This window comes from Micromonospora sp. WMMA1363 (assembly GCF_030345795.1).
Lineage (GTDB): Bacteria > Actinomycetota > Actinomycetes > Mycobacteriales > Micromonosporaceae > Micromonospora.
The window spans coordinates 1757755-1815425 of record NZ_JAUALB010000001.1; the positions used below are offsets into that span (position 1 = coordinate 1757755).

The 57671-nt window shown below is 69.3% G+C and carries 37 protein-coding genes, 4 pseudogenes and 1 riboswitch (2 of these 42 only partly in view); of the genes and pseudogenes, 28 read left to right on the forward strand and 13 right to left on the reverse strand.

Annotation, left to right across the window (positions count from 1 at the left end):
• From QTQ03_RS08055 to QTQ03_RS08095, 9 genes and pseudogenes are all read left to right on the forward strand, one after another.
• A protein-coding gene (locus QTQ03_RS08055; RefSeq protein WP_289277440.1) for a pyridoxal phosphate-dependent decarboxylase family protein crosses the window boundary here: on the forward strand, window positions 1-1202 show its 3' portion. 355 nt of this gene lie to the left of the window's left edge; 1202 of the gene's 1557 nt are visible here — the last part of the coding sequence; the start codon falls outside the window, past its left edge; its stop codon occupies window positions 1200-1202.
• A 22-nt stretch (window positions 1203-1224) separates the two neighbouring features.
• On the forward strand, window positions 1225-2517 hold the full coding sequence (locus QTQ03_RS08060) for a lysine N(6)-hydroxylase/L-ornithine N(5)-oxygenase family protein (protein WP_289277441.1): 1293 nt from the start codon (window positions 1225-1227) through the stop codon (window positions 2515-2517).
• Complete coding sequence (locus tag QTQ03_RS08065; protein ID WP_289277442.1) at window positions 2514-3083, forward strand: GNAT family N-acetyltransferase; 570 nt, start codon at window positions 2514-2516, stop codon at window positions 3081-3083. The genes QTQ03_RS08060 and QTQ03_RS08065 overlap by 4 nt, the downstream gene beginning before the upstream one ends.
• Window positions 3080-4863, forward strand: a pseudogene (locus QTQ03_RS08070) (IucA/IucC family protein). Before QTQ03_RS08065 ends, QTQ03_RS08070 begins: the two are co-directional and overlap by 4 nt.
• A gap of 38 nt (window positions 4864-4901) precedes the next feature.
• The gene (locus QTQ03_RS08075) at window positions 4902-6449 is read left to right on the forward strand and encodes an MFS transporter (RefSeq protein ID WP_502889848.1); all 1548 of its coding nucleotides are present in this window, start codon (window positions 4902-4904) and stop codon (window positions 6447-6449) included.
• Window positions 6450-6626: 177 nt separating this feature from the next.
• Complete coding sequence (locus QTQ03_RS08080) at window positions 6627-7802, forward strand: ATP-grasp domain-containing protein (RefSeq protein WP_289277444.1); 1176 nt, start codon at window positions 6627-6629, stop codon at window positions 7800-7802.
• On the forward strand, window positions 7799-9418 hold the full coding sequence (locus tag QTQ03_RS08085) for an IucA/IucC family protein (RefSeq protein WP_289277445.1): 1620 nt from the start codon (window positions 7799-7801) through the stop codon (window positions 9416-9418). The genes QTQ03_RS08080 and QTQ03_RS08085 overlap by 4 nt, the downstream gene beginning before the upstream one ends.
• A complete protein-coding gene (locus QTQ03_RS08090; RefSeq protein WP_289277446.1) occupies window positions 9415-11013 on the forward strand; it encodes an IucA/IucC family protein in 1599 nt (532 codons plus the stop codon). The genes QTQ03_RS08085 and QTQ03_RS08090 overlap by 4 nt, the downstream gene beginning before the upstream one ends.
• Window positions 11010-12155, forward strand: coding sequence for an alanine racemase (locus QTQ03_RS08095; protein ID WP_289277447.1), 1146 nt, complete (start codon window positions 11010-11012; stop codon window positions 12153-12155). The genes QTQ03_RS08090 and QTQ03_RS08095 overlap by 4 nt, the downstream gene beginning before the upstream one ends.
• A 169-nt stretch (window positions 12156-12324) precedes the next feature.
• On the opposite strand, the gene meaB is transcribed toward QTQ03_RS08095, so the two are convergent.
• From meaB to QTQ03_RS08115, 4 genes are read right to left on the reverse strand one after another with little or no spacing between them, the layout of a single operon-like run.
• Complete coding sequence (meaB, locus tag QTQ03_RS08100; RefSeq protein ID WP_289277448.1) at window positions 12325-13326, reverse strand: methylmalonyl Co-A mutase-associated GTPase MeaB; 1002 nt, start codon at window positions 13324-13326, stop codon at window positions 12325-12327.
• Complete coding sequence (locus tag QTQ03_RS08105; RefSeq protein WP_289277449.1) at window positions 13323-13706, reverse strand: cobalamin-dependent protein; 384 nt, start codon at window positions 13704-13706, stop codon at window positions 13323-13325. Before QTQ03_RS08105 ends, meaB begins: the two co-directional genes overlap by 4 nt.
• On the reverse strand, window positions 13670-15541 hold the full coding sequence (gene scpA, locus QTQ03_RS08110) for a methylmalonyl-CoA mutase (RefSeq protein WP_289277450.1): 1872 nt from the start codon (window positions 15539-15541) through the stop codon (window positions 13670-13672). Before scpA ends, QTQ03_RS08105 begins: the two co-directional genes overlap by 37 nt.
• Window positions 15541-17397, reverse strand: a complete 1857-nt coding sequence (locus QTQ03_RS08115) for a methylmalonyl-CoA mutase family protein (protein WP_289277451.1) — start codon at window positions 17395-17397, stop codon at window positions 15541-15543. Before QTQ03_RS08115 ends, scpA begins: the two co-directional genes overlap by 1 nt.
• Window positions 17398-17671: 274 nt before the next feature.
• Window positions 17672-17888, forward strand: a riboswitch (cobalamin riboswitch).
• A gap of 117 nt (window positions 17889-18005) precedes the next feature.
• On the opposite strand from QTQ03_RS08115, the gene QTQ03_RS08120 reads away from it, so the two are divergent.
• From QTQ03_RS08120 to QTQ03_RS08135, 4 genes are all read left to right on the forward strand, one after another.
• Entirely contained in the window at window positions 18006-18506 is a 501-nt protein-coding gene (locus QTQ03_RS08120; protein ID WP_289277452.1) for an acyl-CoA thioesterase, read from the forward strand.
• A gap of 59 nt (window positions 18507-18565) precedes the next feature.
• Complete coding sequence (locus QTQ03_RS08125; protein ID WP_289277453.1) at window positions 18566-19141, forward strand: LysE family translocator; 576 nt, start codon at window positions 18566-18568, stop codon at window positions 19139-19141.
• Window positions 19142-19602: 461 nt separating this feature from the next.
• Entirely contained in the window at window positions 19603-19899 is a 297-nt protein-coding gene (locus QTQ03_RS08130) for a DUF1540 domain-containing protein (protein WP_289277454.1), read from the forward strand.
• A gap of 178 nt (window positions 19900-20077) precedes the next feature.
• Window positions 20078-20950, forward strand: a complete 873-nt coding sequence (locus QTQ03_RS08135; protein WP_289277455.1) for a DUF2470 domain-containing protein — start codon at window positions 20078-20080, stop codon at window positions 20948-20950.
• Window positions 20951-21208: 258 nt separating this feature from the next.
• Here QTQ03_RS08135 and QTQ03_RS08140 read toward each other — a convergent pair whose 3' ends face one another.
• Window positions 21209-22051: an NAD(P)H-binding protein gene (locus QTQ03_RS08140; protein WP_289277456.1), complete on the reverse strand. Its 843-nt coding sequence runs from the start codon at window positions 22049-22051 to the stop codon at window positions 21209-21211.
• A gap of 228 nt (window positions 22052-22279) precedes the next feature.
• Between QTQ03_RS08140 and QTQ03_RS08145 the strand changes: the two genes are divergently transcribed.
• Complete coding sequence (locus tag QTQ03_RS08145) at window positions 22280-22897, forward strand: TetR/AcrR family transcriptional regulator (protein ID WP_289277457.1); 618 nt, start codon at window positions 22280-22282, stop codon at window positions 22895-22897.
• Between the two features lie 205 nt (window positions 22898-23102).
• On the forward strand, window positions 23103-24629 hold the full coding sequence (locus QTQ03_RS08150) for an MFS transporter (RefSeq protein WP_289277458.1): 1527 nt from the start codon (window positions 23103-23105) through the stop codon (window positions 24627-24629).
• 234 nt (window positions 24630-24863) lie between these two features.
• Here the strand turns inward: QTQ03_RS08150 and gad are convergent.
• A pseudogene (gene gad / locus QTQ03_RS08155) lies at window positions 24864-26263 on the reverse strand (glutamate decarboxylase).
• Window positions 26264-26396: 133 nt separating this feature from the next.
• Window positions 26397-26681 (reverse strand): glycoside hydrolase family 78 protein, encoded by a 285-nt coding sequence (locus QTQ03_RS30595; protein WP_502889715.1) that lies wholly within the window; start codon window positions 26679-26681, stop codon window positions 26397-26399.
• Window positions 26682-26913: 232 nt separating this feature from the next.
• On the opposite strand from QTQ03_RS30595, the gene QTQ03_RS08160 reads away from it, so the two are divergent.
• From QTQ03_RS08160 to QTQ03_RS08180, 5 genes and pseudogenes are all read left to right on the forward strand, one after another.
• A complete protein-coding gene (locus QTQ03_RS08160) occupies window positions 26914-27783 on the forward strand; it encodes a CPBP family intramembrane glutamic endopeptidase (RefSeq protein WP_289277459.1) in 870 nt (289 codons plus the stop codon).
• A 333-nt stretch (window positions 27784-28116) separates the two neighbouring features.
• On the forward strand, window positions 28117-29652 hold the full coding sequence (locus QTQ03_RS08165) for an ISL3 family transposase (RefSeq protein ID WP_502889716.1): 1536 nt from the start codon (window positions 28117-28119) through the stop codon (window positions 29650-29652).
• A gap of 152 nt (window positions 29653-29804) precedes the next feature.
• Window positions 29805-30932: pseudogene (locus QTQ03_RS08170) on the forward strand (IS256 family transposase); the annotation flags it as partial.
• A 145-nt stretch (window positions 30933-31077) separates the two neighbouring features.
• Window positions 31078-32364 (forward strand): ISAs1 family transposase, encoded by a 1287-nt coding sequence (locus QTQ03_RS08175; protein ID WP_289276634.1) that lies wholly within the window; start codon window positions 31078-31080, stop codon window positions 32362-32364.
• Window positions 32365-32575: 211 nt separating this feature from the next.
• Entirely contained in the window at window positions 32576-32797 is a 222-nt protein-coding gene (locus QTQ03_RS08180; protein ID WP_502889849.1) for a transposase family protein, read from the forward strand.
• Between the two features lie 9 nt (window positions 32798-32806).
• Here the strand turns inward: QTQ03_RS08180 and QTQ03_RS08185 are convergent, their stop codons facing one another.
• Window positions 32807-34240, reverse strand: coding sequence for an ISKra4 family transposase (locus QTQ03_RS08185; protein ID WP_289280660.1), 1434 nt, complete (start codon window positions 34238-34240; stop codon window positions 32807-32809).
• A gap of 835 nt (window positions 34241-35075) precedes the next feature.
• On the opposite strand from QTQ03_RS08185, the gene ltrA reads away from it, so the two are divergent.
• On the forward strand, window positions 35076-36320 hold the full coding sequence (ltrA, locus tag QTQ03_RS08190) for a group II intron reverse transcriptase/maturase (protein ID WP_289277460.1): 1245 nt from the start codon (window positions 35076-35078) through the stop codon (window positions 36318-36320).
• A 1560-nt stretch (window positions 36321-37880) separates the two neighbouring features.
• Here ltrA and QTQ03_RS08195 read toward each other — a convergent pair.
• Both QTQ03_RS08195 and QTQ03_RS08200 read right to left on the reverse strand, forming a co-directional pair.
• Window positions 37881-38198, reverse strand: a complete 318-nt coding sequence (locus QTQ03_RS08195) for a hypothetical protein (protein ID WP_289277461.1) — start codon at window positions 38196-38198, stop codon at window positions 37881-37883.
• A gap of 67 nt (window positions 38199-38265) precedes the next feature.
• A complete protein-coding gene (locus QTQ03_RS08200) occupies window positions 38266-46968 on the reverse strand; it encodes a SpvB/TcaC N-terminal domain-containing protein (RefSeq protein WP_289277462.1) in 8703 nt (2900 codons plus the stop codon).
• Between the two features lie 722 nt (window positions 46969-47690).
• On the opposite strand from QTQ03_RS08200, the gene QTQ03_RS08205 reads away from it, so the two are divergent.
• The 5 genes from QTQ03_RS08205 (at window position 47691) to QTQ03_RS08225 (ending at window position 53583) form a co-directional block, all read left to right on the forward strand.
• The gene (locus tag QTQ03_RS08205; RefSeq protein WP_289277463.1) at window positions 47691-48665 is read left to right on the forward strand and encodes an NAD-dependent epimerase/dehydratase family protein; all 975 of its coding nucleotides are present in this window, start codon (window positions 47691-47693) and stop codon (window positions 48663-48665) included.
• A gap of 628 nt (window positions 48666-49293) precedes the next feature.
• Window positions 49294-50754, forward strand: a complete 1461-nt coding sequence (locus QTQ03_RS08210; RefSeq protein ID WP_289277464.1) for an MFS transporter — start codon at window positions 49294-49296, stop codon at window positions 50752-50754.
• Between the two features lie 135 nt (window positions 50755-50889).
• Window positions 50890-51351: a hypothetical protein gene (locus QTQ03_RS08215; RefSeq protein WP_289277465.1), complete on the forward strand. Its 462-nt coding sequence runs from the start codon at window positions 50890-50892 to the stop codon at window positions 51349-51351.
• Window positions 51341-51925: a gluconate 2-dehydrogenase subunit 3 family protein gene (locus QTQ03_RS08220; RefSeq protein WP_289277466.1), complete on the forward strand. Its 585-nt coding sequence runs from the start codon at window positions 51341-51343 to the stop codon at window positions 51923-51925. The genes QTQ03_RS08215 and QTQ03_RS08220 overlap by 11 nt, the downstream gene beginning before the upstream one ends.
• Window positions 51922-53583, forward strand: coding sequence for a GMC family oxidoreductase (locus QTQ03_RS08225; RefSeq protein ID WP_289277467.1), 1662 nt, complete (start codon window positions 51922-51924; stop codon window positions 53581-53583). Before QTQ03_RS08220 ends, QTQ03_RS08225 begins: the two co-directional genes overlap by 4 nt.
• Before the next feature lie 132 nt (window positions 53584-53715).
• Here the strand turns inward: QTQ03_RS08225 and QTQ03_RS08230 are convergent, their stop codons facing one another.
• Together QTQ03_RS08230 and QTQ03_RS08235 are read right to left on the reverse strand one after the other, a co-directional pair.
• Complete coding sequence (locus QTQ03_RS08230; protein WP_289277468.1) at window positions 53716-54531, reverse strand: amidohydrolase family protein; 816 nt, start codon at window positions 54529-54531, stop codon at window positions 53716-53718.
• A gap of 248 nt (window positions 54532-54779) precedes the next feature.
• Window positions 54780-55154 carry a VOC family protein gene (locus QTQ03_RS08235; RefSeq protein WP_289277469.1) on the reverse strand — a complete coding sequence of 125 codons (375 nt, stop codon included), beginning with the start codon at window positions 55152-55154 and terminating at the stop codon, window positions 54780-54782.
• A 613-nt stretch (window positions 55155-55767) separates the two neighbouring features.
• On the opposite strand from QTQ03_RS08235, the pseudogene QTQ03_RS08240 reads away from it, so the two are divergent.
• Window positions 55768-55899, forward strand: a pseudogene (locus QTQ03_RS08240) (hypothetical protein); the annotation flags it as partial.
• Complete coding sequence (locus QTQ03_RS08245; RefSeq protein ID WP_289277470.1) at window positions 55854-56318, forward strand: amidohydrolase family protein; 465 nt, start codon at window positions 55854-55856, stop codon at window positions 56316-56318. The pseudogene QTQ03_RS08240 and the gene QTQ03_RS08245, both read left to right, overlap by 46 nt.
• Before the next feature lie 198 nt (window positions 56319-56516).
• Here QTQ03_RS08245 and QTQ03_RS08250 read toward each other — a convergent pair whose 3' ends face one another.
• On the reverse strand, window positions 56517-57671 hold the 3' portion of the coding sequence (locus tag QTQ03_RS08250) for an IS4 family transposase (RefSeq protein WP_289277303.1). 177 nt of this gene lie beyond the right edge of the window; the window shows 1155 of its 1332 coding nt (coding positions 178-1332); its start codon lies beyond the right edge, outside the window; it ends in the stop codon at window positions 56517-56519.

Consider the following 57671-nt stretch of genomic DNA (forward strand, 5'->3'; position numbering starts at 1 on the left):
GTGAGGCGGTGCTCAGCGCGGTCAACTCCTCCGTGGACACCTGGGACCAGAGCGTCGGCGCCACCCTGATGGAGCGGCACCTGATCGAGTGGACGGCCGGGCGGATCGGCCTCGGCACCACCGCCGACGGCGTGTTCACCAGCGGTGGAACCCAGTCGAACCTGCAGGCGATGTTGTTGGCGCGGGAGGAGGCGTGCCGCCGGGTGGTCGGCGGTGCCGCCACCCGACCGGCCCGGCCGCAGGTGCTGGCCCGGCTGCGGATCATCACGTCGGTCGCCGGGCACTTCAGCGTGCAGAAGGCCGCCAAGCTGCTCGGCCTGGGCGCGGACGCGGTCCTCACCGTACCGACCGACGCGGGACGTCGGATGCGCACCGACGACCTGGCCACCACCATCGACCGCTGCCGGCGCGACGGCCTGGTGGTGATGGCCGTCGTGGCCACCGCCGGCACCACCGACTTCGGCACCATCGACCCGCTGCCGGAGATCGCCGACATCTGCACGGCGGCCGGGGTGTGGCTGCACGTCGACGCCGCGTACGGCTGCGGACTGCTGGTCTCCCCCACCCGCCGGCACCTGCTCGACGGCATCGAACGGGCCGACTCGGTGACCGTCGACTACCACAAGTCCTTCTTCCAGCCGGTCAGCTCGAGCGCCCTGCTGGTACGCGACGGCCGGGTGCTGCGCCACGCGACCTGGCACGCCGACTACCTCAACCCGGTCCGCGCGGTCGAACAGGGCATCCCCAACCAGGTCGACAAGAGCATCCAGACCACCCGCCGGTTCGACGCGGGCAAACTCTGGCTCACCCTGCGGATCATGGGGCCGGACGCGATCGGCGCTCTCTTCGACCGGGTCGTCGATCTCGCGGCCGAGGCGTGGCGACTGTTGGACACGGATCCCCGTTTCGAGGTGGCGGCCCGGCCGCAGCTGAGCACCGTGGTCTTCCGCCATGTGCCACCCGACGCCGGCCCGAGCCTGGTCGACGACGCCAACCTGCACGCCCGCGACGCCCTGGCCACCTCCGGCGCCGCCCTGGTCGCCGGCACCAAGGTGGACGGCGCCCACTACCTGAAGCTCACCCTGCTCAACCCCGAGACCACCATCGACGACATCGCCGCAGTCCTCAACCTCATCGCCGACCACGCCGCCTGGTACGCGCAGACCACGGCCACCGCCGAGCTGACCTGCCCGGTCGGCTGACCACCGTCGCCTGGAGAAACACATGTCGACCCACGACTTCATCGCCGTCGGGCTGGGCCCGTACAACCTCGGCCTGGCCTGTCTCACCGCACCGATCGACGACCTCGACGGGCTGTTCCTGGAGGCCGAGGACAGCTTCGACTGGCACCCCGGCATGCTGCTCGAATCGACCCGGTTGCAGACGCCGTTCATCGCCGACCTGGTCACCTTCGCCGACCCGACCTCGCCGTACTCCTTCCTCAACTATCTGAAGGAGAACGGCCGGCTCTATCCCTTCTACATCCGGGAGAGCTACTTCCCGCTGCGCGCCGAGTACAACGACTACTGCCGTTGGGCCGCCGGCAGGCTGCCCAACCTGCGCTTCCGGCACACCGTCACCGCCGTCGAGTACGACGAGGCCGACGGCCGCTACGTCGTGCACGCCGACACGCCCGACGGCCCGGTCAGCCATCGGGCGCGGCACCTGGTGCTCGGCACCGGCACCCCGCCCTACCTCCCGGACGCCTGCGCGGGCCTCGGTGGCGACCTGATCCACAACTCCCGCTACCTGGAACAGCGCGACACGCTGCGGGCCAAGCGCAGCATCACGGTCGTCGGCAGCGGGCAGAGCGCCGCCGAGATCTACCACGACCTGCTCGCCGACACCGACACGTACGGCTACCAGCTGAACTGGGTGACCCGCTCGCCCCGCTTCTTCCCCCTCGAGTACACCAAGCTCACCCTGGAGATGACCTCTCCGGACTACGTGGACTACTTCCACGCCCTGCCCGAAGCAACCCGCTACCGGTTGGAATCGGAACAGAAGGGGCTGTTCAAGGGCATCAACACCGACCTGATCAACGACATCTACGACCTGCTCTACGCCAAGAGCCTCGGCGGCCCGGCGCCGACCCGGCTACTGACCAACACCGAACTGGTCGACGCCGCGTACGACGCGGGTGCCGGTCGCTACCACCTGGGCCTGCGCCAGGTCGAACAGGGCCGCGACTTCACCCTGGACACCGAGGGACTCGTGCTGGCCACCGGCTACCACTATCGGGTTCCGGAGTTCCTGACTCCGGTGCGCGACCGGATCCGCTGGGACGGTCACGGCCGGTTCGACGTGGCCCGCAACTACAGCATCGACCACACCGGCCGCGGGATCTTCCTCCAGAACGCCGGCACCCACACCCACAGCATCACCTCACCCGACCTGGGCATGGGCCCGTACCGCAACTCGTGGATCATCCGGGAGCTGACCGGCCGGGAGCACTACCCGATCGAGAAGAACATCGCGTTCCAGGAGTTCGGCACGCCGGCGGGGGCGGTCTCATGACGGTCTTCACCCGGGTCGACGACCGGCTCGGCGAGTTCGCGCTGCGCACCCTCGACCCCGACGCCGACGCGGCGCTGCTGCACGGTTGGATCACCCACCCCAAGGCGTCGTTCTGGCTGATGCAGGACGCGGACGTCACGCGCGTCGCCGAGGAGTACCGGCGGATCGCCGCCCACCCGCACCACGACGCGTACCTGGGGCTGTGGCGCGGGGAGCCGGCCTTCCTCGCCGAGCGGTACGACCCCGCCCGGGTCGAACTCGTCGGGTTGCACGACACCCACCCCGGCGACGTCGGCATGCACTTCCTCTGCGCGCCCACCGAAACCCCGGTGCACGGCTTCACCCGGGCGGTGATCACCACCGTGCTGGCCTGGCTCTTCGCGGACCCGGCGACCCGGCGGGTCGTCGTGGAACCGGACGTGCGCAACACCGCCGTGCACGCGCTCAACGCCGCGGTCGGCTTCACCGTCGTCGGCCCGATCCGGAAGCCCGAGAAGGACGCCCTGCTCAGCGTCTGCACCCGAGACCAGTTCCTGGCCGCGACCCGAGGAGAGGTGCCCGCGTGAAGGCCACCGATTCCGTGGACCATCTGACCCCCGAGGCCTGGGCCGCGGCCAACCGGCTGCTGGTCCGCAAGGCCCTCGCCGAGTTCGCCCACGAGCGCCTCATCGTCCCCGAGCCGGCCGACGCCGGGCGGTGGATCGTGCACAGCGACGACGGCAGCATCGCGTACCGATTCGCCGCCCGGCGGCTCGCCCTCGACCACTGGCAGATCGACGCCGACAGCATCACCCGGCACCGTGACGACGACGAACTGCCGCTGGACGCCGTCGACCTCTGCCTGGAGCTACGCGCAACGCTCGGCCTCACCGACACGGTCCTGCCGGTGTACCTGGAGGAGATCACCTCCACTCTCGCCGGTAGCGCGTACAAGCTGGGCAAACCCCGGTGGGTGCCGCCGAGCTCGCCCGGGCGGACTTCCAGAGCATCGAGACGGGCATGACCGAAGGCCACCCCTGCTTCGTGGCCAACAACGGCCGGATCGGCTTCGGGGTGCACGAGTACCACCGCTACGCCCCGGAGGCCGCGGCGCCGGTCCGGCTGCTCTGGCTGGCCGCGCACCGCGACCACACCACCTTCACCTGCGCCGCCGACCTGGACTACGACACCCTGGTGCGGGCCGAGCTGGGCGCCGACGTGATCGCCCGCTTCACCACCACCCTCACCGGTTTGGGCCTGGACCCGGCCGACTACCTGCTCATTCCGGTGCACCCCTGGCAGTGGTGGAACAAGCTCGCGGTCACCTTCGCCGGCGAGGTCGCCCGGCACCGGCTGGTCTGCCTCGGCGAAGGACCGGACGACCACCTCGCCCAGCAGTCGATCCGCACGTTCTTCAACGTCACCGAGCCGACGAAGCACTACGTCAAGACGGCGCTGTCGGTGCTGAACATGGGCTTCATGCGTGGCCTGTCCGCCGCGTACATGGCGGCCACGCCAGCCATCAACGACTGGCTCGCCGAACTGATCGACAACGATCCGGTCCTCAAGCGCACCCGACTGTCGATCATTCGGGAGCGGGCGGCGATCGGCTACCGGCACCGCCAGTTCGAGGCGGCCACCGACCGACACTCCCCGTACCGGAAGATGCTCGCCGCCCTCTGGCGGGAGAGCCCGGTCGCCGGCTTGGAACCCGGCCGCCGGCTCGCCACCATGGCGTCGCTGCTGCACGTCGACCGCGACGGCCACTCGGTCGTCGGCGCGCTGATCGCCGAGTCGGGGCTGGCACCGGCGCGGTGGCTGCGCCGCTACCTGGACGCCTACCTGGTGCCGCTGCTGCACAGCCTCTACGCGCACGATTTGGCGTTCATGCCACACGGGGAGAACGTCATCCTCGTCCTGCGCGACGGCGTGGTCGAGCGGGTGGTCTTCAAGGACATCGCTGAGGAGATCGTGGTGATGAACCCGGAGGCGGACCTGCCGGAGCAGGTACGCCGGATCCGGGCGGCCGTCCCGGAGAACGAGAAGATCCTGTCCATCTTCACCGACGTCTTCGACTGCTTCCTGCGCCACCTCGCCGCCATCCTGCACACCGAGGGCGTCCTCGCCGAGGACGACTTCTGGCGGACGGTCGCCGAGTGCGCCGCCGACTACGCCGAGAGCGTGCCGCACCTGGCCGACCGGTTTCGCCGCCACGACCTGTTCGCCGAGGCGTTCCCGCTGTCCTGCCTCAACCGGTTGCAGCTACGCAACAACCAGCAGATGGTCGACCTCGCCGACCCGTCCGCCGCGCTTCAGTTCGCCGGCACCCTGGCCAACCCACTCGCCCGTTTCGCGCCACAGCGATGAGCTCGGACCGGGTGCCGACCGGCACGGCCGCACCGGCCGTGGCGGCACCGGCCGTGGCCGCACCGGCGGGCACGGCCGGCCACGACGGGCCGGCTGCCCGTCGGGCGGACCGCGTGCCGCACCGGTGGCTGATCCTGGCGGTGCTCTGTCTCACCCAGCTCGTCGTGGTGCTGGACAACACCGTCCTCACCGTGGCGGTGCCGGTACTCACCGTCGAACTGGACGCCAGCACGGCCGACGCGCAGTGGATGATCAACGCGTACGCGCTGGTGCTGTCCGGGCTGCTGCTGACCGCCGGCAGCGCCGCCGACCGGTACGGGCGCCGGCGGATGCTGTTCCTCGGGCTCGTGCTCTTCGGCCTCGGCTCGCTGGCCGCAGGGCTCGCCCGCACCTCCGAACAGCTGATCGCCGCCCGGGCCGGCATGGGCATCGGCGGCGCCCTGCTGGTCACCACCACCCTCGCGGTCGCCATGCAGGTCTTCGACTCGGCCGAGCGGTCCCGCGCGATCGGCATCTGGGCGGCGACCAGCGCCCTGGGCTTCGCCGCCGGACCACCGATCGGCGGAATCGTGCTCGCGTACCTGCCCTGGGGCGCCATCTTCCTGATGAACCTCCCGATCGTCCTGCTCTGCCTACTCGCCGGCCGGGCGCTGGTCCCCGAGTCCCGCGATCCAGCCGGCGGACGCCTCGACCTGGGCGGGGTGGTGCTCTCCACCGCCGGCCTCACCGCGGTCGTCTGGTCGATCATCGCCGGGCCGGACCGCGGGTGGACATCGACCGAGGTCATCGGTGCCGGGATCGGCGGCGGGCTCCTGCTGGCCCTGTTCGTGCGGTGGGAACGACGGACACCCCACCCCATGCTGGACCTGCACTTCTTTCGGGATCGACGCTTCGCCGGCGCGGTCTGCGGGGTCGTCCTGATCACCTTCGGCGCCACCGGCGCGCTGTTCCTGCTCACCCAACACCTGCAGTTCGTCCGCGGCTACCCGGCCTGGGAGGCCGGCCTGCGGATGACCCCGTTCGCCCTGTCCATCGTGGTGCTCAACGTCAGCGGCGCCGCCGCGGCGGCGATCCGCCGGCTCGGGCTACCGGCCGCCGTCGCGGCCGGCATGGTTCTGTTGGCCGGTGGTCTGGCGCTCGTCACCCACGGCCCGTCCGAGGGCTACGGCCGGTTCCTGGCCGGGCTTCTCGTCATGGGTACGGGCTGCGCGTTGGCCAACCCGGCCATCGTCGAGGCGGTGATGAGCGCCATCCCCACGAACAAGGCCGGCGCCGGAGCCGGTATCGACGGCACCATGACCGAGGTCGGCAGCAGCCTCGGCATCGCCGTACTGGGCGCCGTGTTGAACGCCCGGTTCACCGCCCTGCTGCCCGCCGCGCTGGCCGGCGCCGGCTCTTTTCCGGCGGCCCTCGCCGCGGCCGGGCCGGACCGGGAGACGGTCACCAGCGCCTTCGCCACCGCGCTGAAGACCGGCCAGACGGTCGGTGCCGTCGCCGTGCTCGTCGGTGGCCTGCTCGCCGCCGCCCTGCTGCACAGGGCCGAGCGGCTGTCGCCGCCGACACCGGGCCACGAGCGGGCCGACTGACAGGACGCTCAGCGCGCGAGGACGGTCCCGCCTGACGGCCACACCGAGCAGGCCGCCGGCCGTGGCGCCCCCGGACCGCCACGGCCGGCAACTCCGGCTGACAGATCCCGCCAAAACGCCCATTTTAGGGTAGCCTAGCCTAAACACCTGGTGGTCATCCCGGTCGACGGAGGCGTGATGCGGCTGTACCTCACCGCGCTGAACCCCACCGACGCCGTCCTGGAGGGCTTCCTGCCGGCAGCGACCTCCCTCGGCCTGCCGGCCACCGTCCTGACCGACCGACCCGGACAGTGGCCCGCCGGCGTGCCGGTGGTCCGGTGCGCGGTCCGCGACGCGGCAGCGGTCGTCGCGGCGACGGCGGCGGAGGCGCCCGCGGCGCTGCTGTCCAACAGCGACCATCTCCAGGAGGTGACCGCCGTCGCCGCCCGCAAACTCGGCCTGCCCGGCAAGGACCCCGACGCGGCCCGGCTCTGCAAGGACAAGGCCGCCGCCCGTCGGGCGATCGCCGCCGCCGGTCTCGATCCGGTCCGCGCGCTCGCCGTCGAGCCGGGCGCGCCGCCCGCCGTGCCGGACGACATCTTCCCCGCCGTGGTCAAACCACGCGACGGGGTGGCCAGCGAGGATGCCTACCTGGTGACCGACCACCACGAGCTGAACTCGCGAGTCATCCGGATCCGCCGTCGGCGGCCGGAGGTCGCCCTGCTGGTCGAGGAGTACCTCGCCGGCGAGCTGTACACATACGACACCGTCGGCGACGGCACCGCGGTGGCCGTCCTCGGCGGGTGGCAGACCGGACTCGGCCCACCACCGACCTTCACCGAGACGAGCCTCGACTGGTCGCCTCCGGCGGCACGCCACGAAACCCAGCTCCGCGCGCCGCTGGACGCGCTCGGCGTCGGCTTCGGCGCCTGCCACACGGAGTACGTCGTGCAGGACGACCGGATCCGGCTGATCGAGGTGAACTATCGCCTGATCGGCGACCGGATGGACCTGATCCTCGCCGACCTGCTCGACGTGGCGCTGTTCGAGCACGTCATCCGGCTGCACCTCGGTGAGCCGTTGACCGCGCTGCGCCTGCCCGACCCGGCCGCCGTCTCCCGGCATGCCCGGGTGGAGTACGTCTGCGCCGACCGGTCAGGCCGGCTCACGGCCGCCCCCGGCCGGCTGGACATGGTCCAGGGTGGCGTCCGGCTGGGTTGCCGGCCGCTGCGCGAGGTCGGGCGGGTCGCCGACCGGACCGGAACCAACCGCGACTACCTCGCCGCGCTGCACGGTATCGGCCCCGACCCGGACAGTGTGCTGGCCGCGCTGGCCGCCTTCCGGAACGCGCTGCGGTGGACGATAGTCGGATGACCGACGGTTGCGAGCGGGAGGTCTTCGTCCGGGTGCTCGACGCGCTGCTACGCGAAGATCACCTCGGCCTGCTCAGCCACGGCCGGCTCGGCGCTCCCGGCTGGTGGGAGGTGCCGCACGGGGCGGGACTGCTGCGGATCCCGGTCCGCCACGACGGTTTCCAGCAGACGCTGCGCTGCGCGACACCCGCGCTGCAGGTGCTCCCCCCGACCGGAGACACCCGGCCGGTGGACACCCTGGACGGCCTGCTCACCCTGCTCGCGCCGAACGACGACGCCGAGGCCGAGGCCGGCTGGCAGGCGTTCGGCGCCGAGTGCCACGCCGACGTGCGCGCCCGCCGGCTCGCTGCCAGGACCCGGCCGACGGTGTTCGCCTCGATGGCCGCCGAACGGGCCGCCGCCCCCACCGGCATGCCGGCGGCGCTACTCGACGACGTGCTCGCCGCACACGCCGGCCACCCGGTCTACCCCACGGACCGCTGCCGGCACGGGCTCGGCGACGACGACCTGCTCCGGTACGCCCCGGAGCACGCGCCACGCTTCTCGCTGCGCTGGCACGCCGTTCCCGGGGCCGCGGTGCGGCTGGCCGGCGTCCTGCCCGCCTGGTGGCCGAGGGCGAAACAGCCGGACGAGCTGCTGATGCCGGTACACCCACTCACCGCGGCACGGCACCGGCTACCGGTGACCGACCTACCCATGATCACCGTACGCCCCACCCTCTCGATGCGGACGCTGGCGCTCACCCACGACCCGTACACCCATCTGAAGCTGCCGCTGCCGACCGCCACCCTGGGCGCCCGCAACCGGCGGACCCTGCGACCGGACACGCTGTCCGACGGCGCGGCGGTCGCCGGGCTGCTCGACCGGATCGCCGCCACCGAACCGGCCTTCACCGGTCGGATCCGGCACACCGACGAGACCACCTACGGCCACGCCGACGGCGATCCGCTCGCCTTCCTGCTCCGCCGATTTCCGCGCGACCTGGGCGGGGCCCGGGTGGTGCCGGTGGCAGCCCTCGCCGCACCCGACCCGGTGGCCGGCACGGTGCTCGAACGGATCAGCCACGGGCGGCCCGAGACGCTGCTCGGGTCCTATCTCGACCTTCTACTCGACTGGCACGTCTGCCTGTGGCTGCGCTACGGTGTCGCGCTCGAGGCCCATCCGCAGAATGTCCACCTGCTGCTGCCCCCGGAGGGCACGGTCGGCCTGCTCTACAAGGACAACGACGGCGCCCGGCTCGATCCCCGGCACCGCGGTGAGCTGGCGCTGCGGGACGAGCGGATGTGGGTGCGCGACCCGCGGGAGCTGGCCGACGTGTTCATCACCATCACGCTGCACCTGGCCGCGGCGGCGCCCCTGCTCGCCCTCGCCGCGCACGGGGTGCGCGTGCCGTCGCCGGCCGTCGCGCTGGCCCCCCGGCTCGTGGCGGCGCGGGATCGCTGGGGTGACGGGCCCGCGGCGCGATCGTTCACCGAGCAGGTGTTACGGGCCACCCGACTGCCGGTCAAGGCGATGGTCACCGCCGGCACCCTGCTGCCGAAGCAGCGGCTCGGCTGCGCCGACGTCAACAAGTACTACCGGCGCACCGGCCCGAACTACCTGCGGGAGACACCATGACGGGCACCGGGTTGCGCTCCCGGGCGGACGTCCACGCCCACTCGCGGGCAGACCTGGCCGCAGCGCACGCGGTGTTCGGCTGCCTGCTGCGCGAACTCTCCCTGCCGGCCAATGAGGCCACCGTGAACGCGGGCGAGGCACGCCTGCGACTGCCGGCCACCGGTGCGACACTGGGCTGCGCGGTGGCCCGGGTCTCCGCCGTCGGCGCGCACCGCTACGCCGGCCCGGTGCGGTGCCTGGTCGACGGCGACCGGTGGGAGGACCTCGACGCGGTACGGTTGGCCGGCTTGGTCGCCGCGGAACTCACCGCCCGCACCGGCCGCGCCAACGAGGAGTTCCGCGGACAGGTCCGGGCCAGCCGGGAGGTCGTGGCCCGGCTGCTGGCCGACCGGCCGGCGGCCGACCCGACGCCGACCGGGGACCCAGCCATCGACGCGTACCTGGAATCCGAGCAGGCGCTGGTGCTCGGCCACCCGCACCATCCCACCCCGAAGTGGCGCAGCGGAGACCCGGACGGCTGGCGGGCGTACGCGCCGGAGCTGCGCGCCGCGTTCCCGCTGCACTGGCTCGCCGTCCCGGACGACCTCGTCGCGGAGGCAGGGCCGGTCGACCCGTTGTTGGCGGCCCTCGACCCGCCGCGCCCGCCGGCCGGGCACCGGGCGCTGCCGGTGCACCCCTGGCAGCTGACGCTGGTGCCGCCGGCGCATCCCCGGCTGCGCCGGCTCGGCCCGGCGGGCGTGCCGGTGCGCCCGACCGCGAGCGTACGCACCCTCTACTCCCCCGACGCCGACGTGTTCGTCAAGACCAGCCTGCACGTACGGATCACCAACTGCCTACGCAAGAACGCCCGGTACGAACTCACCGGCGCGGTCGCCCTGACCAGCCTGCTCGCCCGGGTGCCGCTGCCGGACGGCGTCGCGCTGCTCACCGAACCCGCCTACCGGACCGTGGACGCGCCCGGCGCGGACGAGGCGTACGGGACGATCCTGCGCACCGGGCTGCGTCCCCACCTGCGGCCCGGGCAGACGCCGGTGCTGGCGGCGGCGCTGGCCGCCGCGCCGCTGGCGGTGGCCGACCCGGTCGCCTGGTGGCGACGCTACGTCGAGCTGCTCGTGCCGGCGGTGCTGCGCGGCTGGCTCCGGCACGGGATCGTCTACGAGCCGCACCTGCAGAACGTGGTCGTCGTGCTCGACGCCGACCGCCGCCCGGCGCGGCTGCTGCTGCGCGACCTGGAGGGAGTCAAGCTGGACACCACCCGCTGGGCGGACTGGCCGGGCGGGATGCCACCGCAGGTCGGGTACGGAGCGCGGGACGCACACCGCCGCGTCGTCTACTGCCTGTTCGTCAACCACCTTGCGGGGATGTGTGGCGCCCTCGCCGATGCCCGGCCAGGAATCGAACCGGCCCTGTGGCGGGAGGTGCGCTCGGTGGTCGCGGCGGTGGCCGCCGAGTGCGACGACCCGCCGGAACTGCGCGCGCTGCTGGCCGGCCAGCCGCTGGTCGCGAAGGCGAATCTGCTGGTGCGGTGGCGGCGCGACGCCGATCGGGCCGCACCGTTCGTCCCGGTCCCGAACCCGTTCGGCGGTTCGCGGTGACCCGGCCGGTCTACGTCCACGACCTCGATGGGCTGGACCGGCACGTCCGGGCGATCCGCGCCGCGCTGCCACCGCGGACAGAGCTGCTGTACGCGGTCAAGGCCAACCCGGAGCCGGACGTGCTGCGGACCCTCGCACCGGTCGTGGACGGCTTCGAGACCGCCAGCCGGGGCGAGCTGCGACGCCTCGCCAAGGTGCTGCCCGGCCGGGCGCCGGCCGCGTACGCCGGGCCGGGCAAGACCGACGGGGACCTGGCCGCCGCCCTCGCCGCCGGAGTGGCGCGGATCCACGTGGAGTCCCCCGCCGAGCTGCGCCGCCTCGGCGCGCTGGCCGCCGCCGCCGGGGTGCCGGCGCGGGTGCTGCTACGGGTCAACCTGCCCTTGGAGGTGGCGGGGGCGAGCCTGGTGATGGGCGGCCGGCCGAGCCCGTTCGGGATGGACCCGGCCGACGCGGTGGAGTGCGCCCGCCGCCCGCCGCCCGGAATCGAGGTACACGGGGTGCACGCCCACCTGGCCAGCGGGCTGGACGCCCCGCTCGCCGGTGCGGTCGCGGCCGCCGTGGTCCGCTGGTCGGTCGCCGAGATCGGCGCCCACGAGGTCGACGTGGGCGGCGGCATGGCCGTCGACTACGCCCAGCCGGCGGCGCGGTTCGACTGGGCGGGTTACGGCCGGGCGCTCGGTGACATCCTCGACGGGCACCCGGGGCTGCGGCTACGCGTCGAGCCGGGCCGGTCGGTCACCGTCTACTGCGGGGCGTACCTGACGGAGGTGGTCGACGTGAAGCGCTCGTACGGCGAGTGGTTCGCGGTCGTGGCGGGCGGCACGCACCATCTGCGTACCCCGGCGGCGAAGGGGCACGCGCACCCGTTCACCGTGCACCCGCGGCCCGACGCCGCCGGCCCGCGCACCGACGGCGGGCCGGTGACCGTGGTCGGGCAGCTGTGCACCCCGAAGGACGTGCTGTCCCGGTCGGCGGACGTCGGGCCGATCGGGGTGGGTGACGTGCTGGTGTTCGCCATGTCCGGCGCGTACGCCTGGAACATCAGCCACCGCGATTTCCTGCTGCACGAGCCGCCGGAGTTCCGCACCGGCGACCCGCACCGCCTCGCGGCCGAGTGGGCGGCCCGGCCGGTCGGTAGCTGACCGGCTATCCGCAGGACCCGGCGCGGCCGGACCGCCGATAGCCCGTCGGCGTCAGCGGACGCAAGCCACCGACATCCTGAACCGTCGACACCTGCGGGCGCCTTCGCTGGATTGTGCCCCCGTGTGGGCGCAATTTACCGGTACCGTTCAGTGCGCCGGTGGCTGCCCATCAGGTGGGTGGATCGGCGAAGCCGGCCAGCAGCCGCTCGGCGGCGAGCGCCGGGGTGAGCGTGCCGGCGACGACCTGCCGCTCCACCTCCGGGGCGAGTGCCCGCACCGTGGGATGAGTCCGGAGTCGGTCGAGCAGCTCGGCCCGGACCATCGCCCAGACCCAGCCGACCTGCTGCCGACGGCGGCGCTCCGCGAGGTCACCGGAGGCGGCCAGGGTGTCCTGGTGGTGGCGGATCTGCCGCCACACCTCGTCGAGGCCCGTCTCCTCCAGGGCGCTGCAGGTGACCACCGGCGGCTGCCACCCGCCATCGGGCGGGTGCAGCAGGCGCAGTGCACCGGCGAGTTCGCGGGCCGCGCGGCGGGCGTCGCTCGCGTGCGGCCCGTCGGCCTTGTTGACGGCGATGACGTCGGCGAGTTCCAGCACGCCCTTCTTGATGCCCTGGAGCTGGTCGCCGGTGCGGGCGAGGGTGAGCAGCAGGAACGAGTCGACCATCTCCGCCACGGCGGTCTCCGACTGGCCGACACCGACGGTCTCCACCAGGACCACGTCGTAGCCGGCGGCCTCGACCACCACGATGGCCTCTCGGGTGGCCTGGGCGACTCCACCGAGGCTGCCGGCGGTCGGCGAGGGCCGGATGAACGCGGCCGGGTCGGTGGCGAGCCGGGCCATCCGGGTCTTGTCGCCGAGGATGCTGCCGCCGGTGCGGGTGGACGACGGGTCGACCGCGAGCACCGCCACCCGGTGCCCGTCGGCGGTGAGCCGGCTGCCGAGAGCGTCGATGAAGGTGGACTTGCCGACCCCGGGCACCCCGGTGATGCCGACCCGGCGGGCGCCTCCCGCATGCGGGGTGAGCGCGACCAGCAGCCGTTGTGCCGCCGCCCGGTGGTCGGGACGGGTGGACTCGACCAGGGTGATGGCTCGGGCGATCCAGGCCCGCGATCCGGCCCGCACCCCCTCGAGGTACGCCTCCGTCGCCGGGGCGCGCATGCCGCCGCTCACGCGTCCGGGTGACCGAGCCGCCGGGACAACTCGGCGAGCAGGTCCAGCGCGGCCTCGGCGATGACGGTGCCCGGCGGGAAGATCGCCGCCGCGCCCGCCGCACGCAGCGCGGGGAAGTCCTGCGGCGGGATCACCCCACCCACGATGATCATGACGTCGTCACGGTCCAGGGCAGCCAGTTCGTCCCGCAGCGCCGGCACCAGGGTGAGATGCCCGGCGGCCAGGCTGGAAACGCCGACGATGTGCACGTCGGCCTCGACCGCCTGCCGGGCCACCTCGGTCGGGGTCTGGAACAGCGGGCCCACGTCCACGTCGAAACCGAGATCGGCGAAGGCGGTGGCGATCACCTTCTGGCCGCGGTCGTGGCCGTCCTGCCCCATCTTGGCCACCAGGATGCGCGGCTGGCGCCCCTCCGCGGTGGCGAACGCCGCGGTGGCGGCACGCACCCGCTCGATCGCGGACACCGCACCCGCCTCGTCCCGGTACACCCGGAGATGGTACGGATCTGTGCGGCGTGCCGGCCGTACACCTTCTCCAGCGCGTCGGAGATCTCCCCGACGGTGGCCTTGGCCCGCGCCGCGTCGACCGCCAGGGCGAGCAGGTTGCCGTCGAGCCCCGACCCCCGGGTGCCGTCCAGCGCGGCACCGGCCGCCCGGGTCAGCGCGTCCAGCGCCGCCGCGCACGTCGCCTCGTCCCGGTCGGCGCGCAGCCGGTGCAGTTTAGCCACCTGCTGCGCGCGGACCGCCCGGTTGTCGACCTTGAGTACGTCGATCGGCTCGTCGGCGTCCGGACGGTACTTGTTGACCCCGATCACCGGCTGCCGGCCGGAGTCGATCCGCGCCTGGGTGCGCGCGGCGGCCTCCTCGACCCGCAGCTTGGGGATGCCCTCGTCGATGGCACGGGCCATCCCGCCGGCCGCCTCGACCTCGGTGATGTGCTGCCAGGCGCGGGCGGCCAGGTCGTGGGTCAGCCGTTCGACGTACGCGCTGCCACCCCACGGGTCGATCATCCGGGTGGTGCCGGACTCCTGCTGGAGCACCAGCTGGGTGTTGCGGGCGATCCGGGCGGAGAAGTCGGTCGGCAACGCCAGGGCCTCGTCGAGGGCGTTGGTGTGCAGGGACTGGGTGTGTCCCTGGGTGGCGGCCATCGCCTCCACGCACGTGCGGACCACGTTGTTGAAGACGTCCTGCGCGGTGAGCGACCAGCCGGAGGTCTGGCAGTGCGCGCGCAGGCTGAGCGACTTCGGGTTCTTCGGTTCGAAGTCGCGGACCAGTCGCGCCCACAGCAGCCGCGCCGCCCGCAGCTTGGCCACCTCCATGAAGAAGTTCATGCCGATGGCCCAGAAGAACGACAGCCGGGGTGCGAACGCGTCGACGTCCAGCCCGGCATCGCGGCCCGCGCGCAGGTACTCCACCCCGTCGGCCAGGGTGTAGGCCAGCTCCAGGTCGGCGGTCGCCCCGGCCTCCTGGATGTGGTAGCCGGAGATGGAGATGGAGTTGAACCGCGGCATCCGCGCCGAGGTGTAGGCGAAGATGTCGGAGATGATCCGCATCGACGGCTGCGGCGGGTAGATGTACGTGTTGCGGACCATGAACTCCTTGAGGATGTCGTTCTGGATGGTGCCGGAGAGCTGTGCCGGCGCCACCCCCTGCTCCTCGGCCGCGACGATGTAGAGCGCCAGCACCGGCAGCACCGCACCGTTCATCGTCATCGACACGCTCATCCGGTCCAGTGGGATGCCGTCGAAGAGTTGCCGCATGTCGTAGATCGAGTCGATCGCCACCCCGGCCATGCCCACGTCCCCGGCGACCCGGGGGTGGTCGGAGTCGTAACCCCGGTGGGTCGGCAGATCGAAGGCGACCGAGAGTCCCTTCTGGCCGGCGGCCAGGTTACGCCGGTAGAAGGCGTTGGACTCCTCGGCGGTGGAGAAGCCCGCGTACTGGCGGATCGTCCACGGCTGGGTGGTGTACATGGTCGGGTAGGGGCCACGCAGGTACGGGGCGATGCCCGGGTACGTGCCGAGGAAGTCCAGCCCAGCCCGGTCGGCGGCGGTGTACAGCGGCGGAACGGCGATGCCCTCCGGGGTCTGCCAGCTCAGCGTGTCCGGCTCGCCGCCGGACTCGGCGCGCACCGCGTCGCGCCACGGGCCGAGGTCGGCGCCGGCGGGCGGGTCACCGAGTTCCACTCCGGAGAAGTCGGGAATCCGAGCGTCCATCACGCCACCCCCAGGTCACGCAGCGTCGTCTCCAGCACCGCCACGGCGTCGCAGCCCGCGTACAGGTAGTCCGTCACGCCGGTATGGCCGGCTGGCCCACCGGCCAGCCACAGCCGGACCGCGCCGGCGTCGGCCAGGGCCCGCGCCACCGACTCCGCCGACTCGGCGTAGCCACGGTCGGACGAGCACAGGCAGGCGACCCGGGCACCGCTGGCGGCGAATTCCGCGGCGAGCCGGGCCGGGTCGTCGTCCCCGACCGGCGGTCGGACGGTGGCGATCCCACCGGCTGCGAAGAGGTTCGCGGCGAACCCGGCGCGCGCGTTGTGCGCCGCCGCCGGGCCGAGGGTGGCGAGGAACACCGTGGGCCGGGCACCGGTAGCCACCGTGTGCGCGTCCGAGCGGTCACGCAACGCCTCGTACGGCTCCGCGTACCGGTGCCGGGGCAGCCCGCCGCCGGGTGCGGCCGGCGCGGGCGGGCGGATCGGCAGCCGCTCCTCCAGGTCGGGGAACTCGCTGACGCCGGTGAGCGGGTCCCGGCGGTGCGCCAGGTTCCGCATCCGTCGCTGCCACGTCGCCGCGAGCCGGTCGGCGACCAGGCCGCTGTCCAGCGCGGCGCCCATCCCGCCGGCCCGCTCGATCTCCGTGAACCACGCCCAGGCCACCCGGGCCAGTTCCTCGGTGTACCGCTCGACGTACCACGAGCCGCCGGCCGGGTCGACCACCCGGCCCACGTTCGCCTCCTCCAGCAGCAGCGACTGGGTGTTACGCGCGATCCGCCGGGCGAAGCCGTCCGGCAGGCCCAGGCAGTGGTCGAACGGCTGCACGGTCACCGCGTCCGCCCCACCGACGCCGGCGGCGAAACAGGCCAGCGTCGTCCGGAGCATGTTCACCCAGGGATCACGCGCGGTCATCATCGCCGTAGCGGTCACCGCGTGCTGGCGCTGCGCGCCCGCCTCCGGCACCCCGCACACCTGCGCCACCCGCGCCCAGAGCCGGCGGGCGGCGCGCAGCTTCGCGATCGTGGCGAACTGGTCGGCGGTGGCGGCGTACCGGAACTCCAGCTGTCCGAACGCGGCCGGCACGGCCAACCCGGCAGCAGTCAACTCGCGCAGGTACGCCACACCGGTGGCCAGCGCGCAGCCGATCTCCTGCGCGTCGGAACCGCCCGCGTCGTGGTAGCCGGTCGCGTCGACCATCATCGCCCGCAGGCCCGGGAAACCGGCCGCGCACCGGCGGGCCCACTCGCCGGCCGGGCCGTCCCACCGCTGCCCGGTCCGCGCCCGGAAACCGAGTGGGTCCACGCCCAGGCAGCCGCGCACCTCGGCGGCCGGCACACCCCGGTCCGCCACCAGCGCGAACCACCCCGGCACCACCTCGACCGCGGCAGCGCCGGCGTCCAGCACGACACCGGCCAGGTCCAGGTAGACGCCCTCCAGGACCGCCGGCAGCCCGGCCGGCGACACACCGCCCTCACCGAGCACCAGCCACAGCGAGGTGGCACCGTTCTCCAGGTCGGCGCGGACCGCCGCACCGGTGGCCGTCAGGTCCGGGTCGGCGTGCCGCTGCCGGACGTCCCACCCCGCCACCACCGCCCCGGTCGCCCGGCCACCCCGGGTGTACGGAAACAGCCCCGGCGGGCCTGGGAACGGGGTCGGGTCGTCGGCGGTGTACAGCGGCGCGAGCTCCACGTCGTCGTACCCGCGATGGGTCAGCAGCTCCTCGACCGTCTCGGTCGGGGTGTCCTCGTCGGCGAGGCCGGCCTTGCGGAGCACCCCGAGAGTCAACCGCCGCCACTGCTCGTGCGTGGCGGCCGGGAAATCGGCGGCAAGGCGAAGCGTCTCTGACGGCACCGTCATGCCGGGATGGTAAGGGCCGGCCGGCGGGGCGTCGCCCGGATGTGACAACGCCAACTGTGCCGGCCGTCACAGCTCACCTCCGGCCACGTCGACAACCGGCTCCGACGATGCCCGGGAGCACACCGCGGTCAACGCCGCGTTGCGCCCGCTCGGTGCCGGAACCGCGGCATCGAGACCGTGTTCCCGCTCGCCCTGACCGGCCGGCGACACCGCTGGCGAGCGAGGTGGCTCACAGCCCGCGCCGGGACCACCTGCCGGGTGACCACTACCCGATAGGGTCACCGGCGGCGCTGGTTCGCTTGGCCGCACCAGGTCGGGCGTCGTAAGAGGGAACCCGGTGCGAATCCGGGACTGCCCCGCAGCGGTGAGTGGGAACGACCGCCGTCACCACGCACTGGACCGCGAGGTCCGGGAAGCGACGGTCAGTAGGAGACCGGTCCAGGCCGGTCGCGCCCGCGAGTCCGAAGACCTGCCCGTGCCGCGTACACGAGGTGTGTGCGCTGCCGTCGACCTCGTGGGCGGGTCGGGCGGGTGACACGCCGGCTGGGCGTGTCCTCGACGTGCGCGCCGACGGGTCCGACGGCGTTCTTCCCGAGGACGGACGACCCATGCACGACACCACCACACTCGCCGGCCGGCCACCGTCGGCGTCGCACCTGACCCTGTCGCAGATCATGGACCAACACCACACCAACCTGATGGGCACGGTCCACGGCGGCCGGATCCTCAATCTCATCGACTCCGTCGCCGGGGTGGTCGCCGCCCGGCACTCCGACGGGCCGGCGGTCACCGCCGCCATCGACGAGACCGCCTTCCTCCGGGCGGTGCGCGTCGGCGACGTGGTCCACGTTGACGCCCGCATCACCTGGGCGGGCCGCAGCTCGATGGAGGTCGCCGTCAAGGTGACCGCGGACCGCTGGGACCGGGCCGTACTGGCCACCGCCCACCTGGTCATGGTCGCCGTCGACGACGCCGGCCAGCCCCGTGCCGTCCCGCCGCTGCTTCCCGAGACCGACGGGGACCGGCGCCGCTACCGCGAGGCGGAGATCCGCCGCGAGCACCGGCTGGCGTTGCGTCGCGCCCTGCTGGACGGGGCCGGGGAGGGCTGAGGCATGCTCGACTGTCCGCAGCGACGCTCGCCGGCTACCTCGCGGCGACCGTCGTGCTCATGGTCACGCCGGGGCCGGACATGATGTTCGTCCTGGCCAACGCCGCCCGCTACGGCACCCGCGCCGGCATCGTCGCCGCGCTCGGCGTCGCCGCCGGGGAGGCGGTGCACATCGCGGCGGTGGTTTACGGCCTCGCGGCGGTGATCTCGGCCTCGCCGGTGCTGTTCACCGTGATCCGCTGGGCCGGCGCGGCATACCTGATCGTGCTCGGCGTACGGGCGCTGCGCGGTACCAGCGGTCTTGGCGCCGCCGAACCGGCGCCCGGCGCCCGGGGCGGACGGGGCGGACGGGCCTTCCTACGCGGGCTCGTGAGCAACCTGCTCAACCCGAAGATGATCCTGTTCAGCGTGGCGTTTCTGCCGCAGTTCGTCGACCCGGCGGTGGGCGACACCACCGCCCAACTGGTGCTGCTCGGCGCCCTCTTCGTGGCGGTGCAGCTCGTCGTCGACATCGCTCTCGGCGCGGGCGCTGGACGGCTGGCCGCCCGGTTGGCGGACGGCCGCTGGTCACGCCGGATCAACCGGATCTGCGCGGTCGCGTTCGTCGCGCTCGGCCTACGGCTGGCGGCGGGCTGACCGGGCCACCCCGACCGCCCCGCGACGTGTTTTGCGCCGTCAGCCCGACAGCCCACGGCCCTGGGGGCGTCTCGTACACCTGGATGCCAACCACCCGGAGTGGTGGGTGAGTCCTCAGCCTCGCAGCATTCCGACGAAACGATTAATGCCCTGGCCCGGAACAGCCCGCCGATTCTTTCCCACTCGACGCCGAAATCTCGTCCGAGACGCCACTCGCGGGCAGGTAAAGCAAGACTGACCTTACCAAGGTAAGGCTAATCTCCATTCGACGCGCCACCGGGAAAATGGCGGCGAGCCCATCACGAGGTTCATCCAGCTGCTAAAGTGCCAATCGAAATGATGTGCGGGACGCTCGCCGGTACGAGGTTTCACCTCCACCGCGTGCGGCAAATACGGACCGAGACACGAGCACGCCAGCAGACACTCCTCTGCCCTGCTGGCTCCAATGTTCTGGAGGCACCATGAAAACCCTGCTGCAGTCGCCCCCGGTGCGTGAATGCGCCGCCACGGCGTGCAGTTTCAACGACAACGGCTGCCACGCTCCGGCGATCACCGTGGCGTCGACGGGTGATGCCGCTTCCTGCGCGACGTTCGTGGAGTCCTCGGTGCAGGGCGGGATCGCGGAGGTGATCGGCGCCGTGGGCGCCTGCGCACGCTCCGAGTGTGTCTACAACACCAACCTCGCCTGCACCGTCGAGTCGATCACCGTCGGTCCCGGCGCCACCGCCAGCGACTGCCTCACCTACCAGCCCGCCTGACGCCACCCGCCCGCCGTGTGCGCGGGGGCGAGCCTGCCCGGGAGGCGCCAATCCACCGACACCGGCATGGCGACCACCGGCGGCCCGACACGACGCCGTCTTGGCAAAGGCAAGCCTAACCTACTAAGGTCGTATCCCTAGGCCGAGCCCACCTTCACTCGTGGCCGAGGGGATTGACATGGCGTTCCACCCAGCCAGGCGGCCAGCGGACCTGGCGGACGCCGCGCCCGCCACTGACAGCAACGCGACAGCGAAGGCGTCAGGGGCGGGCGCGCACGCCGTTCTGACGGATCCGGACGCCGTTGCGGTACGCTCCGCCCTGTCCGCCACCCCATCCCTGCGGCTTCGCCTCGACGACACCGACGTCGACCTCGTCGAATCGCACGCCGTCCTGCCGGACGGGACGGTGGTCCTCGCGGTTGATCCGATGACCCGGACCGGCGGCCTGCTGGTCGCCGCACGCGGCCGGCCAGGTGCGGTGCGGCTCGACGTGACCCAACTGGTCCCGGTTGCCGTCCGCTCCCGGGTACGAGCCAGAGTGAGAATGCTCGGCACCGCCCACCGATTTGACCCGGCAAGTCTGGACTCGTGCGACACCGACACCGTCATGTCCCTGCTCGACCTGCCCCCCGTCGCGCTATGGGCGGTCGAACCGATCGCGATCGGCCTCGCCCGCGACATCGGTGGAACCACGGTGGACATCAGCGCCTACCGCGCCGCGCGCCCGGACCCGCTGGCCGCCGACGAAGCCGCGCACCTGCAGCACCTCGCCCAGCGGCACAGCGGCGTCCTCAACCAACTCGCCACGCTGGTCGACCCAGCATTGATGGCCCGGTCGGCCCGGGTGATACCGGTGGCGGTCGACGCCGACGGCATCGTGCTCCGCGCCGAGACACCGGACACCCACACCGACGTCCGGCTGCCGTTCGCCCGTCGGGTCGTCACAAACGCCGGCCTGGCCGAGGCACTTCGGACGCTGCTTGCCGAGGTGGCGCGGCGTAGATCCCACCATCCGCCCACGGCGGGCGGAGAGCGACCTTCGGCTGCCTGAAACCCATCCACCGCACCGGCCTGTTCCAGGGCGTTCATCGTGTCGCGCGCGGTGAACAGTCGGCGTCGAGGTCGGCGTACTGCTGATCGGCCGGCGTGACATCCGCGGTTCCTCAGTTCGAGCGGTATGCGCTGCTCGATGCTCGGGTCGGACGGCGCATGCTGGGTATAGTCCATCTGCCCGTGGGACGTGGCGGCGTGGGTCGACCTCGTTGTGCGGACTGGTGCTCACCGGCGTGGTGCCACGCCGGCCGCGTGCCTACCTGTCGAACTCGGCCTCAACGGCGGCGCGGAACGTCCGCGCGGGCCGACCGGTGAGGCGCCGGACGGTGTCGGTGACACGATTCTCCGCCCCCTCCGCGATGGCACGGTCCATGCCGGCCAGCATGGCGGCGAACTCCAGCGGCATCAGCGCTGCGAGACGATCGCGCATCTGCTCGTAGGACAGCCGGCGGTGGATCACGGGCCGCCCGGTGAGCTCGGTGATGATCGCCGCGATGTCGTCGTAGCTGAGCGCCTCTGGTCCGGTGAGGACGAGATCGGTGTTGGGGGCGTGATCGTCGGTCAGGGCGTGGACGGCGACGGCCGCGATGTCCTGGGCGTCGACGAAGCCGACCCGTCCGCTGTCGGTGGCGGAACAGATGATGCCGTCTTCGCGGATGCTGAGAGCATGCGAGTGGGTGCCGGTGAAGTTCTGCATGAACCACGAGGGGCGCAGCACCGTCCACTGTTCGAACAGGTCGGGCAGAGCCTGGTGCACCGCTCCCACGGCCGGGCCGCCCTCGGGGACGGCTGAGGAACTCAGGAGCACCGCGCGATGTACGCCGACAGTGCGGGCCTGCCGGAGGAACGGCAACATGACCGTCGCCGGGTCGGAGTCACCCGGCGGCGGTACGAGGTAGACGCGGTCGACGCCGTCGAGAACAGCAGCGTGGGTGGATGGGCTGTACCAGTCGAAGGGGACCGGCTCCGCGCCGGGGACCGGGGTGGCGTGACGGCTGGCGGCTTTCACGCGGTGGCCAGCGGCTGTCAGCTGCGCGGTAGTGCGGCTACCGGTGGTGCCGGTGGCGCCGATGACCATTGTGGTGCCGGTGGCGGTCATCAGTTGCTTCCGGTGACGTCGGCGCCGGGCGCGAGGCCGAGAGGGTTCCAGTTGTCACGGTAGGAGGTGCTGCGCCCGTCGGTTATGACGGCGATGTGGGGCGTGTGACGGTAGAGATCCGCCGGAGAAGTCGGTGTGGCCACGGGTATCCTCCATCTCATGAATCCGGACCGTGGGTCCGGTTGGACAATACGGACCGCGGGTCCGCTTTGCAAGTCGAGGAGGACCATGTCCGACCGCAAGCCCCGCAAGGACGCCGTCCGTAACCGGCAGGCCGTCCTCGCGGCCGCCGACGCTCTCTTCGTCCGCTGCAAGAGCCCTGAAGACGTCACCATGGCCGACATCGCAGCGGCGGCCGGTGTCGGCAAGGGCACGCTCTTCCGAGCCTTCGGCGACCGCCCCGGTCTGCTCCGCGCCCTGTACGAGGCGCGGCTGGAACCGATCAGAGAGGCCGTCGAAGCGGGCCCTCCACCCCTGGGGCCCACCACCCCGCCGCAGCAGCGCGTGCCCGCTCTGCTTGACGCCGTCCTGTGCTTCAAGCTCGACAACCGAGGCCTCGCGTCGGCGTTGGAGGAAAGCGGGAGCAGCAGCCCGTACCAGGCGGAGCATTACCAGCGGTGGCACGGCCTCCTGCAAGCCGTGCTGGAGCAGATTCCCGGCCTGGCCGACAGCGACTTCACCGCCCACGCCCTGCTCGCCGCCATCCGAGCCGATCTCGTCGAGCACCTGGCTGGGCAGGCGCACGTGCCGCGCGAGAGGATGCGGACACGCTTGGCGGCCTTCACCGCGAGGGTCCTCGACTCGACCCCCTGCGGGAGTGACCAGGCGGACGTATACGGCGGGTGATCGCCGTCAGATCTCCCCGGACCGGTGCGGACTCCGCGCGGTCCGCGCCTCGTTCCGAGGGGAGCACAGGCCGACTTCACCGTCGCAGGCGACACCCGCAGCGCCAGCACTCCCGCCGCGGAGACTTGTCGACATTCGCCCGATAAGATCCCCATCCCCCCGACTTTGGCAGGTCCGAGGCGTAGCAAGCCTATATTGTCCTGGTATGCACGCTCGGAATCGCCGGTCACCGCCATCCCGGTGGAGCGCGTTGGTCGGCATCTGCATCGCCGCGGCGCTGGTGTGGCTCGCGTTCGCCGACCTCGGCGTCGCATTACCGACGATCGCCACCCAACTGGACGTCAGTCTGACCGACATGCAGTGGGCGAACAATGCGCTCAGCATCGCCTGCGGGACGCTCCTGCTGGCCACGGGTCGCTTCGCGGATCTGTACGGTCGGCGGCGCCTGCTGCTGCTCGGCCTGGTGGTCTTCGGGTGCGCCTCCCTGGTGACCGCCTTCCTCTCCGGCCTTGCCGGTCTGATCGTCGGCCGCGCGGTGATGGGTATCGGCGGGGCGCTCATCCTGCCGGCCACGCTGGCGTTGATCCCGGTGCTGTTCAGCCGCGCCGAGCAGCCGACGGCGTTCGCCGCGTGGGCGGCGGCGACGTGGGCGGGACAGGCCCTCGGGCCGGCCTTCGGCGGGACGCTGACCACCCTGTTGGGCTGGCGGTCGCTGTTCTGGATCAGCGCACCGGCGGCTCTGGTCGCGTATCTGTTGACCAGCCGGAACACACCGGAGTCACGCGAGGTCAGCAGCGGACGTGTCGACCTGGTCGGCGTGGTGACCAGCGCCGGCGCCGCGTTGTGCCTACTCTTCGCGTTGACCGAGGGCCAGCGAGTCGGTTTCCGCAATCCGGTGATCATCGGGTTGTTCGTTGCGGCGCTGCTGCTGGCGGCGCTGTTCGTCATCGTCGAGCTGAAAATCACCAACCCGTTGGTGGACCTGCGGCTGTTCCGGGCCCGCAGCTTCGACGGCGCTCTGACCGTCAACCTGACGATGAACATCACCTTCGCCGGTACCCTGTTCGTGCTGGCCCTCTACCTGCAAGACGTGCGGGGTTACAGCGCGTTCGTGGCCGGTCTGCTGCTGGTCCCGGCGGCCGTGACGATCCTGGTGTTCAACACCGTCGGCGCACGGATCACCGCCCGACACGACGCCCGCACCCCGGCGGTCGGAGGCCTGCTCCTGATCAGCCTCGGCTTCTTCGTCGTCAGCCCGGTCACGCCCACCTCGTCCTTCCTGCTGGTGATCCTGGGCTTGCTGATCGTCGGTGTCGGCCTGGGCCTGTTGTCGGTGCCGATGTCCGACACCCTCGTCGGAGGTCCACCCACCGAACTCGCCGGCGTCGCGTCGGGAGTCTTCAAGACCAGCAGCATGTTGGGCGGGGCACTCGGCGTGGTCCTGCTGACCGCGGTGACCGCCAGTTACGGCCGGGCCCGCGCCGGCTCCACAAGCGCGGCCGCCGGGCTCAGCGAGGAAGAGTCCAGCCAGGTCGTCAACGCCCTGACCAACTCACAGACAGCGCGCTCCGTGCTCGATCGGCTGCCAACCGACCAACGGGCCGTGGTGACCGGCGCCTACGATCAGGCGTTCGCGGACGGAGTGTCCGCAGCCCTCGTCCTCAGCGGCGTGATCGCACTGGTCGGCGCGGCGCTGAGCTGGTGGATCTGGCCACGCCACCGCCAGGGTTGAGAACGTCGGTCCGGCACAGCCAGCGGGTCAGCTCGTGCTGGTGCGGTGTCGCCTGATCCCCACGCCGCTCGGGCACGCGTTCCGCGTTCACCGGACCAGCCGGTGCCGCACGGCGGCCCGGCCGACCACCTCGCACCCACGAGCTGACCGTTGCATTCGGTCTTCAACCCCTCTTGCGACGCCGCGTTGGGAGCCGTCGGTCTGCTGGCTCCAGCCGTCGTCGTCCTGCGGCTGTCAGTGATGGAACCCCGAATGCTGGTCTTCGGTCGGCATGGGGGCGTCGAGGGCGTCGAGGTACGCGACCTGCGCCTTGAGGTCGGTGATGAAGGCTCCAGCCAGGTCACGGCTGAATTCGTTACGAACGACGATCCGCTGCACCGTGAGGTCGACCAGGTCGTCCGGCATCGGGTACGTGGGGACCTGCCACCCGTTCATGCGCAGTCGATCGGACAGGTGATACAGGTTCCAGTTCGAGGTGCGCCCCGCCCGGAGACGCAGCGCGAACGCCGGGATGCCCACGCGGTCGCTCCACAGCTCGAGCTGCGGCAGCTTCGCGATCTCGGCGGACAGGTACAGTGCCACGTCGTACGCGGCCTGCTGCACCCGGCGATAGCCCTCGCGGCCGAGACGCAGGAACAGGTAGTACTGCAAGAGCACCTGGGCCCCGGGCGGGAAAAGTTCAACCCGATCGTCGACATGTCACCGCCCAGGTAGGTCACCTGGAACATCAGGTCGTCGGGCAGTGCTGCCTTCTCCCGCCAGACAATCCAGCCCAGACCCGGGTACACCAGGCCGTACTTGTGGGCCGACGCGTTGATAGACGCCACTCGGTCGATACGGAAGTCCCATTCCAGATCAGGCTGGATGAACGGCGCGACGAACGCACCCGTGGCTCCGTCAACATGGATGGGGATGTTCAGCCCGGACGAGGCCTGAATCGCATCGAGCGCCGCCGCGATCTCCTTCACCGGCTCGTACATGCCGGTGAAGGTCACGCCGAGGATCGCTACGACGCCGATCGTACTCTCGTCCACGTACGACTCGAGATCGTGACCGTCGAGCACCTTGTGCTCCTCGGAAATCGGCACGAAGCGCGGCTCCACCTCCCAGTAGTTGCAAAACCGCTTCCAACACACCTGCACCGCGCTGGACATCACCAGATTCGGTTGATCGATTGATTTTCCGGCGGCGCGACGTGCGTGCTGCCAACGCCGCTTCAGCGCCAACCCACCCAACATGCACGCCTCGGACGAACCGACCGTCGAGGTACCGATAGCGCTTCGCGGTTCCGGCGCGTGCCAGAGGTCCGCAAGCATCGTCCAGCAGCGCGCCTCCATCGTCGCCGTGGCTCGATAGTAGTCTTTGTCGATCAGATTCTTGTCGAACGTTTCGGTGTACAGCTTCGCCGCTTGGCCGTCCATCCAGGTGCTCACGAACGTCGCCAGGTTGAGCCGTGGACCGCCGTCGAGGATCGCCTCGTCGTGCACGATCTGGTAGGCCGTTTCCGGCAGCGACTCGCCGTCTGGAATCGAATACCGAGAGAACTCCGTCGACTCGCCCGGGCGCGCGAAAATCGGGTTCAGCTCGACCACGTCAGGACCAGCGGACTCGACGGGTCGGCGCGGAATCGTCATTGGCGCTCCTCGATGTTGTGCCGCGGCTCAAAGGCAGCGAACCAAGCTCAAGCTGAGCCGCATCCGAGGTCCTTCACGGCCACTCTACGCCGCATCACAGGATTCGTGGCATAATCCCACGAACGGCTCGTCTTCACCCGGTTTTGACTGCCAGCAGTGGCCGGAACCCGGGCGGGCGGGCAGCGACGCAGGATGACGTGCAGGCCCTGACGCCGGTCTCCCGGGAGCCGGGGGCGCTCCAGCCGGAGGTGCGCCCGGCGGTGTCCCAGACCTGGACCTGCCAGACGTACCGGGTCCGCGGCTGCAGCGCCGGGCCCGCGTAGGCGACAGCGAGCTGCGCCGGGACGCGACCCGACCGCCGTCCCAGACCTGACCCTCCCGGAATCGTTCGTCTGGGGTGAGTTCTGTCGACAGGCACCGTTACCGCCAGTGACGACGCTTCGCCGCCGATGAGCGTGCACCTGCTCGACGGGGCCGACGGGGCCGCATCCGCGCCCGAAGGGGTGGCATCCCTCGCGCGTTGGAAGGTGACGGCGTCCCCCGCGAGAGCTACCGGAAATCGTCTACTGGCGGGTGATTCGCGTGCGTGGTCGCGTTCCTAGCGTTGTGCGTAGTCGCCACCCCGGCAGCCGATACGCGAGGGAGCCACGATGCGCACGATGTCAACCGCACACCACGCCACAGACAGTGACCAGTCTCCGGAAGGACGGGGCCTGGTCGGCCGGATCACCCGCCTTCCCATGGTCTGGATGCTGGCCGGTATCGCCGGTATCGGCTTGATCCAGGGCCTGACCACGACCAGACCTGGCCTGCTGCCCCTGATCGGTGCGGCCACCGCGGTGGCCGCGTACTGGGCGATCATGCGCTTCGTCGCGCGGCGGCGCACCCCGGAGATCGCTCGGCGCTCGGCAGGGCGGGAAACCCTGCTCGGCGGCGCGCTCGGCTTGGGGTTCGTGCTCGTCTCGACCCTCGTCATCACGATGTTCGGCGGCTACTCGTTCTCGTGGGCAGGCCGTGACGTTCTGCCGGTCGCGCTGTCCGCGGCCACAGTGATGGCCTGTGTGGCGGTCGCGGAGGAGCTGATGTTCCGCGGTATTGCCCTGCAGGCCCTCGAGCAACTGTGGAGCGGTCGCGTCGCGCTCGTGCTCACCGCGCTGTTCTTCGGCGGCGCGCACCTGTTCAACCCGGGGGCCAGCATGTGGAGTGCCCTGGCGATCACCGCCGAGGCGGGTGTCCTGCTCGGCGCCGCGTTCCTGTGGCGGCGCAGCATCTGGTTCGTGACCGGTCTGCACTTCGCCTGGAACACCACCCAGCAACTGCTCGGCATCCCGGTCTCCGGCCGCGCCGCCAACGGCCTGCTCACCGCCGACGTCACCGGCCCGGACCTGCTCACCGGCGGCACCTTCGGCCTGGACGCGTCGATCGTCTCCGTCGTCATCGGTCTGCTACTGGCCGCGCCTATGCTCGTACTCGCCCACCGACGCGGTGCGCTGACATCTCCCCGCAGGGCGCACACCTGAGTCAGAACAATCCCGGCACCCGCCGCTGGCCAACCCCACGTACGGCCCGGCAGAGCCGGGCCGTACGCACGCCTACGCTGCCGAGCCACCCGACCTTCGAAGCAGATGGCGATCGACCGTTCCACGGCCGGAACGATCCCTTAACCAATCACCCTCGGCAAGCGGTTCCCCACGCCTTCACCCGAGGCCTGGAACGGGACCGCGACGCCGTAAACGCCGCGCTCACACTTCCCTACAGCAACGGCCCCACCGAAGGCGTCAAGGGACTGTACAAATAACGGCCCTGTCTCACTTTCGGTGGTGACGGAGGGTGGCGGGTGTCGTTGTTCCTATGTGGAGGATGTCAACAGACTTGTACAGACGGTGTTCTCGGGGCTGTCCCCGCTGGTCATCGAGGACGTGACCGACGAGGGTGAGCGGATCGTGGTGCGGGCCCGGACGCCGCGTGACACTGCGGTCTGCCCGAGGTGCGGGGCCTCGTCCGGACGGGTGCACGGCTATCACTGGCGGACGGTCGCCGACGTTCCGGTCGACGGGCGCCGGGTGGTGGTCCGTGTGCGGGTGCGGCGTCTGGTGTGCCCCACGCGCGGCTGCCGCCACACCTTCCGTGAACAGGTTCCCGGGGTGCTGGAGCGATACCAGCGCCGCACAGCCCGTTTGAACAGGCAGGTCAAAGCCGTCGTCAAGGAGTTAGCGGGCCGGGCAGGGTCGCGTCTGCTGGCGATACTCGCCATGGGCCTGTCCCGTCACACGGCCCTACGCGCCCTGCTGTGCATCCCGCTGCCCAATGAGCGGACGCCTCGGGTGATCGGCGTTGACGATTTCGCTCTACGCCGGCGGCACCGCTACGCCACCGTGGTGATCGACGCCGAGACCCATGAGCGGATCGACGTGCTACCCGACCGCACCGCCGACACCCTCGAAGCGTGGTTACGCGCACATCCCGGCGTCGAGGTCGTATGCCGCGACGGCTCGGCGACCTACGCCGAGGCCATTCGCCGCGCCCTGCCCGACGCGGTGCAGGTCGCAGACCGGTGGCACCTGTGGCACAACCTCTGTGAAGCCGCCCTCAGCGAGGTGAAGGCGCACAGTACCTGCTGGGCCCCCGTCCTGGACGCACCCATCTACGACGGCCCCCGCGCGCGGACGACCCAGCAACGCTGGCACCAGGTCCATGACCTGCTCGACCAAGGCGTGGGCCTGCTGGAGTGCGCCCGCCGTCTGCAGTTGGCCCTGAACACCGTCAAGCGCTACGCGCGAGCCGACCGGCCCGAGCGGATGCTCCGCGTCCCCAAATACCGTGCCAGCCTCGTCGACCCCTACCGCGAACACCTACGCAAACGTCGAGCCGAGGACCCCAGCGTCGGCGTCAAGCACCTCTTCGACGAGATCAAGACCCTCGGCTTCACCGGCTGCCTCAACCTCCTGCACAAGTACATCAACCAAGGCCGCGCGGACGCCGACCGCAGCCACATCTCCCCACGCCGCCTCGCCCGGATGATCCTCACCAGACCCGACAACCTCAAACCCGAGCGCCGAGATCTACTGGCACGGCTCACCGCAGCCTGCCCAGAGATGACCCAACTCGCCGCCGCTGTCGGACGCTTCGCCGAGCTCCTGACGCCTCAACCCGCAAACACCGACCGGCTCTCGCACTGGATCCTGCAGGTTCGCACGGTCGATCTACCTCATCTGCACGCCTTCACCCGAGGCCTGGAACGCGACCGCGACGCCGTGAACGCCGCGCTCACGCTCCCCTACAGCAACGGCCCCACCGAAGGCGTCAACACCAAGACCAAACGAATCGCACGTCAAATGCACGGACGAGCAGGCTTCACCCTGCTCCGCCACCGCATCCTCCTCGGATAACAGCACCCACCGTCACCACCGAAAGTGAGACAGGGCCCAAATAACGGCTGATCGACCGATCAAGGGAGAGACGCCAGATGACGACCGAGACCACCGTGGGACAGCCGGCCGTGGAGCCGGTGGGTGCGGTCACGGATGAGCAGTTGATCGCGATGCTGGTCGATCGGGCTCGTGGTGACGGGTTGAAGCTGACCGGCGAGGGTGGGCTGCTGCAGCAGCTGACGAAGCGGGTCCTCGAGTCGGCGTTGGATGGGGAGATCACCGACCACGTCGGCTACGACAAGCACGACCCGGCGGGTCGGGGTAGCGGGAACACCCGTAACGGCAGCCGGACCAAGACGGTGCTCACCGACGTCGGGCCGGTCGAGGTGCGGGTCCCACGCGACGCCGCCGGGACGTTCGAGCCGCAGATCGTGCGTAAGCGGCAGCGGCGTCTGACCGGCGTCGACGACATGGTCCTGTCGCTGTCGGCCAAGGGCCTGACCCACGGCGAGATCGCCGCGCACCTGGCTGAGGTCTACGGCGCTGAGGTGTCGAAGCAGACCATCTCCACGATCACCGACAAGGTCATGGACGGCATGGCCGAGTGGCAGAACCGGCCCCTGGACCGGGTCTACCCGGTCGTGTTCATCGACGCCATCAACGTCAAGATCAGGGACGGTCAGGTCGCGAACCGGCCGATCTACCTCGCGATGGCGGTCACCGTCGACGGCCACCGCGACATCCTCGGTATCTGGGCCGGTGACGGCGGCGAGGGCGCCAAGTACTGGCTGCACGTGCTCACCGAGTTGAAGAACCGCGGCGTGGCCGACGTGCTGATGCTGGTCTGTGACGGGCTCAAGGGACTGCCGGAGACGGTGGAGACGGTGTGGCCGCGCACGATCGTGCAGACGTGTGTGGTGCACCTGCTGCGCAACTCGTTCCGCTACGCCGCCCGGCAGGACTGGGACAAGATCGCCAAAGCGCTGCGGCCGGTCTACACCGCGGCGACCGAGGACGCCGCCACCGAGCGGTTCCTCGAGTTCGCCGAGGCGTGGGGCCGTAAGTATCCGGCGATCGTGAAGCTGTGGGAGAACGCGTGGGCGGAGTTCGTGCCGTTCCTCGCCTTCGACGTGGAGATCCGCAAGGTCATCTGCTCCACGAACGCGATCGAGTCCGTCAACGCCCGTATCCGCAGGGCCGTGCGAGCTCGTGGCCACTTCCCGAACGAGCAGGCCGCACTCAAGTGCGTCTACATGGCCTTGATGAGCCTCGACCCGACCGGAGCCGGCCGCCCACGGGCACGGCAAAGTCGGAGAGTGCTCGTGTGAGGACTTTGTGTTGTGGTCCAGAGTGGATTTGACGGGGCGGGCACGGCTCCGGTGATCTTGAGGTTGTCTACGCCTTCGGATCACCCTGTGGAGTACCGTGCCCGCGCCTGCATCATTGCTGATCAACGCTGTCCAAGACCAGCCGGACGAGCAGACACGACCGGTCCTGTTGGGCCGTAACAGGCAGGAAAGCCTGGTCGCGGCGCTGTCGGAGGTTTCTGATCCGCGGGACGCGCGAGGGATCCGGCATCGGTTGCCGACGGTGGTCGGGTTGGCCCTGGCGGCGGTGCTGGCCGGCAATACGTCGGTGTACGCGATCGGGCAGTGGATCGCCGGGTGTTCACAGAAGACCCTGAAGGTGTTCGGCGCCCGGGTGGCTCCGGCGACCGGCCGGTATGTCGGTCCGGATGAGAAGACGGTGCGCGGGTTGTGCGCCCGGCTCGACGGTGACGTGCTGGACGCGGTGATGGGTCGGTGGCTGCAGCGGCGTGCCCTGGCGGCGCAGCGGGCGAAGGCGCGGACCGGGGTACGGCCCCCGCGAGGTCGTAAGGCCCGTCGCCGGGCCAAGGCCGCTGGCCAGCGCCGCTGGCGGGCCAGTACACGCGGTCGGCACCGGCCGCGGCTGATCCAGGTCGCGGTGGACGGCAAGACCAGCCGCGGTGCGAAGAGCGCCGGCAACCCGGCGCCGCACCTGCTCGCCGCGTTGTCATGCGTGGGGGTGGTACTCGCCCAGCGCCAGGTCGACGGCAAAAGCAATGAGATCACCGCGTTCGTACCGCTGTTGACGCCCCTCGAGCTGGCCGGCCAGGTGGTGACGGCCGACGCGATGCAGACGCAGCGTAAGCATGCCCGATGGCTGCGCCAGGTCAAGGACGCGCACTTCATCTTCCCGGTGCTGGACAACCAGCCCACCCTGTTCGACCGGCTCGACGCTCTGGACTGGGCCGGGGTGCCGGTCACCGCGTGGAGCGTGGACGACGACCGGGGCCGGCACGAGCGACGCACCATCCAGGTCATACCCGCTCCGCCCGAGGTGAACTTCCCGCACGTCGCGCAGGTGTTCCTGATCGAACGGACCGTCACCGTCAAAGGCAAGACCAGCTACCAGGCGATGCTGTATGTCACCAGCCTCACCGCCGAGCAGGCCGACCCCGCTGACCTGCTCGCGTACGTGCGCCAACACTGGGGAATCGAGGTTCTGCACTGGGTGAGGGATGTGACCCTCGGCGAGGACGCCTCCCGGGTCCGGACCGGTAACACGCCACGCGTCATGGCAACCCTACGAAACGTAGTGGTCAGCCTGCTCAGAATCCACGACACCACCAACATCGCCGCCGCGCTGCGATACAACGCCCGCACGAACCGCCGGATCCTCAAACTCCTGGACCTTCTACCAGCCTAAACACCCCACCCGCCGACTTTGCCGTGCCCGTGGCCGGCCGCCGACGCTGGACCATGCGCTGGAAAGCACCACTGAACGCCTTCCAGATCGCCTTCGAAGGCCGGCTCACCCCGGCCAACAACTGACCACCTCAACAACCAAGATCAGCCGTTAACTTGACACTCCCGCCGACTCCGGCTACGAAAGCGCAGGCCACGGCATCAAGACCCCGATCAAACAGCCCGCCGACGGCAGCCGGCTCGCGTCCGACAACCGCGCCTACAACCGGCTGCTACGCGGCCTGCGCTGGCAGGGCGAACGCGGCTTCGCCATCCTGATCGGACGCTGGACAACACTTCGCCACACCACCGCCAGCCCACGCCGAATCGGCGACATCGTCGCCGCCGCTCTGCACCTGACCCACGTCGAATACAAATGGGTGCGGCTCCTCTGAGGTGATCGTCTATTGTGGGATGGCACCGCCGAGGTAGCGGCTGTTGTGGATGCGTTGTTGTTCCTGGGCCAGGTGCCAGGTCCAGTACTGGTCGAAGTCGCCGTTGCTGATCAGGGTGCGGAGTTTGAGGATTGCTTCGGCGCCGTCGAGGCCCCAGCGAGCGCCGGTGACGTCCATACGATCTTTGACCAGGTGGCGGCAGGCGCCTTCGATCACCCCGGTGGCGATCGGCCACCCGTTGGCCAGCGCGGTCGGGTAGTCCAGGTACGGTTTTTTGGCCAGCAGGTAGGCGGCGGCGACATCGGCGGGTTTGCGTTTGCCGGGGTCCAGGCCGTGGTAGGTGGCCTTGCGTCGGATGGCTGCGGCGACTATGCCGGCCCGTCCGGCCAACACCTGCCGGGCCTGGGCGCGGACCCACCGTTCGGCGTTCGGGTCGCCCTCCGGGTGGAAACACCAGGTGGCCTTCCAGAGGTACTCGATGACGTGGATGAAGTCCACAACAACCGGCAAGGTGATCTTGCGGGTTTTGGCCTCGGCGTGGATCCGGTCGATCTGGTGGGTGTTGCCGTCGACCAGGGCGATCCAGGTCCGAGCGTGGTCGGGGTCGCGGCGGTCGGCCTCGGCGAACCCGGCGGCGATCACCGCCGCGGCGTCGTCGGTCACGCTGGCGTGCAGCCACTTGCCGGAGGTGACCGGCGCCGGGGTAGCAGTTTGGGCCGCTTCGGGGTCCTCGGGCAGGATGTCGGCGATGGTGCGCGGCTTGCCGGTCACGTCGAAGACCGCGGCGACCTCGCACATCCGCTTGCGGTTGCGTTTCTCGCCCTTGGACCGGCGGCCGGCCAGTTTCTGGCTGACCGCGGCCTTGGCGGTGCCCGCGCGGAGCCCGTCGGGGCGCATCACCACCCCTTTGGCGTCGAAGGACAACGCCAGCACATCATCATCGGCCGACCAGTCCGGGGCGTGGGCGGTGTAGAAGGCATCCACATCTATCGCCGCTGCGGCGGCCAACGCCTCGACCTGCCGTTTCCCGATACGCACCGTGGTGGCCCGCTCAATCGCGGCCGCCGCGTCGGTGAACGAGCCGCGGGCCGCCTCGGCCGCGGCCAACCGGCGCAGTCCATGCGAGTGCTTCTCCACGGGCAGGTTCAACACCGCGTCCGCCGGGTTCAGATCGGCCCGCGCCCGCGCCCGGTAGGCGATACGCGTCACCACCACCTCACCGAACCGGGTGGCCAGCGTCCGCTGCCGCCCCCGCTCGGCCCACCCCCGCAGATGGCTATCGGCGTCGGTCACCTCGTCGAGCCGTTCCTCCCGACTGGCACGAAGATCCAGACTGTCCTGCAACAACTGACACAGCAACCGCATGCCATCGGTATGCAGCCGCTCCTCCAGTTCGGCGTGAGTCATCCCCGCCGCATGCTCACCGGACAGGAAGTCCACCATCGCGCCGAACCGCACGGATGAGCCGGCGAAAGCATCGTCCGCCGTCTCGGATGCGTACTCTTGCACCGGGCTCCCTCTTTGCTGATGTTCGTGTCTCGCAACCGACGAACATAGCGGGAGGATCCCTTTCACCATCACAACCAGTAACACATCCCCAGGCCACACAGCGTGTCGCCGCACCTCACCAGAGCCGCACCCAATACAAATACCTACCGCAAAGTTGCTGAGATCACCTCTTGCGAACACGAACGTGGAAAGCGAGGCAGAGACGGATGGCGGCCTCGTGGACTGCGGTGCTGTACGAGAGATGGAGGTTGTTTGGCCCTCCGGAGCCGGCGTGCGGAAGCAGGCTTCAAACCACCACGAGGGGCGTTGGCTGAAGACCGTCGTCCTGAGCGTCGTTGGAAAAGGCGCGGCATGATCGCGTCAGGTGTGGACCGGGAAGATGAGCGATGAACGTCGAGTTCTCTGCCGTTGACGTGTCGAAACTCAGTCAGATGACATCAAAACCGAGGCCGGAGGTGAGTCTCGGGAAGAGCCTGGGGGATAGCCGCTTACTGCCCAGGTGGTGTCCGGCATATAGGCAGCATGAGCCCGGTCCAGGCTCTCGTATGGAACGTGTGAAGGCGGACCCCGATACCGCCCGTTGGGTGACCGGCGGCGAGAGGGAGAACTCCAAGCGGCGGAAACCGCGAGGAGCGGAGTACCGATGCGGGGACGCTGGCGGACTCGCCCGTAGTAGCTGTGAACCGCCTGCGTATCGCAGTGGGTCGGGGAGCGAAGGGGCGGGGTCGTTCAGGCTGGCGCGGGCGGTCAACCGTGAGGGAGGAACCGCGTGAGTCAGTCAGGGTTGACAGGTAAGTCGCACGACATCCCCAAGCGGCTGGTCTGGGCCGCGTGGTTGAAGGTGAAGGGTAACGGCGGAGCGGCCGGGGCCGACGGCGTGACGATCGAACAGTTCGAGGAGCGGTTGACTGACAACCTCTACCGGCTGTGGAACCGCATGTCGTCGGGCAGCTACTTTCCCGGCCCGGTCCGGGCGGTGGAGATCCCCAAGAAGGGTGGAACCAGGATTCTGGGCATACCCAACGTGGTCGACCGGGTGGCGCAGACGGCGGCGGTGCTGGTGCTGGAGCCGGAGGTGGAGAAGGTGTTCCACGACGACTCCTACGGCTATCGTCCCGGACGGTCCCCGGTGGATGCGGTGCGGGTGTGCCGGCAGCGGTGTTTCAAGAAGGACTGGGTCGTCGACCTGGACGTCAAAGCCTTCTTCGATTCGGTGCCGTGGGAGCTGATGCTCAAGGCGGTGGCACGACACGCGGCCCAGCCGTGGGTCATGCTGTATGTGCAGCGCTGGTTGAAGGCGCCGATGCTGATGCCCGACGGAACCTTGGCCTGCCGGACGAAGGGGACACCGCAGGGTGGCCCGATCTCCCCGTTGATCGCCAACATCTTCCTGCACTACGGCTTCGACACCTGGATGTCCCGGGAGTTTCCCGGGGTCGGGTTCGAGCGGTTCGCAGACGATGTGGTGGTCCACTGCGTGACCGAACGTCAGGCGCACCAGATGCGGCAGGCGATCGATCGCCGGTTCGCGGACATCGGGTTGCAGGTGCATCCCGACAAGACGCGCATCGTGTACTGCAAGGACGACCGGCGTCGCCTGGACTACGGCCAGGTGACGTTCACGTTCTGCGGATACGCGTTTCGTCCCCGCAAGACCTTCGTCCGGGGGAAGTCCCGAACGGGGTTCCTGCCAGCGGTGGCTCCGGGGAAGCTGGCCGACATGAGCCGCAAGGTCGCGTCCTGGCGGCTACATCGGCGCACGACCGAAAACCTGGCCGACCTCGCGGAAGAGATCAACCCGGCCCTACGGGGCTGGTTGAACTACTTCACCGTGTTCTACCCGAGCGCGGTGAACCCGATCGGCAAGCGTGTCGACCGCCATCTGATGCGCTGGGGGAAGTGGAAGTACAAGCGACTCAAACGCAGTGACGACCGGGCGCGGGCATGGTTGATGGGAGTCCGACAACGGACACCGAACCTATTCGCTCACTGGACACTGCGGTACACGACCTGATAACCGAACGGCACGAGCCGGATAAGCCGAGAGGCTTACGTCCGGATCTGTGGGGGACGGCGGGTGAGACTCCCGCCGTCTACCCGGCAGTTGACATCCGGCCGACCCTGGATCCCCGCAATCAACTGATGACCTGAGTAGTTACCGGACATCTTGCCGTACCGGAATCGAGACGTGAATCGACTAGCACCGGCGCGAAGGTGAAATAAACGTCCAGTCAGGCCCGACACGCAATTCGACAGCTACCACTCGGAATCATTAGATCCCGTCTCGTAATCAACCGCAGAAACATATTCCCAAGGCTTCCCAGCCTTCTTCTCGTATGCCTTCTGAGCGACGTAAAGGATCCCCTCCGCGCTTGGAAGGTGGGAGTTGGTAAAGTCTTGTAAAGACGGCGCCGACCCGCCGGGCAGATATCCCCCGTCGGGCCGCCGCACCAATAACCACAACCACGCGCATCGCCGATAAAGTCCACCAGGAAGCGCGGCCAGGTGATTCCACTCTGGCGCACTCGTATGCTACCCCCAGGCAGAACCTTGCATTTAAAAGACTAATTCTTGGACACGGTAGAAATTCCGCCTAGAGCGAGCGCGAAAACACTTGCCAGAGCCTCTCTCACATCCCGATCCCTATCTATACGCGCCAACGATCCGAACCTTGCCGGAGAAATGTCAATAGTCGCAACTCCACCTCGACCGTCCCCGCTCGCCACAGAAAAGAGGACGGCGCATCGGTAAGCACGGATCAGGTCGCCTCTCGCCTCCCGCGTTAAAGGTGCCACCAGAACACTGCCCTCTTTCACCTGAGCACGAAGAGCGTCGAGCGACGTCCACCTGGTAGCGAAGCCGCTCTCCTCCGCGTCCCGCTGGAGTTCCAGCAATGACTCAAAGCTGATATGGCATACACGAAAGTCCGGGTCTTGTTGTCTCACTATGGACATCGGACTTACGAATCCTCTCGTTAACAAGCTTCGACAACACGCTAGGGAAATCGGTTCCGCGGAAGCCCCAGCTAGTTTTACTTCGGTTTAATCACACGAGCATGGGTGACGTTGAGTTGTGATCGGCGTATCGGGGTTCAGGCGACCATCTTTCAACCGGTTGACCACCTCATCCACCCTGTGATGTCCGACCAGAATGCGCCCGGCTCGCGACACTAGGATCCCGTCACCATGTTCAGCTTTGTCAATACCGCTCAGAAGAGCGTCATTGTCGAGCACTTCGTGATACCACTGCGAAGCAGGGTCGCGAGTCGACTGGCCGGGGGTATACCTACCTTCGAGATCCCCAGCTTTAATCATTTCGCCGCAGTTGTGCACCAGGACCGGTGTTGTGCCGGCGAGTACATAGTACGTGTGGACCCAGCAACATCACGCTAGTTAGAACACTCACTCTTCGCAAACCCGCTGGAAGGCACCGAAAACCTAAATCACTGCCGAGTGAAATGACTGAACCTCATCCAGCAGTGGCGGCTACCGGATAAGGTTCAGTTCGCGCTGAAGCTAGGCCCAGCATCACTCACCCGAAGTGGACCTCGTCGGGCCACAAACTATCGAGCTGACTAAATGCTGACCGAGCGCTGCTGAACAGACGTATCATCAGCTTCACCATAGCGCAGAGTCACCGTTGCCCGGCGGCCAGAAAGGGCGCCAGCGAGAATGGGCAGAACTGCGTCGAAGAGTTCGTCTGCGCTTGGCCCATAGAGGTAGAGCGTCGCGCTCCCACCGCCGAACTCATCGCCATCTAGCTCGCCGAACGTCCCCTGGGCGAGCTTCGCGTCGATCTCTCGCGAGATTCGACGAATCTCGTCACGCTCCGCCGGTTCACCGAACCCCTCCCCGGACAGGGGGACCTCCACGATTACTGCATGCTCAGCCATTCACCCTCCTCGCAACTCGTTCGGGACCCATCCGGCCAGACTTCCAGGCGCGTGAAAGCTGTACATGCTAACGACGTCCCCGCCCCGGCGAATTGATGTCGTTTCCCAGATTTTCGATCCCACCCAGCTCTTCGATCAACTCGTTCTCTGCTGCTTCAAGAGCCTCTTTGTTCCCACAAACGTGAATGCAAATGACGTGGTCATCCGGATCTCTCCGACCGCTCTTCGTTACGTGCTCTTGAAGTCGGCGGTCAAAGTTGTTGGTCTGTCCGACATACGGCAACCCTGACTTCTTGTCAGCAAAAACATAGACACCTTGGTCAAGATCGCAGTTGTGGACCAATACCGGCGTGTTGCCGGCGAGCACATAGTACGTGTGGATGTCGGCGACGGTGAGGTTGTGGACCCGTTGGTGTTGTGTCCATGCCCGCACAGCGCCCACTTGGATGTAGGAGCCGCTGCCGGTCTGCAACAGCGTCCCGGGGACGATCTCCTTGGCATACACCCACTTGCCAAGCTCGGGCGCCCAGAACGGGTGGTTGTCCGTTGCGATGACCATGCCGGGCTGCCCGTCGGGATCGTCGACGGTGATCTCGACCAGGTTCTTCTCGCCCTCACCGGTGATGAGCGCGCTGACGGCGCGCGGACCGCTCTCGCCGGTCACCGGGTCGGTGGCGGCGACCTCGTCGCCGACGCGGACCTGCTCGATGGCCTTGTGAGTGCCGTCGGCCATCAGGACCGGCGTGCCACCGGTGAAGCTGTTGGGGCACCCGCCCGGGCTGTCCGCCGCCCTCGGGGCAGGCGCGTTGTCGGCCGCCCTCGGGGCAGGCGCGTTGTCGGCGACCTTCGCGGCGTCGACGGCGTTGTTGGCGTTCTTGGCAGACTGCGCTGCGTCGAGCGCCCTGTTGCCGTACTTGACCGCGTTCGCCGCGTAGCCCGCGGCCGGGATGGCCGCGGCAGCGGAGAGGCTGGCGTTGACGTAATCGCCCTCCAGCGCGTACCAGCCCGCGTTGGCCAGGTCCGCGGGCTCGCCGACGATCGGGACCATGCCGACGACGTCGAGGGTGGTATGGCCGATCGTCCTCCACGACGGCATCTTCGGCCACTTGCCGCTCGGGTCGATCAGCAGGATCGGGTTGTTGTAGGTGTAGGTGTAGACGGCGAGGTTCCGTGTTTCGGTGATGCCGCCCGCGATGTCCTTGTCGAGGTAGTCGGGCAGCGCCGGGTCGGCGCTGGCCCACAGTTGGGTCCTCGGGTTGTAGTAGCGGGCTCCGTAGTAGTAGAGGCCGGTTTCGGCGTCGAGTTCCTTGCCGGTGAACTGGTACGGCGTGTCCGCCTGCCCGGTTCTCTCCTCGACCCACGTCTCCCCGAACGGGAAGTACTCCAGGTGCTCGGTGACGGCGCCCTGCTGGTCGGTCACGTACCCGGACGAGCCGATGTGGTCGGCGTGGAAGAACGACTGGTCGTCCTCGGTCCCGGTGACCGCCACGGTCTTGGTCGTCAACCTGCTGTCGCCGACGAAGATGTGTTTGTAACCGGTCGCATCGCGTTCGCTGTAGTTGGAGTTCGGATACAGCGAGAGCCCGTCGCCGTCCTTGACGACGCGGTCGCCCTTGTCGTCGTAGGTGTAGGTGACGGTGGCGTCCGTGCAGCCGCCCGGGTTCTGCGTGACAGTGGCCGTCGCGGTGTCCTGGCTGCAGGCGAGGCGATTCTCCTCGTCCCACACGAACTGCCGCCGCTTGCCGCTGACGGCGGTGTTGACCGTGTCGGTCAGGTTGCCGTTGGCGTCGTAGGCGTGGGAAATCGGCCCGACCCTGCTGGGCGCGTGTGCCTTGGTCCCGTCGTACACGTACGCGTAGTCATAGCTGGTCCGGTCCTGGACGTCGACCGGGTTCGACGGGTCGTCGACCGGTTCGATCGGACCAGCCGGCCCGCCGTCGACCGGGAAGGCCGGGGTGCCGCCGGCGACCTCGTGGCGCTGGACTTTGCTCGTGGTGTTGTGGATCGAGTCGTAGCCCAGGGTCAGCGTGTACGTGTTGACTCGGTTGTTCTTGTCAGTGTAGTGGCCGGACGCCGACGTCAGCCGGTACTGGTCGTCGTACCCGTAGGTCTGGGTGCTCGGCCCGCCGATCTCCCCGCCCTGCGGTGCGTTGTTCGCCAACGCGGTGATGTTGCCGATGTTGTCGTAACTGTAGCCCAGGTTCTGGAACGCGGCCCCGTTCGGCGCCACCGACTTCAGCGCCGCGAGCCTGCGGTCCTCGGCGTCGTAGGTGTAGGTCGTGCGCACCCCGTTGCCGGCCTGTTGCAGGACCTTCTGCCCGAACTTGTCGTAGTCGAGCCGGTCCAGATAGGTGTAGCTGGTCCCGTTCTTGACCCCGGTCGCCCGGGTGACCTGGCCGCCGGAATCGTAGTCGTAGGTCAGGACCTCGCCGTCGGGGTAGGTCAGCTGCAGCACGCGGTTGAACGCGTCGTAGCGCCACGCGGTGGTGTAGGTGCGCGGAGCGTCGCTGACCGCGGTGATCGTGCGGGTTTCCCTGGTCACCTCGCCCAACGCCCCGTAGGCGCGGGTCACAGTTCCCGCTGCGTCGCGGACCTCGGTGACGCGCGACGCCGCGTTGTCCAGTGCGCCCGGCGCGCCGTAGGCGTACGTGACGTTGTTGCCCGGAAACGTCGGGTAGCGGATCGCCTTCAGCCGCGAGTAGTCGTAGTCGTACTCGATCCTCTTGCCTGCCGCCCCCAGGTGCGCGGTGATTTTCGCCGTGATGTTCCCGGCCAGGTCGTAGCGCGTCTGGGTGCGCCCGGCGTCCGGGCTGTCGAACACGGTGCGGCGCCCCAAGCCGTCGTACTCGGCGCGGGTGACGTTGTTCTGGTCGTCGCTGATCGCCGTGACCTGCATGATCGGGTCGTGCTCATAGCTGGTCCAGATCACCGCCGAACCGTTGAACTCCTTCACCGCCGTCGTCGCACCGCGGACGTCGGTGTAGGTGCGGCGCTGCTTGCCGTTGCCGTCCGTCACCGTCTTCTCGAATCGGGTCGTCCCGGCCCGGTCCGCGCCGAACGCGTAACCGCTGATCGTGGTGACCCCGTCCGGCTGCACCGTCTTCACCGACCGGTCGAGCACGTCGAAGGTTTCCTTCGTGGGCGCCACGGCGTCGAAGGCGGCGCTGAACGCGGTGTTCGCGGGCCCCTTGGCCTCCGTCACCGGGTAGTACCTCTCCACCGCGCGGCCGAGGACGTCGAACGTCAGCCGGCCGGACACCGTCATCACCTGTGCGGGTGCCGCCCCCGGCGACGCGGCCACCGAGGCGTCCTTCTTCGTCTGCAGCACCCGCTTGAAGCCATCGCTGAAAGTGATCGTGTCGATGGTGTCCGCGCGCACGCCCGCCGCGGTGCGGTCCAGGTGCTTGGTCGTGGCGTACGGGACGGCCGCCTCGGGGTGGTATTCGAAGTCGATGGTGACCTTGCCGGACCCGATCTCGTACGGTCCGGTCAACGTGTCGAGGCGGCCTACGCTGTCGTAGGACATCAGGACCGACTGGTCGTTCTGGTCGGTGTTGCGGTCGGGCAGGCCGTACTTCAGGTTGTGCGTCGAGGACGACCGGTACCCGAAGCTGTCCACGATCGACTCGACGTGCACGCCGACGACCGTGTCGTAGCCGTACTCGAGCTTGTACCGCTGCCCGGTCGTGTTCGCGGGGCCAGTCACCGACTTCAGGTTCCCGTTCGGGTGGTACTCCAGGTCCGAGACCGCCGACGTGTTGTCATCGAGGTACTCGCGGACCTGGCGCACCGCGCTGGTCTCGCAGTCGATGTCAGCCTCGCGGTGCCGCAGCACCGCCCCGGTAGCGGCGGCCTTCTGCCGCAGCACGTTTGCGATCCCGACGATGCCGCGGTCGCGGCACGCCGCGTCGGAACCGCTGTACCCGTAGGTGGTCTCCAGGTCGTCCGCGGCGCCTTCGTCGGCCGCGTCGAACGTGCGGACGACGTTGCCGTACGCGTCGTAGGAGAGCTCGGTGAACGTGGACTTGGCTGCGGTGGTCGCGCCTTCGTAGAACGTGTCCTCGACTCGGGTGAGCTGCGGGAACACGGTGGCCGTCCGGCTTTTCGGGTCCGCCTCCGCGCCGGAGGCGGTGTCGTGCAGCCGGTAGGTGTTGACTGTCTCGCGGTACGGGCGGCCGGCACCGTCGGCGGTCAGCGTGCGGGTGAGCAGGCCGCGGCTGTAGTACCCGTCGTTGCGGTACTCGTTCGTCACCGCGCGGTGCACGGCGTCGCCCGCGTCGGCGTCGCGGTCCTCGGTCACGACGCGACCGAAGCCGAGGAACTCGCGCTCCAGCCGGTCGTAGCGGCCCTGCTCGTAGCGGAACGTACTCAGGCGGGTGTCGACACCGTCGCCCGGGAGCCCGTCGAACACCGCGGTGCGGGACAGCACCCAGCGGCTCTCCGGCATGGCGGCGGTGTTGCCAGTGCGCGTGTAGTCGAGGTCGATGCGGGCACCCATCGGGCGGGTGACCGAGCGCAGCAGGTTGGTGCGGCCGGTCTTGTTGACCGCCACCAGCAACTCGTTGTCCCGGGTGGACTTGACGTGGTCGGCCAGTCCGTCGCCGTTGACGTCTCGCAGCGCCACCTCGGCCCGGCCGATGCTGGTGTAGGCGTCCGCGCCGGGGTTGAACACGATGCAGCCGAAGCCGAAGCAGAACCCGAAGGTGAAGTACGTGCCTCCGCCGAGGGTGGCGTTCTTGTCCACCGCGATGTCGCTGAAGGTGCCGCGGAACGGTGTCGCCGCGGTGAAGCCCGCACCGGTGTTGATCGCGACCTTCACAGGGTTGGCGCCGTCGGTGAACACGCGGTCGGTCAGTCCGTCGCCGTTGACGTCGGCCAGTGTGGCGTTGGTCCGCGAGGTGCCCACCGTCGCGGACACGCCGCCCGCGAAGCCGTAGTTGTCGAGGTTGAAGCCCAGGTTGACGCCCGCGTTGCGGATGGAGGCGTCGTTGACCGGGCCGCCGCCCCACGGCTCGCGCGCGGCGAAGCTGTAGCCGAGGTTCAGCTGGGCCTCGCCGCCGGCGTACACCTTGTCCGGCAGGCCGTCGCCGTTGATGTCGGTCAGGTCGAACCTGGCGTCGGACTCTCCGCCGCCGAGGTTGCCGCCGATGCCCAGCGCGGGCATCTCGACGCCGGTGCGCGCGGTGTTGGCCGAGGCGTAGCCGGTGGGCGCGTCGATGCCGCCTGCGGTAGCCACGGTGCGGACCGGGCTTCCCGCGCTGAACGACACGCCGCCGGCACTCGAGTCCGACTCGCGCACGTTGCCGCCGAGTGTGCCACGGGTGGCGCCGAGGCCGCCATCCATGTCGGAGTACTGGATTCCCTTGGCCCCGACGACGTCCGGGAAGCGGTCGCCGTTGAGGTCGAGGAAGTCGACCTCACCCGCGGTGGTGCCGATGGCGCCGCTGCCGCCGAACGGGCCGAGCGTCAGTGTGGTGGAGATCTGCTGGGTGCGGCCGCGCCGGATCGAGCCGGTCGACCCGGCGATATCGGCGTCGGTGACGATGTCGATGGTGTCCAGGCCGAGCCGGGAACTGGCTGCGGCGGATGCGCCGACCCACGTGCTCTCGTCGGAGGCGACCCACCGGCCCGTGGCGGGCTGCGGGGCGAACACGATGATCCGCGGGGTGGGCACCGCCGGGTTCGCGGTGAACGTGGCCAGGTCGGCCTTGACCGGTTCCTTCGGCAGCGCGTTCTTGTAGCTCTCGTCGAGCACCAACTCGGCCTGCGCGATGGGACGGGTGGCCCGGTCGCGGTTACCCTGGTAGCCGATCACGCCCCAGCCACGGTACGGCTGGGCGAACGCGCCCTGGTCGGCGGGCGAGTGCATCGCGCTCGGCACCTGCTGGAAGTTCCAGCCGTCGTAGCTGACCTTGACCTTCTGGGTCTTGAGCAGACCGACGAGCTTGGTGTTGGTCGTGGTCAGGTCGAAGAACAACTCGTCGCCCTGGGTGACCGGCACCTTCAGGCGGGTCATGGACGCGGGTAGGCCCATGCCCAACCAGATGTCGATCGCCCGCTTGCCGACCAGCGCGTTGCGCTTCTTGGCCGTGAGGAAGATCCGCGCGCTCTCCGCGTTCCGATTCAACTTGATGTCCGCCTCGACGATGAGCGTGCCGGTGCGCGTGGCGGTGTAGGAACCCTGCGGCCCGGTCAGAGAGTTCACCGGGTACAGGCTCAGCTCGTACGGCGGGTTGACCACCACCGTCGGGTTGCCTGCGGAATCGACGACGGACTCGATGCCGGAGGCCTGGGTGTAGTGCGCCTTCGGCGTCCAGCGCAGGGCGTTCGCGTCGATCTGGGAGTCCACCAGCAGCTTCCACGACAGCCGGTCGCGCGCGGCCACCTGGACGCTGAGGTTGATTGGTGTCGTGCCGGCGGACGCCGCAGGCAGGACCTCGCGGATCAGCTCGTTGGTGACCGGTTTGCCCGCCTGTCCCGTCGTCTCGTGCGTGATCAGCACGGTCACGCTGTCCGAGGTCGCCGCGGTCTTCACCAGGTCCCCGGTGATCTTCAACGTGCCGGTCAGCGGCGCGGTGACCAGTGACTGTCGCCCGGCCAGGGTGAAGTCGTTCTGCGCCTGGAAGACCGTGGTGCTCAGCCCGTTGACGTCGGTACCCGCGGGCAGCCCGACGTAGCTGATCTTCGGGTCCCACGCCACGGTGTCGTACTGGCCGTCCAAGATGGATTGCACGCGGAAGTACACCGCGTCGCCCCTGCGTACCGGCACCGAGTTCACCCCGGTCGGGACGAACTCGAAGTAGTCCTCCGGCCCGATCCGCTGCGCCCACAGCTCGGTGTCGTTGTGCTGGACGGTAACCCGGACGCCGTCGGCTTTCTCGTACTCCGCGCGCTGCGGGCTGGAGTCCTCGACCAGCCGTACCCCGCCCTCAATCTGGACAACGCCGTCGTAGGGCGCCACCCAGCGGCGCACGCTGTCCATCAGAGGTGAGTTGTCCACCGCGCGTTCGAAGGCCGCGGTCTGGTCGCCGACGATCGTGCCCGTCGCGGCCCCCGACCCCACCGGGGCCGCGGTGGTGGCGCTGTCGGTGCTGTAGGTCGGGTTGCCATCGGCGTCCAGGCGTCCGTAGAGCACCCCGCCGTTGTTGACCAGATCGGCGATGCCGTCGGCGTTGACGTCGGTGAAGTAGCGGTCGGACGTCGTCGTGGTCGACACGTAGTCGAGCTGGCCGTTGACGCCGAGGTACGCCTCGACGCCGGCGGTGCCCGACAGGGTGGTCTCCCGGGAGATGCCGGGCAGCCCGGTGAGCTTGACCGGCGTGTCCCCGAACTTCGGCTGCCCGCCGGGTCCGGACAGGTTCGGCCGGTAGAACACCGCGCCGTTCTTCCGGAACACCTTGTCCGGCAGGTTGTCGCCGTTGACGTCCTGCAGAGCCAGCAGACCGTCGGACATCCCAGCGTTCACGCCGACCTTCACCCCGACCGACCCGGACTTGACCGGCGCGGCCGGGTTGTAGCCGACGTAGAGGTGCCCGCCCGCGCCGACCGTCGTGTTCGACGACAACGCGCTCGCCTCGCCCGCTCGGATGTTGACCCCGAGGTTGTCGTCGGGGACCGTCCAGCCCTCGGCGGCGGCGAACGCCGTATAGGCGCCCGACTGGTCCCGCACGTCGTCGAAGTAGTCGAACCGGTGGGTGTTGAAGAGCCGGTTGTCCTCACCAAACTGCGACACCGACTGCAGCAGCGTCTTCGCGAACGCACCGGTCCGATAGTTGAGTTCGTAGGCGCGGATCAACTCGTCGTCAAGCTTGACCTCGACCCGCCGCAGCAGGTCCGCGGTGACCCTCTTGAACCCGTACCGCGCGTCGATCTGGACGTCGCCGCGCCGCGGCTCGCCCCGGTCGCGGTCCCGGACGAAGGTGACCGAGTAGCGGCCCTCGGTGCCGCCGTGCCCGGTGTAGGTGATCCGCCGCGGGTACAGCGCACGGCCCGGGACGGTGGCGTTCGCGACGCCGCCGTCGTCGACCCGGACGTGGTGATAGCGCAGCAGGTTGTCGTGCGCGTCACGCACCTCGCGCGCCGCCCACACCGCGATGTTGCCGGACGCGTCGGCGAGCGTGGCGTTCTCCGCCCCACCGTAGACGGTTCGGGTGCCCTGTTTGTCGGTGACCTCCCACCAGTAGTTCGACGGCTTGTCCCCGTGCCGGACGATCCGGTCGAACCGGCCCTCGACGCGAGAGTGGAACACCTTCTCCGAGGTCCGCGCCTGGAGCTTGCCGCGGTGCGCCACCGGGGTGAGCTGCTCCCCGTTCAGCACGTACGACTCGGTCTCCTCAGCGCCGTCGTAACGGGGCACACCCCACCGCGTGTCCACCGTGATCGACGGTGTGCTCAAATCCCAGCCGACTCCCGTCCAGCCGTTGCCACCCGCCGAGTTGTAGGCGATCAGCAGCTCGGGTTGCAGGCCCCCACGCCCCTTGGGCACCTCGAGCGGATACGCCAGCCGCGCGTCGCCCGTCATGTTCGCTGTCGGGGCCTCGATCAGGTTCACCCCGGCGCCGGGATCGGCCGCCTTGATGTCCTTGATCTGGTTCGGGTTGAACGACGTGCCCTCCGGCGTCTCCGGCCCGGTGACCGCCGAACCCGCGTCCGGGCCGCCCGACACCGGAGTGTGGAGCGCCTCGGGCGCGGTCAACCCGGTTATGGCCAGCGACAGCACCAGAATCGGAACCACAACGAACCGGCCGCGGAACAAACGCTGAACAGTCATCAGAGAGCTCCCACACCGTCGGACGTGAATCGCGGCCCCGGCCTCACCACCGAGCCTCCGGCTGGAAGCCGGGGGCGAATGGCCCAGTCATGCGGCGATTGTCGTGAAAGGAGCGGCGCTGTGGCTCTTCGCGAACCGGCCATTTATGGCCGGTGCCGATGACCAGCACGTTCGTCGTCCTATTGCCGATGGTTTGGCGGAGGGAGCACGGGTCGGGTAACCCCGCCGCCTCCGACACCGAAGGCTCGGAACCGAGTCGAGGTGACGGCTGATGGGTTACGTCCGTCCGGCGGGCAGCAACTTCGACAGGTAGAACACGGTCCGGTCACGTACGGGCGAGGCGGCGGTACAGGTGATGCTCATGGTCGGCGCTCCGACCGCTCGGCCAGCGCGGTGGAGATGCCGTTGCTGGCGCCCCAGTCCTCGGCTGCGGCGAACACGGCGGTGGGGGTCACGATCGCGCGTTGGTAGGCGACCAGTGTCCGCAGCGCGTGCTCGCGAGCCAGCGGGTGGCGGGCGGTGCCGGCGGTCTTGGACCCTGACCGGGCAGTTCGCGGCGGTCGACCGGTTCCTGACCGGGCGGAAATCCTCCCGACTCGGCCGCGGGCGCAAGACGAGTAATATCTTGATGTAGTTGGCTTGGATGGCACGCGGCTCCAGATGTGCTGCGCACGGGCAGATGTGCTGCGCTCGGGCGGCATTCGGTGGAGCAGAGGGGCAACATGGAGCATGCACTTGTCACGGGAGCCACTGGCACCGTGGGTAGCCTTCTGGTTCGGGACCTTGCTGACCGGGGCGTGCGGGTGCGGGCGCTGCTTCGTTCGCCGGAGCGGGCAGCGGCAGCCCTACCTCAGGGCGTGGAAGCGGTCCGCGGGGATGTCATCGACCTGGCGTCGGTGCGGTCCGCGGTCAAGGGATGTGACACCGTCTTTCACACTGCCGGTTTGCCCGAGCAGTGGTTGGCCGATCCCGACATCTTCGAGCAGGTCAACGTCAACGGCACTCGGCACCTGGTGGAGGCAGCTCTCACGGAGGGTGTGGCCACGTTCGTCTACACCAGCACCATCGACGTCTTCGATCGGGTCCCGGGCGTGCCGTTCGACGAGTCCCGAACGCTCGAAGAGCGTCCGCTCGGCTCAGCGTACGAGCGTTCCAAGCAGAAGGCCGACCTTCTCGTAGCCAAGGCTGTCGAGCGGGGCTTGCCGGCACGGATCGTCCATCCGTCTGCGGTCTACGGGCCGGGTCCGGCAACCGCGACCGCGATGAACCTGGTGCTGCTCAGGCTGGCCCGTAACCAGATTCCCGTGCTGCCCCCGGGCGGCATGCCCGTCGTATTCACGGAAGACGTCTCACAGGGGCACCTCCTCGCGGCCGAGGCGCCGATCGGCTCCCGGTGGATTCTCTCGGACTGCTACCTGACCATGACCGCCATCGCTGAACTGGTCCACACGTTGGTGCCGACGTCCAAGGTCCCCCGCACCATGCCAACGACCGTCGCGGCAACCCTGGCGGCCGCCGGTGAGGTCGTCGCCCGCGTGATCCGCCGGCCGCCCCTGCTCGCCGCGGGCGAGCTGTACTTTCTACGCTCTCACTCGCTACCGGACTCCTCCCGGGCCCGCAGTCGACTGGGCTGGCACACCACTTCGGTGCAGGAGGGCTTGTCCCGCACCTTGCGGCACTTCGGCGTGCTGCGCTAGTCGCAACCGAAAGCACGGTCTCCTACCCAGTTCACACGGACCTGGCACGACATCGTTCCGGGCACAGTATCGTTCAACGTCGAAAGTTTCCTCAACCGGACGTGACGCCCGAAAGCGCCCGCGGGCGGTAGCCAGCCCGTTGTGTTCGTGCCCCGCTCATTTTCGCGGCGGGCCGCTGATGCTGGCAGCAGCTCGGCGACCGCCGCTTCTGCTGGTGGCGCGCGCTGGAGGCGCTCGGGATGCCGGAGGATCGACAGATGCAACACGCCCTCATCACGTACGGCAGGGTGGCGGTGTGGGTGATACTCATGGCGGCGGAGGACTCCGGTCACGGTGATCTGCGAAGGCGCCTTCCGAGCCACCCCCCGTTGATTCCACTTGATCCCACTCACTGTCGCGGCCCTGCTCCTGGCCATCTGTCGCGGGCGGCCCGCTTGGTGACCGAGACCCATCCGGAAGGGCTCGATGACTTCTTCCGCGCGATCGAGTCGACGCTGGACGGGTACGCCCACCGTCGATGTCGTCTTCGCGTACCCTGTCGGCCCCACCCGGGCCCGGGCCCGGACCCGGGGGCTGGGCGCGGTGAGCCGATCCCGGTCCAGCGTGCCGAGCTGACCCGTGGCGCGACATGACGACCGCACAGCCGCAACCACAGCCGGCAGGGCACGTCGGGGCAGAGGACGCTCGCCGTTGGCGGATCTTCAGCGTCGGACTGGCCACCTCGTTCATGGGCCTGTTCGACCTGAGCGTCGTCAATGTGACGCTACCGTCGATCGAACGCGCACTGGCCACCGGCCACAGCGCCCTCCAGTGGGTCGTCTCCGGGTACGCGTTGACGTTCGCGCTGGCTCTGGTCCCCGCGGGCCGGCTCGGTGACGCCAGGGGACGACGCTTCGCACTGCTGTTCGGCCTCGCCGTGTTCACCGCGTCCAGCGCGATGGCCGGACTGGCCCAGTCCGGCGTCTGGCTGGTCGCCGCCCGGTTGGCGCAGGGCGCCGGGGCCGGCATTCTCAGTCCCCAGATACCCGGGTTGATCGAGGAACTGTTCCCCGTCCGACAGCGCGGTCGCCCGTTCGGAGTCCTGGGCGCCACGGCCAGCGTGGCCACCACGGTCGGGCCGGTGATCGGCGGGCTGCTCGTCGCCGCGGGCGGTGCCGCTCACGGCTGGCGGTTGGTCTTCCTCGTCAACGTCCCGATCGGGATCGCCGTAACGGTGTTGACCTGGCGACTCGCGCCGACCAAGCCGGTGCGCGGCCATACGGACCGACAGCGGCACGACCTGGTCGGCACACTGCTGCTGGGCGCCGGAGTCACGTTCCTGATGCTGCCCGCGCTCCAGCGGGAGGAATGGCGAGGGCAGTTGCCCTGGCTGTTGGTACCGGTGGGAGTCGGCATCCTCATCGCCTTCCGGTACTGGGAAACCTCCCGCGCGCCGCGTTACCCACCGATCTTCGACTTTCGGCTACTTCAGGGTCGCTCGTACCGTCTTGGGATGGTTATGGGGTTCTTCTACTATGCCGGTTTCACCCCTCTTCCGCTGTTGGTAAGCCTTCACCTGCAGAACGGTCTGCACCGCAGTCCGCTCCACGCGGGCCTCGCGGTCGCGCCGTTCGCGGTGGGCTCCACGCTGGGTGCTCTGCTCGGCGGACGACAGGTCAACCGACTCGGCCGTCCGCTGATCGCCGCCGGACTGGTCACCGTGATGGCGAGCCTGACCGTTCTGGCCCTGCTCAGCGACCTGCAGGCGAACACGTTCTCGCTCGTGAACGCGTTTCCGTTGCTGCTCGCCGGGATCGGGAGCGGGCTGGTGCTCACATCGAACAACACCCTCACCCTTGCGCAGGTGCCCGAGCCTGACGCCGGCAGCGCCGCCGGCATGTACGAGACCGCGCGGCGCACCGGCTCCGCGATCGGGCTGGCGATGGTCACCGCCGCCCTGTTCGCGGCACTCGAGGCACGTGACGGGCGCTGGTCGACCGCTCTCCAATACGCGCTCGTACTCCAGATCGGCATCATCGCCGCCGCGCTGCTTACCGCCATCGTCGACGTCGTCGGAGCCCGCCACGACAGACAGGGCCGGGCACACTGACGGCGCGTCGACCGAGGAATGCCGGTCATCGGCTGCGAGTCGGCTGGACCTGTGTCGGCGCGGTTTGGAGACCACGATGCGGGGCAACCACCTCCCGGCTCGATCACGGCCGTTGCGTACCGTATGGGGGGCACAATGCAGATCCGGCGGAGGTCGTCGTCGGCGGCGCGGTGGGATATCGATCGCGTGGTCGGGGACGTGCGGACAGGGCGGTTCGAGCGCAGTCTGTCCGCGCTGACCGCGGCCGGAGCGTTGGTGACGGCGGCGGAAATCTACTTCGAGCACGACTCGGCGAGTTTCGGCAACAAAATGATGTGGGCGCCGGTTGCGCTCGGTCCGGTTGGAGCGGCGGCGGGGGTCGCGGGGTTCTTCAGCCGGCGGATGGCCAAAACGGCACTGCCAATCGCTTCCGCGGCCATCGTGGCGAACGGCTTGCAGGGCACGTACCTGCACGCCCGCGGGATCGCGCAGAAGCCGGGCGGCTGGCGCAACGCGCGCTACAACATGGAGATGGGGCCACCTCTGTTGGCGCCGTTGCTGGTGACGATGGTCGGCGGGATGGGCATGTTGGCGGCGGTGCTGCGACGTGAACGCTGAGAACGTGCGGTTTCCTGGTTTCGACGCGCTGTCTCAGCAGCGGCATTGGGATCCGGTGACGACCGGGGTGGTGCTGGAGCGGATCAGCAACCTGCGGGACTTCCGGTTCTTCAACCCCGACGAACAGGCGATCGCGACTGTGCTGTGCGACCGGCTGCTCGGTCAGGGCGGCAACGGCCGGATCCCGGTCGCTGCGATGATCGACGCGCGACTGGCCGAGTCGCAGACCGACGGTTGGCGCTACGCCGACATGCCCGAGGACGGTCAGGCATGGCGCGACACGTTGGCCGCCCTGCGGGAGGACGGGTTCGCGTCCGCCGGGGAGAAGGAACAGAACGCGTTGATCCAGGCCGTTCAGGATGCCGGCGACGCCGATTGGCACGGCCTGCCGGCAGCCCGGGTGTGGAGCCTGTGGACGCGGTACGCCTGCACCGCCTTCTACGCCCATCCGGACGCATGGTCGGAGATGGGTTTTCCGGGGCCGGCCTATCCGCGGGGTTACAAGAACACCGGAGTGGATCGTCGGGAGCCGTTCGAGGTGGTCGACACCCGGCCGGACGAGGAGCCGCGATGAGCGCTGTCCGCGAGCGTAACGAGTCGGCCTGGCTGATCCCGAACGACGGCACCCGGACCAACCACAGGCTGCGCCGCGACATGCGCCGGTTCGACGACACCGACGAGGTGGACCTGGTGGTCGTCGGCTGCGGGGCCGGCGGGTCGGTGCTGACCCAGCGGCTGGCCCGGGCCGGCTGGCGGGTGGTGGCGCTGGACGCCGGCCCGTTCTGGGACCCGGATCGCGACTGGGTCAGTGACGAGGCGGGTTCGCACCGGCTGTACTGGACGGATCCGCGGGTGATCGACGGCGCCGACCCGGTGCCGCTGGGCTCCAACAACTCCGGCCGGGGTGTCGGCGGGTCGATGGTGCACTACGCCGGCTACACGCCCCGCTTCCACCCGAGCGATTTCGAGACGTACACCCGGGACGGCGTGGGCATCGACTGGCCGCTCTCCTACCACGACCTGAAGGGCTACTACGCGGCGATCGAGGAAGAGCTGCCGGTCGCCGGGGAAGCCTGGCCGTGGGGTGATCCGCACACCTATGCGCACCGGCCGCACCCGGTCAGCGGCAACGGCGAGATCTTCCTGCGCGGCGCTCGTAAGGCGGGGATCACCGCGAAGGTCGGGCCGGTGGCGATCGTCAACGGGCGTTTCGGGAACCGGCCGCACTGCATCTACCGCGGTTTCTGCCTGCAGGGCTGCAAGGTGAACGCGAAGGCGTCGCCGCTGATCACCCATATCCCGGACGCGCTCGCCCACGGCGCCGAGGTCCGACCGGATTCGATGGTCACCCGGATCGAGGTGGATGCGCGGACCGGTCGGGCGACCGGGGTGCATTACGTACGGGACGGGATCGGCCGGTTCCAGCGGGCCCGCATGGTGGCCGTCGCGGGGTATTCGATCGAGACGCCGCGGCTGCTGCTCAACTCCGCCTCGACGCGCTTCCCGGACGGCCTGTGCAACGACTTCGACCAGGTTGGCCGGTATCTGATGGTGCAGGGTGCGCCGCAGACCGCAGGCCGGTTCGACAACGAGATCCGGATGTACAAGTCGCCGCCGCCCGAGGTCAGCTCCGAGCAGTTCTACGAGACCGACCCAAGCAAGCCGTACAAGAGAGGGTTTTCGATCCAGACCGTCTCACCTTTGCCGATCACGTGGGCCGAGCACGTCACCGCCCAAGGGCACTGGGGCGACAAGCTGCGCGAATACATGAGCGACTACGTGCACTGGGCTTGCCTCGGCGCGCTGTGCGAGTTCCTACCCCGGGCCGACAACCGGGTCACCCTGGCCGACGAGAAGGACCGCCACGGCCTGCCAGTCGCCCGGTTCAGCTACAGCCAGGGCGACAACGACAAGCGGCTGACGCGCGCCGCCCAGACGGCCATGGAAGACATCCTGCACGCCGCGGGCGCCAACGAAGTGATCACGATCAAACGGTACGCCCACCTGGTCGGTGGTGCCCGGATGGCCGCCGACGAACGGCACGGCGTGGTCGACGCGGACTGTCGCACCTTCGCCGTACCCAATCTCTACATCACCGACGGCAGCGTGTTGCCGACGCAGGGCAGCGCGAACCCGGCCCTGACGATCATGGCTGTCGCCGCCCGCACCGCCGACCGGCTCCGAGACAGTACGTGTACACCGGGACGGACTCGCAATAGGGGCGCCGCGTGACCTCGACACCGCAGCCGAGAGACTGGCCCGCACCCAGTACGTCGCAGGTACGGGACGGACCGCGATCCGGAATGCCGACCTGCGGGCGGCGACGCCTGTCGGCGGCGGTGTTGATCCGTGTGTCGCGGCTTCCTACAGGGCAAAGACGCGGCGGGCGTTGCCCGCCAGGAACAGCTCGTGGGTCTCTTCGTCGAGCCCCAGTTGCTCCAGGTGTTCCAGCGCCTGAGAAGGCAGGATCATGGGATAGTTGGTGCCAAACATGACCCTACGGCGTCCCCGACCGCGTAGGTACTCCACGAGGTCCGTGGGGTACCGACGGGCGGTATAGGCACTGGTGTCGATGTAAACATTGGCGTGCTTGTCAGCGACGGCGATCATCTCGGTCGTCCACGGGTAGCCGATGTGACCGCAGACGATGGTCAACTCCGGAAAGTCGAGCGCCACCTGGTCGATGTACGGTATGGGCCGCCCGGTTTCCGACGGCCCGAGCGGGCCGGTGTGCCCCACCTGCGTGCAGAAGGGGACGCCCAGTTCCACGCAGGCCGCATACAGCGGGTAGTACAACCGATCGGTCGGCGGCAGCCCCCACAGCCACGGCACAATCCGCAGCGCTACGAAGCCCAGTTCTTCAACCGCACGCCGCAGTTCCCGTACCGCCCGCACGGGGTGGGCCAAGTCGGCACCCGCAACGCCCCGCAGCAGGCCATCAGACTGCGCGACGAAGCCGGCCACCTCGTCGTTGCTGATCAGCGCCCCCTGCGGCCCGTACCAGGCCGCCGACAGGCCGATTTCAACGTCGGCGGCCTTCAGCGCCGCGACCGTCATCTCCACCGGCAGGGACTCCTCGAACAGTTCCCGCCGCCCAGTCCACCGCCGAAGCGAGTCGAACATCTCGTGGTTCGAGTGCCGCAACGTCGGGTGCTGCATCCAGGCATCGATAACCGGCACGCCCCTGCCTCCAATCCTGAGACCGTGACGGACGGCCGGCCACCGGGGCCAGCCATCGCCTGCCGGGACTCTACTGTCGGTTCCGCACAGGGACTACCCGCCAGCGAGTAGTTGTCGAACACGAGCTGCGGGTCCAACTCGCGGCACGAGGGCCACCGTCACCGCCGATCGACCAGGTGGGGTCCGCTCGGGGTGAATGCCGTGGCGGCCCTAGTCCTCGGGTCGAAGTAGCTAGGACATGCTTGTCGCTATGCCTCGGCCCAGACGCTCAGCTCGTTGCCGCTCGGGTCGGTGAAGTGGAACCGACGCCCGCCCGGGAAGTCGTACGGACCGTCGGTCACGGTACCGCCGGCCTCGGTCACGGCCTGGACCGACCGCTCCAGATCGGTCGAGAAGAGCACGACCAGCGGGCCACCCGGACGCACCTGCGTGTCCAGCCGAAGGCCACCCACCTCGGGCGCCGACCCGCCCTGCGGGCTTCGGATGCCGGCGTACTGCGGTCCGTAGTCGTTGAACTGCCAGCCGAAGGCCTCGCCGTAGAACCGTTTCGCCTCCGTTAGGTCGGTGACGGTGAACTCGATGTAGTCGATGGCATGGTGCCGGTGCATCGCAGACTCGGTCATGCCCACATTGTGCACGGCGGGTATGACTGTGACCGAGAGCCGGCAGAGCCTGCACTGCGCCGGCGGCGGCGACGACACGCTCGACGACCGGCCCGGCGGCCGAGCTCGTGTCGCTCCGGGCAGTGCCAGTCACGGCAGCGACCGGAGTGCCGGCGGCCGACGCGTGCGGCACGTTGGGGTGAAACGGCCCCGATGGCAGATCCTCCCCGAAGCGCCACCCATAAGGTGAGCTGGAATCGGACCTTTGAGGCTAAGGGAAAATGTGATGCGCTTGACGCGGCGGAATCTCACCCAACTCATGGCCGCGGGAATCGGGGGCGGACTGCTCACGACCGCATCAACCGCCCACGCCGACTCGGACCCCGACGATCGCCACTCGGCTCCCAACGGCGCCAAGCCCCGTGGACCCCGGATGTATCGCGGCTGGATTCTGTACTTTGTCGACACGCCACCGCTGGCAGCCACCGACACCGGCGTCGACCAACAGCGGTGGCTGCGCCAATACCGTGACGGGGTCCTGGTCGTCTCGGCCGACGGGCACATAATCGACGTCGGCAACTATCAGGAGGTGGCGCCTCGCTACCCGGAGACACCCTGCCGGGACTACCGCGGCATGCTGATCACGCCAGGATTCATCGATTCTCATGTGCACTATGTGCAGACCCAGATCATCGCGTCATACGGCCGAAACCTGCTCGAGTGGTTGACCGAATTCGCCTTCCCGGTCGAAGAGCAGTTCTCCTCCCCGCAGGCCGCCAGAGCAGTGGCCGACATCTTTCTGCGGTATCTGTTCCAGAGCGGCACCACCACCTCACCACCACCTCCGTCACCTTCGCGGCCACCTACCCGGTCTCGGCCAGCGCACTTTTCGAGGCAGCGTCCGCTTACAACATGCGCATCATCACGGGCAAGACATGGATGGACCGCAACGCCCCGCCGCAGCTGCTGGACACGCCGGAATCGGCCTACGCCGACAGCCGGGAACTGATCAGGCGATGGCACGGCAGGGGTCGCAACCTCTACGCCATCACCCCACGCTTCGCCATCACCAGCACCTTCGAGGAACTCCGCCTGGCCGGCAGACTGCACGCCGAGTACCCGAGCACGTACGTCCACACCCATCTGTCGGAGACGAGGGCCGAGGTGCAATGCCACGTAGCCTAGTTTGATCATGCTGCGTGGGGTTGAAGTCGGTAGATGTGGACGGTGGCTGAGCCCTGGTGGCGGATGCTGGCTGGCTCGTCGCGTTTCTTGACGCGGTAGCTGTTGTGGCGGGCGCGTTTGACGGCGCGGGGGCAGGTGCGTTCGCGTCGGGTGGGGATCAGGAGAGCGGCGATCTGGGCAAGGTGGGTCGGTAGTCGGTCAGTCCAGTCCTGAGGGGGGAATGTCCGCCGTCCCGGTGGCGGTGCGGCGGATCAGGCGCAGGGCCTTGGTGAAGGAGATCCGATCTGGATCGAGGTCAGCGGCGGCGGACGCTTTCGCGGTCAGTGCGCTGATCGCGTGGTGGACGATCAGGTAGGCCCAGATCTCCTGATGGGCCAGGTCCGGCAGGCGGGACCGCAGCACCCGTCCGGGACCACGGAGGTGGGTTTTGAGCTGGTCGTTGGCGGTTTCTTCCTCCCAGCGTTCGTGGTACGCGGCGGCCAGTTCGTCGGCGCGGGCGTCGGCGGGGTCGATGATTGTGGTGATCAGGGCGATCAGTTCGCCGGTGCCGTTACCGACGCGGTCGGGTACGTCGTACTCGACCACTCTGGCGAGGTGGACGACCGGCAGGCCCTGGTCGTCGAACGCGTCGGGAACAGTGTTGATGTCGGTCAGATCAGCCTCGCCGCGGGCGGCTGCGAGGAGCCGTTCCCGTCGACCGCCATGGACAGTCGGCTTGATCAGGACGGTGAGATAGGTGCCGTCGGACAGGACCTTGACCACGGGCAGGTCGAGCTGGTTCGGGGTCCGCCACAGCAACGCCGCGCCGGTGGCCTGGGCGGCATCCCACGCCTGCCAGGAGTAGAACCCCCGGTCAGCGGTGAGCAGTTCGTCGGACCGCAGCCGCGGGTACAGGCGCTGCGCGAGGGTCTTCTCTCCCACGGCGTAGCCGCCGATCTCGGCGGCGACGAAGGCGTGGGTGCCGCACTCTGCGAGGGCCACTACCCGGGCCTTCGGGAACGCCGAACGGTTTTCCCCCGACCCGGCGTACCCCAACTCGGCCGCGTTCTCGTCGCTGTCGGGCAGGTCGACCTCGAACCCGTCGATCGCCAGCAGCCGCCACCGGCGCAGGAAAGACCCCCGCGCGGTGCCCAGCGCGGCCACCTGCACGTGCGGGCCCGCCTCACCCGCGACCGGCCCGCACGTGCGCTCGAACACCTCGGCGAACACCTGGCGACCCAACCGTTTCCGCGCCTGAGTGATGGCGCTGGACGTCGGCACGCTCCACCCCGCACTCCAGCACCCGAACCGGTCCAACGACCCGGTGACCCTGCTCGCGACCTCGGTGTAGTCATCGTCGGGGAACAACGCCAG

What these genes read in the sequence shown, in the direction of transcription:
- QTQ03_RS08130 (WP_289277454.1), top strand. Translation starts at nt 19,603, where the DNA reads ATGAAAACCCTGCTGCAGTCGCCCCCGGTGCGTGAATGCGCCGCCACG.
- QTQ03_RS08125 (WP_289277453.1), top strand. Translation starts at nt 18,566, where the DNA reads ATGGTCACGCCGGGGCCGGACATGATGTTCGTCCTGGCCAACGCCGCC.
- QTQ03_RS08135 (WP_289277455.1), top strand. Translation starts at nt 20,078, where the DNA reads ATGGCGTTCCACCCAGCCAGGCGGCCAGCGGACCTGGCGGACGCCGCG.
- QTQ03_RS08145 (WP_289277457.1), top strand. Translation starts at nt 22,280, where the DNA reads ATGTCCGACCGCAAGCCCCGCAAGGACGCCGTCCGTAACCGGCAGGCC.
- QTQ03_RS08085 (WP_289277445.1), top strand. Translation starts at nt 7,799, where the DNA reads ATGACCGACGGTTGCGAGCGGGAGGTCTTCGTCCGGGTGCTCGACGCG.
- QTQ03_RS08205 (WP_289277463.1), top strand. Translation starts at nt 47,691, where the DNA reads ATGGAGCATGCACTTGTCACGGGAGCCACTGGCACCGTGGGTAGCCTT.
- QTQ03_RS08090 (WP_289277446.1), top strand. Translation starts at nt 9,415, where the DNA reads ATGACGGGCACCGGGTTGCGCTCCCGGGCGGACGTCCACGCCCACTCG.
- scpA (WP_289277450.1), bottom strand. Translation starts at nt 15,541, where the DNA reads ATGGACGCTCGGATTCCCGACTTCTCCGGAGTGGAACTCGGTGACCCG.
- QTQ03_RS08115 (WP_289277451.1), bottom strand. Translation starts at nt 17,397, where the DNA reads ATGACGGTGCCGTCAGAGACGCTTCGCCTTGCCGCCGATTTCCCGGCC.
- QTQ03_RS08210 (WP_289277464.1), top strand. Translation starts at nt 49,294, where the DNA reads ATGACGACCGCACAGCCGCAACCACAGCCGGCAGGGCACGTCGGGGCA.
- QTQ03_RS08120 (WP_289277452.1), top strand. Translation starts at nt 18,006, where the DNA reads ATGCACGACACCACCACACTCGCCGGCCGGCCACCGTCGGCGTCGCAC.
- QTQ03_RS08080 (WP_289277444.1), top strand. Translation starts at nt 6,627, where the DNA reads ATGCGGCTGTACCTCACCGCGCTGAACCCCACCGACGCCGTCCTGGAG.
- QTQ03_RS08195 (WP_289277461.1), bottom strand. Translation starts at nt 38,198, where the DNA reads ATGGCTGAGCATGCAGTAATCGTGGAGGTCCCCCTGTCCGGGGAGGGG.
- QTQ03_RS08105 (WP_289277449.1), bottom strand. Translation starts at nt 13,706, where the DNA reads ATGGGGCAGGACGGCCACGACCGCGGCCAGAAGGTGATCGCCACCGCC.
- QTQ03_RS08225 (WP_289277467.1), top strand. Translation starts at nt 51,922, where the DNA reads ATGAGCGCTGTCCGCGAGCGTAACGAGTCGGCCTGGCTGATCCCGAAC.
- QTQ03_RS08215 (WP_289277465.1), top strand. Translation starts at nt 50,890, where the DNA reads ATGCAGATCCGGCGGAGGTCGTCGTCGGCGGCGCGGTGGGATATCGAT.
- QTQ03_RS08185 (WP_289280660.1), bottom strand. Translation starts at nt 34,240, where the DNA reads ATGGTGGACTTCCTGTCCGGTGAGCATGCGGCGGGGATGACTCACGCC.
- QTQ03_RS08065 (WP_289277442.1), top strand. Translation starts at nt 2,514, where the DNA reads ATGACGGTCTTCACCCGGGTCGACGACCGGCTCGGCGAGTTCGCGCTG.
- QTQ03_RS08235 (WP_289277469.1), bottom strand. Translation starts at nt 55,154, where the DNA reads ATGACCGAGTCTGCGATGCACCGGCACCATGCCATCGACTACATCGAG.
- QTQ03_RS08060 (WP_289277441.1), top strand. Translation starts at nt 1,225, where the DNA reads ATGTCGACCCACGACTTCATCGCCGTCGGGCTGGGCCCGTACAACCTC.
- QTQ03_RS08140 (WP_289277456.1), bottom strand. Translation starts at nt 22,051, where the DNA reads ATGACCGCCACCGGCACCACAATGGTCATCGGCGCCACCGGCACCACC.
- QTQ03_RS08200 (WP_289277462.1), bottom strand. Translation starts at nt 46,968, where the DNA reads ATGACTGTTCAGCGTTTGTTCCGCGGCCGGTTCGTTGTGGTTCCGATT.
- QTQ03_RS08160 (WP_289277459.1), top strand. Translation starts at nt 26,914, where the DNA reads ATGCGCACGATGTCAACCGCACACCACGCCACAGACAGTGACCAGTCT.
- QTQ03_RS08150 (WP_289277458.1), top strand. Translation starts at nt 23,103, where the DNA reads ATGCACGCTCGGAATCGCCGGTCACCGCCATCCCGGTGGAGCGCGTTG.